This window comes from Lysobacter xanthus, assembly GCF_047159895.1.
Genome location: NZ_BAAGAB020000002.1, coordinates 1 through 56,140, shown reverse-complemented (window position 1 = coordinate 56,140; position 56,140 = coordinate 1). Strand labels below are relative to the sequence as shown.

52 protein-coding genes and 1 pseudogene (1 of these 53 cut by a window edge) are annotated in these 56,140 nt (G+C 70.4%); 35 read left to right on the top strand and 18 right to left on the bottom strand.

All coding sequences use genetic code 11. The annotated features are described in order from the left end of the window. The 6 genes from ACY35P_RS01565 to ACY35P_RS01540 form a co-directional block, all read left to right on the top strand. Window positions 1-483, top strand: partial view of a hypothetical protein gene (locus ACY35P_RS01565; RefSeq protein WP_462114063.1) — the 3' end only. It extends 1,452 nt beyond the left edge of the window; 483 of the gene's 1,935 nt are visible here — the last part of the coding sequence; its start codon lies beyond the left edge, outside the window; its stop codon occupies window positions 481-483. A gap of 100 nt (window positions 484-583) precedes the next feature. Continuing rightward, on the top strand, window positions 584-2,077 hold the full coding sequence (locus ACY35P_RS01560) for a glycosyltransferase (RefSeq protein ID WP_462114062.1): 1,494 nt from the start codon (window positions 584-586) through the stop codon (window positions 2,075-2,077). A gap of 2 nt (window positions 2,078-2,079) precedes the next feature. Next, window positions 2,080-3,147: a hypothetical protein gene (locus ACY35P_RS01555; protein WP_462114061.1), complete on the top strand. Its 1,068-nt coding sequence runs from the start codon at window positions 2,080-2,082 to the stop codon at window positions 3,145-3,147. A gap of 166 nt (window positions 3,148-3,313) precedes the next feature. Continuing rightward, on the top strand, window positions 3,314-3,895 hold the full coding sequence (locus ACY35P_RS01550; RefSeq protein WP_462114060.1) for a hypothetical protein: 582 nt from the start codon (window positions 3,314-3,316) through the stop codon (window positions 3,893-3,895). 56 nt (window positions 3,896-3,951) lie between these two features. Further along, on the top strand, window positions 3,952-5,385 hold the full coding sequence (locus ACY35P_RS01545; protein ID WP_462114059.1) for an MBOAT family O-acyltransferase: 1,434 nt from the start codon (window positions 3,952-3,954) through the stop codon (window positions 5,383-5,385). Window position 5,386: 1 nt separating this feature from the next. Then, on the top strand, window positions 5,387-6,961 hold the full coding sequence (locus tag ACY35P_RS01540) for an alginate O-acetyltransferase AlgX-related protein (protein WP_462114058.1): 1,575 nt from the start codon (window positions 5,387-5,389) through the stop codon (window positions 6,959-6,961). Between the two features lie 7 nt (window positions 6,962-6,968). Here the strand turns inward: ACY35P_RS01540 and ACY35P_RS01535 are convergent, their stop codons facing one another. Continuing rightward, window positions 6,969-8,375, bottom strand: a complete 1,407-nt coding sequence (locus ACY35P_RS01535; RefSeq protein WP_462114057.1) for a hypothetical protein — start codon at window positions 8,373-8,375, stop codon at window positions 6,969-6,971. A gap of 18 nt (window positions 8,376-8,393) precedes the next feature. On the opposite strand from ACY35P_RS01535, the gene ACY35P_RS01530 reads away from it, so the two are divergent. From ACY35P_RS01530 to ACY35P_RS01510, 5 genes are all read left to right on the top strand, one after another. Next, the gene (locus ACY35P_RS01530) at window positions 8,394-9,416 is read left to right on the top strand and encodes a glycosyltransferase family 2 protein (protein WP_462114056.1); all 1,023 of its coding nucleotides are present in this window, start codon (window positions 8,394-8,396) and stop codon (window positions 9,414-9,416) included. Then, on the top strand, window positions 9,413-9,808 hold the full coding sequence (locus ACY35P_RS01525) for a GtrA family protein (protein WP_462114055.1): 396 nt from the start codon (window positions 9,413-9,415) through the stop codon (window positions 9,806-9,808). The genes ACY35P_RS01530 and ACY35P_RS01525 overlap by 4 nt, the downstream gene beginning before the upstream one ends. Window positions 9,809-9,817: 9 nt before the next feature. Then, window positions 9,818-10,675 (top strand): GNAT family N-acetyltransferase, encoded by an 858-nt coding sequence (locus tag ACY35P_RS01520; protein ID WP_462114054.1) that lies wholly within the window; start codon window positions 9,818-9,820, stop codon window positions 10,673-10,675. After that, a complete protein-coding gene (locus ACY35P_RS01515) occupies window positions 10,665-11,444 on the top strand; it encodes a PIG-L deacetylase family protein (RefSeq protein WP_462114053.1) in 780 nt (259 codons plus the stop codon). The genes ACY35P_RS01520 and ACY35P_RS01515 overlap by 11 nt, the downstream gene beginning before the upstream one ends. An 83-nt stretch (window positions 11,445-11,527) precedes the next feature. Further along, window positions 11,528-13,897: a reprolysin-like metallopeptidase gene (locus tag ACY35P_RS01510; protein ID WP_462114052.1), complete on the top strand. Its 2,370-nt coding sequence runs from the start codon at window positions 11,528-11,530 to the stop codon at window positions 13,895-13,897. Window positions 13,898-14,115: 218 nt separating this feature from the next. On the opposite strand, the gene ACY35P_RS01505 is transcribed toward ACY35P_RS01510, so the two are convergent. Beyond that, entirely contained in the window at window positions 14,116-15,054 is a 939-nt protein-coding gene (locus ACY35P_RS01505) for an electron transfer flavoprotein subunit alpha/FixB family protein (RefSeq protein ID WP_462114051.1), read from the bottom strand. An 84-nt stretch (window positions 15,055-15,138) separates the two neighbouring features. Then, window positions 15,139-15,891: an electron transfer flavoprotein subunit beta/FixA family protein gene (locus tag ACY35P_RS01500; protein WP_462114050.1), complete on the bottom strand. Its 753-nt coding sequence runs from the start codon at window positions 15,889-15,891 to the stop codon at window positions 15,139-15,141. Between the two features lie 137 nt (window positions 15,892-16,028). Here ACY35P_RS01500 and ACY35P_RS01495 point away from each other — a divergent pair, with 137 nt between their 5' ends. From ACY35P_RS01495 to ACY35P_RS01480, 4 genes are all read left to right on the top strand, one after another. Further along, complete coding sequence (locus tag ACY35P_RS01495; protein ID WP_462114049.1) at window positions 16,029-17,441, top strand: mannose-1-phosphate guanylyltransferase/mannose-6-phosphate isomerase; 1,413 nt, start codon at window positions 16,029-16,031, stop codon at window positions 17,439-17,441. Between the two features lie 98 nt (window positions 17,442-17,539). After that, window positions 17,540-18,247: a CoA transferase subunit A gene (locus ACY35P_RS01490; protein ID WP_462114048.1), complete on the top strand. Its 708-nt coding sequence runs from the start codon at window positions 17,540-17,542 to the stop codon at window positions 18,245-18,247. Window positions 18,248-18,258: 11 nt separating this feature from the next. Beyond that, the gene (locus ACY35P_RS01485) at window positions 18,259-18,888 is read left to right on the top strand and encodes a CoA transferase subunit B (protein WP_462114047.1); all 630 of its coding nucleotides are present in this window, start codon (window positions 18,259-18,261) and stop codon (window positions 18,886-18,888) included. Between the two features lie 31 nt (window positions 18,889-18,919). Next, on the top strand, window positions 18,920-19,408 hold the full coding sequence (locus tag ACY35P_RS01480) for a hypothetical protein (protein ID WP_462114046.1): 489 nt from the start codon (window positions 18,920-18,922) through the stop codon (window positions 19,406-19,408). 164 nt (window positions 19,409-19,572) lie between these two features. Here ACY35P_RS01480 and ACY35P_RS01475 read toward each other — a convergent pair whose 3' ends face one another. Then, on the bottom strand, window positions 19,573-21,201 hold the full coding sequence (locus tag ACY35P_RS01475; RefSeq protein ID WP_462114045.1) for an electron transfer flavoprotein-ubiquinone oxidoreductase: 1,629 nt from the start codon (window positions 21,199-21,201) through the stop codon (window positions 19,573-19,575). Between the two features lie 85 nt (window positions 21,202-21,286). On the opposite strand from ACY35P_RS01475, the gene ACY35P_RS01470 reads away from it, so the two are divergent. After that, a complete protein-coding gene (locus ACY35P_RS01470) occupies window positions 21,287-21,874 on the top strand; it encodes an alpha-ketoglutarate-dependent dioxygenase AlkB family protein (RefSeq protein WP_462114044.1) in 588 nt (195 codons plus the stop codon). Window positions 21,875-21,885: 11 nt separating this feature from the next. On the opposite strand, the gene ACY35P_RS01465 is transcribed toward ACY35P_RS01470, so the two are convergent. Genes ACY35P_RS01465 through ACY35P_RS01450 form a run of 4 tightly spaced genes read right to left on the bottom strand, consistent with a single transcriptional unit; the run spans window position 21,886 to window position 25,410 of the window. Next, window positions 21,886-22,512, bottom strand: coding sequence for an ABC-type transport auxiliary lipoprotein family protein (locus ACY35P_RS01465; protein ID WP_462114043.1), 627 nt, complete (start codon window positions 22,510-22,512; stop codon window positions 21,886-21,888). Next, a complete protein-coding gene (locus ACY35P_RS01460; protein ID WP_462114042.1) occupies window positions 22,509-23,435 on the bottom strand; it encodes an MlaD family protein in 927 nt (308 codons plus the stop codon). The genes ACY35P_RS01465 and ACY35P_RS01460 overlap by 4 nt, the downstream gene beginning before the upstream one ends. 14 nt (window positions 23,436-23,449) lie before the next feature. After that, entirely contained in the window at window positions 23,450-24,286 is an 837-nt protein-coding gene (locus tag ACY35P_RS01455; protein WP_462114131.1) for an ABC transporter ATP-binding protein, read from the bottom strand. Between the two features lie 8 nt (window positions 24,287-24,294). Then, window positions 24,295-25,410 carry an ABC transporter permease gene (locus ACY35P_RS01450; RefSeq protein WP_462114041.1) on the bottom strand — a complete coding sequence of 372 codons (1,116 nt, stop codon included), beginning with the start codon at window positions 25,408-25,410 and terminating at the stop codon, window positions 24,295-24,297. 54 nt (window positions 25,411-25,464) lie between these two features. Here ACY35P_RS01450 and ACY35P_RS01445 point away from each other — a divergent pair, with 54 nt between their 5' ends. After that, window positions 25,465-26,709, top strand: a complete 1,245-nt coding sequence (locus tag ACY35P_RS01445) for a threonine/serine exporter family protein (RefSeq protein WP_462114040.1) — start codon at window positions 25,465-25,467, stop codon at window positions 26,707-26,709. A 1-nt stretch (window position 26,710) separates the two neighbouring features. On the opposite strand, the gene ACY35P_RS01440 is transcribed toward ACY35P_RS01445, so the two are convergent. The 4 genes from ACY35P_RS01440 to ACY35P_RS01425 all read right to left on the bottom strand — a co-directional run bounded on the left by ACY35P_RS01440 (window position 26,711) and on the right by ACY35P_RS01425 (window position 29,877). Next, window positions 26,711-27,109, bottom strand: coding sequence for a YkvA family protein (locus tag ACY35P_RS01440; protein ID WP_462114039.1), 399 nt, complete (start codon window positions 27,107-27,109; stop codon window positions 26,711-26,713). A gap of 79 nt (window positions 27,110-27,188) precedes the next feature. Continuing rightward, window positions 27,189-27,575, bottom strand: a complete 387-nt coding sequence (locus tag ACY35P_RS01435; RefSeq protein WP_462114038.1) for an H-NS histone family protein — start codon at window positions 27,573-27,575, stop codon at window positions 27,189-27,191. A gap of 94 nt (window positions 27,576-27,669) precedes the next feature. Next, window positions 27,670-29,388, bottom strand: a complete 1,719-nt coding sequence (locus ACY35P_RS01430) for a proline--tRNA ligase (RefSeq protein WP_462114037.1) — start codon at window positions 29,386-29,388, stop codon at window positions 27,670-27,672. 87 nt (window positions 29,389-29,475) lie between these two features. After that, window positions 29,476-29,877: a DUF4124 domain-containing protein gene (locus tag ACY35P_RS01425; protein WP_462114036.1), complete on the bottom strand. Its 402-nt coding sequence runs from the start codon at window positions 29,875-29,877 to the stop codon at window positions 29,476-29,478. A gap of 85 nt (window positions 29,878-29,962) precedes the next feature. Here ACY35P_RS01425 and pssA point away from each other — a divergent pair, with 85 nt between their 5' ends. Genes pssA through rimI form a run of 3 tightly spaced genes read left to right on the top strand, consistent with a single transcriptional unit; the run spans window position 29,963 to window position 31,469 of the window. Continuing rightward, window positions 29,963-30,730: a CDP-diacylglycerol--serine O-phosphatidyltransferase gene (pssA, locus tag ACY35P_RS01420; RefSeq protein WP_462114130.1), complete on the top strand. Its 768-nt coding sequence runs from the start codon at window positions 29,963-29,965 to the stop codon at window positions 30,728-30,730. Beyond that, entirely contained in the window at window positions 30,727-30,996 is a 270-nt protein-coding gene (locus ACY35P_RS01415) for a hypothetical protein (protein ID WP_462114035.1), read from the top strand. The genes pssA and ACY35P_RS01415 overlap by 4 nt, the downstream gene beginning before the upstream one ends. Further along, window positions 30,993-31,469, top strand: coding sequence for a ribosomal protein S18-alanine N-acetyltransferase (gene rimI / locus ACY35P_RS01410; RefSeq protein WP_462114034.1), 477 nt, complete (start codon window positions 30,993-30,995; stop codon window positions 31,467-31,469). Before ACY35P_RS01415 ends, rimI begins: the two co-directional genes overlap by 4 nt. A gap of 101 nt (window positions 31,470-31,570) precedes the next feature. Here rimI and ACY35P_RS01405 read toward each other — a convergent pair whose 3' ends face one another. The 3 genes from ACY35P_RS01405 to ACY35P_RS01395 form a co-directional block, all read right to left on the bottom strand. Beyond that, window positions 31,571-34,438, bottom strand: a complete 2,868-nt coding sequence (locus tag ACY35P_RS01405; RefSeq protein WP_462114033.1) for a valine--tRNA ligase — start codon at window positions 34,436-34,438, stop codon at window positions 31,571-31,573. Between the two features lie 236 nt (window positions 34,439-34,674). Further along, window positions 34,675-35,100 carry a DNA polymerase III subunit chi gene (locus ACY35P_RS01400; RefSeq protein WP_462114032.1) on the bottom strand — a complete coding sequence of 142 codons (426 nt, stop codon included), beginning with the start codon at window positions 35,098-35,100 and terminating at the stop codon, window positions 34,675-34,677. A gap of 4 nt (window positions 35,101-35,104) precedes the next feature. Beyond that, entirely contained in the window at window positions 35,105-36,589 is a 1,485-nt protein-coding gene (locus tag ACY35P_RS01395; RefSeq protein ID WP_462114031.1) for a leucyl aminopeptidase, read from the bottom strand. A 155-nt stretch (window positions 36,590-36,744) separates the two neighbouring features. Between ACY35P_RS01395 and lptF the strand changes: the two genes are divergently transcribed. Continuing rightward, a complete protein-coding gene (gene lptF / locus ACY35P_RS01390; protein ID WP_462114030.1) occupies window positions 36,745-37,836 on the top strand; it encodes an LPS export ABC transporter permease LptF in 1,092 nt (363 codons plus the stop codon). Then, window positions 37,833-38,933, top strand: coding sequence for an LPS export ABC transporter permease LptG (gene lptG, locus ACY35P_RS01385; protein ID WP_462114029.1), 1,101 nt, complete (start codon window positions 37,833-37,835; stop codon window positions 38,931-38,933). The genes lptF and lptG overlap by 4 nt, the downstream gene beginning before the upstream one ends. A 287-nt stretch (window positions 38,934-39,220) precedes the next feature. On the opposite strand, the gene ACY35P_RS01380 is transcribed toward lptG, so the two are convergent. After that, window positions 39,221-39,655, bottom strand: coding sequence for an RDD family protein (locus ACY35P_RS01380; protein WP_462114028.1), 435 nt, complete (start codon window positions 39,653-39,655; stop codon window positions 39,221-39,223). 30 nt (window positions 39,656-39,685) lie between these two features. Here ACY35P_RS01380 and xerD point away from each other — a divergent pair, with 30 nt between their 5' ends. From xerD to purL, 3 genes are all read left to right on the top strand, one after another. Further along, on the top strand, window positions 39,686-40,660 hold the full coding sequence (xerD, locus tag ACY35P_RS01375; RefSeq protein WP_462114027.1) for a site-specific tyrosine recombinase XerD: 975 nt from the start codon (window positions 39,686-39,688) through the stop codon (window positions 40,658-40,660). Window positions 40,661-40,827: 167 nt separating this feature from the next. Next, window positions 40,828-41,673 (top strand): DsbC family protein, encoded by an 846-nt coding sequence (locus ACY35P_RS01370; RefSeq protein WP_462114026.1) that lies wholly within the window; start codon window positions 40,828-40,830, stop codon window positions 41,671-41,673. Window positions 41,674-41,735: 62 nt separating this feature from the next. Continuing rightward, window positions 41,736-45,656: a phosphoribosylformylglycinamidine synthase gene (gene purL, locus ACY35P_RS01365; protein WP_462114025.1), complete on the top strand. Its 3,921-nt coding sequence runs from the start codon at window positions 41,736-41,738 to the stop codon at window positions 45,654-45,656. A gap of 92 nt (window positions 45,657-45,748) precedes the next feature. On the opposite strand, the gene ACY35P_RS01360 is transcribed toward purL, so the two are convergent. Together ACY35P_RS01360 and ACY35P_RS01355 are read right to left on the bottom strand one after the other, a co-directional pair. Next, window positions 45,749-46,600, bottom strand: a complete 852-nt coding sequence (locus tag ACY35P_RS01360; RefSeq protein WP_462114024.1) for a hypothetical protein — start codon at window positions 46,598-46,600, stop codon at window positions 45,749-45,751. Window positions 46,601-46,686: 86 nt separating this feature from the next. Beyond that, window positions 46,687-47,382: a proprotein convertase P-domain-containing protein gene (locus tag ACY35P_RS01355; protein WP_462114023.1), complete on the bottom strand. Its 696-nt coding sequence runs from the start codon at window positions 47,380-47,382 to the stop codon at window positions 46,687-46,689. Window positions 47,383-47,636: 254 nt separating this feature from the next. On the opposite strand from ACY35P_RS01355, the gene gspE reads away from it, so the two are divergent. The 10 genes and pseudogenes from gspE to ACY35P_RS01305 all read left to right on the top strand — a co-directional run. Further along, on the top strand, window positions 47,637-49,364 hold the full coding sequence (gene gspE / locus ACY35P_RS01350; RefSeq protein WP_462114022.1) for a type II secretion system ATPase GspE: 1,728 nt from the start codon (window positions 47,637-47,639) through the stop codon (window positions 49,362-49,364). A 7-nt stretch (window positions 49,365-49,371) separates the two neighbouring features. Further along, window positions 49,372-50,589, top strand: a complete 1,218-nt coding sequence (gene xpsF / locus ACY35P_RS01345) for a type II secretion system protein XpsF (RefSeq protein WP_462114021.1) — start codon at window positions 49,372-49,374, stop codon at window positions 50,587-50,589. Window positions 50,590-50,740: 151 nt separating this feature from the next. Next, entirely contained in the window at window positions 50,741-51,178 is a 438-nt protein-coding gene (gspG, locus tag ACY35P_RS01340; protein ID WP_462114020.1) for a type II secretion system major pseudopilin GspG, read from the top strand. Then, complete coding sequence (xpsH, locus tag ACY35P_RS01335; protein ID WP_462114019.1) at window positions 51,175-51,666, top strand: type II secretion system protein XpsH; 492 nt, start codon at window positions 51,175-51,177, stop codon at window positions 51,664-51,666. Before gspG ends, xpsH begins: the two co-directional genes overlap by 4 nt. Further along, complete coding sequence (xpsI, locus tag ACY35P_RS01330; protein WP_462114129.1) at window positions 51,666-52,079, top strand: type II secretion system protein XpsI; 414 nt, start codon at window positions 51,666-51,668, stop codon at window positions 52,077-52,079. Before xpsH ends, xpsI begins: the two co-directional genes overlap by 1 nt. Then, window positions 52,076-52,714: a prepilin-type N-terminal cleavage/methylation domain-containing protein gene (locus ACY35P_RS01325; RefSeq protein WP_462114018.1), complete on the top strand. Its 639-nt coding sequence runs from the start codon at window positions 52,076-52,078 to the stop codon at window positions 52,712-52,714. The genes xpsI and ACY35P_RS01325 overlap by 4 nt, the downstream gene beginning before the upstream one ends. Continuing rightward, the gene (locus ACY35P_RS01320) at window positions 52,711-53,592 is read left to right on the top strand and encodes a type II secretion system minor pseudopilin (protein ID WP_462114017.1); all 882 of its coding nucleotides are present in this window, start codon (window positions 52,711-52,713) and stop codon (window positions 53,590-53,592) included. The genes ACY35P_RS01325 and ACY35P_RS01320 overlap by 4 nt, the downstream gene beginning before the upstream one ends. After that, window positions 53,589-54,734 carry a PilN domain-containing protein gene (locus ACY35P_RS01315; protein WP_462114016.1) on the top strand — a complete coding sequence of 382 codons (1,146 nt, stop codon included), beginning with the start codon at window positions 53,589-53,591 and terminating at the stop codon, window positions 54,732-54,734. The genes ACY35P_RS01320 and ACY35P_RS01315 overlap by 4 nt, the downstream gene beginning before the upstream one ends. Before the next feature lie 14 nt (window positions 54,735-54,748). Beyond that, a pseudogene (gspM, locus tag ACY35P_RS01310) lies at window positions 54,749-55,417 on the top strand (type II secretion system protein GspM); the annotation flags it as partial. Between the two features lie 118 nt (window positions 55,418-55,535). After that, window positions 55,536-56,140 (top strand): type II secretion system protein XpsN (locus ACY35P_RS01305; protein ID WP_462114015.1); only part of this gene is annotated, 605 nt, incomplete at its 3' end.

The window sequence follows — 56,140 nt, the reverse complement described above, 5'->3', positions numbered from 1 at the left end:
CTTGCCAAGGCGGAGTCGCTCGCTCGCGAGCGCGCCAACGAAGTCGTTTCGCTGAACGCGCGCGTCGCGGAAGCCGAGCGCGCTCTGCGCGCCGCCGAGTCGCTGGTCGATTCGCATGCAGCGCAGGCGAGTGCGCTGGAAGTGGCCAAGGCGCATGCGGAGGCGATCGCCCAGGAGCGGATGATCGCGCTCGGAGACCTCGAGCAAGCCAAGTCCGCGGCGGAGCGGTTTGCCCACGAGCGGCTCCAGCGGATCCATGAGCTGGCGGCCGCCCGGGACGCGGCGGACGACCTGGCGCTTCGGCGGCTCGAACTGGCGGAATCGCTTCAGGCCGAACTCGACGTGCGGTCGCGTCGCATCGATGAGCTCGGCGCGCTCGTGTCGAGGCTCGAGATCGACAGCCGCGAGCTCGAGCGAATCCGTGGCTCGCGATGGTGGCCTGTTTTCGCACGGCTGATCGGTGTCGGACCAATCGATGTCTAGGCACCTTGCGATCGACGCGCTTACCGTGCGCAATCGTCGTGTCTTCGGCTGGGGCTGGTTCCTCGATACGGAAGCCGTCCTTCGGGGTGCGGAACTGCTGTTGCCGCTCGCGGGCGGCGGCATGTCGTCGGTGGCCTGCCTGGAAGGCTCGATGCGGACCGATGTCGCGGCGGCGTTCCCCGACGTGCCGCACGCCGCCAATGCGGGCTTCATGTTGATGGCGCAGTTGCCCGCGGATGTCGACCCGGCGGGGGAGGCGAGGTTCATCGCGCGGCTGGACGATGGGCAGCACCACGAGATCGCGATCCCGATGGAGGAGCTGCCTGCGCAGGCTCCGCCGCGCCGCGGCATGCGCGACATGTGGGCTCGATTCCGCGAACTCGGACCGGGCGCCGTGGGGCCTGCGGCAGCCCGCCGCGCGCGCGCCCTCACGCGCGCGACGATGGCGTGGGCCGCGCGGGCCGCGCTGCAGTTGGGGCGCAGGCGCGTGGTCGTTGTCTTCGATCACGCACTCGGGGGCGGCGCGAATGCGTTCCGCCAGGCCCGCATGCTGGAGTTGCTCGCCCGCAAGCGCGCGGTTCTGCAGGTCAGCCCCGACGTCCAGAACCTCGACTACGTGCTCAGCCTGTCGACGCCGCGTGGTGCGACCAGCCAATGGCGCGCGCCGACGCTCGACGCCGCATTGCGGGCGCTTTCCCAGTTCCCGTTGGCGTCGATCGAGATCAACAACCTGGTCTCCTTCGACGAGCCGCTGCGCGTCGTCGACTGGTGCGTGCACCAGCGGCCCGCCGGCACCGAACTGGTCTACTACCTGCACGATTTCCATTCCGTCTGTCCCGCGTTCACGCTCATCGATGCGGACGGTCGCTACTGCGGCGTACCGGAGCTCGACGTCTGCCGTGCGTGCCTTCCCCGGAATGCCGCGAACCTCCTGGGCTTTCCGGCGCCGGCCGATCTGGGCGGCTGGCGAGGTTCCTGGGGCGAGCTGCTGCGCTCGGCCGATCGCGTGGTCGCGTTCTCCCAGGCGTCGGCCGACATTCTCGCGCGCGCCTATCCCGAGGTCGCGGAACGCCAGCGCATCGAGTTGCGCCCGCATCGCCCCGATCACTCGCACCTGAGGCCGGTGAGCGTGCGTCCGTCGGAGGTCGTCACCGTCGGCGTCATCGGCAACATCAGCCGGCCGAAGGGTGCGGATATCGTCAATGCGATGGCCGCGCTGGTGGAAGCGAAGAATCTGCCGGTCCGGCTGGTCGTGATCGGCACGTTGCAGTCCGGTACGTCCCGCAACGGGCGAATGCTCATCCACGGATCGTTTGCGCCCGATGAGCTGCCCGGCCTGCTCGAGCGCTACCAGGTCGACGTCTGCCTCATGCCGTCGGTGTGCCCGGAGACCTACTCGTACGTGACCGACGAGATCATGGCGATGGAGATGCCGCTGGTCGTGTTCGGTATCGGCGCGCCCGCGGAGCGCGTGGGCCGCTATACACGGGGCGCCGTGACGGCCGATATCACGGCGGAAGCGGCACTAGCGGATATCATGCGGCTCGCCGAGCGAGCACGGAGCCCGCTCGAGACTCGTGCCCGGGAGCCGTAGCTGTGGGAAAAACGGTTGCATACACCTCCGCCGCGCTGAACTACCTGCCGAAGGTGCGCAAGCTGTGCGCGTCCATCCGGCGCTACCACCCCGAATTCGAGATCGTGCTCGCACTCGCGGACGAGCCGCATGCGGACGTCGACTTCTCCGCCGAGCCGATCGACCGCGTCGTCGCACTGGGCGACCTCGACATTCCCGACCGTCGGCGCTGGACGTACTTCCACGCGATCGTCGAGCTCGCGACCGCGATCAAGCCGTTCGTGCTCGTCGAGATGCTCGCGCGCCCGGATGTCGATCGCGTGCTGTATTTCGACCCCGACATGGTGCTGTTCTCGCGCCTCGACGACATGCTCGAGCAGCTCGATCGCGGCGACGTCGCGCTGACGCCCCACCTCACCGTGCCGGAGACGTCGCTCGAGTCCGTCCGCGACAACGAGATCGCGGCGCTCAAGCACGGCATCTACAACCTCGGCTTCCTCGGCGTCCGGGACACGGCGGAAGGCCGCCGCTTCGCGCGCTGGTGGGCCGATCGCATCTACCACTTCTGCGTCGCCGACATTCCGGGCGGCCTGTTCACCGACCAGCGCTGGATCGACCTCGCGCCCGCGTTCTTCGACGGCGTGCAGATCCTGAAGAGCCCGCGCTTCAACGTCGCAACGTGGAACCTCACGCAGCGGGCGCTCGCCGGCGACCTGGCGTCCGGCTTCACCGTCGACGGCCAGCCGCTCGGGTTCTACCACTTCACCGGCTTCGACAGCGGCGCGCATCGCGCCATGGCCGCCAAGAACGCCGGCGGCAACGCGTCGGTCGAGGCGCTCGTCGGCTGGTACGAGCAGGCGACGCGCTTCGACGGCGAGGACCCGGTCGCGCGCGTGCCGTGGGCCTTCGGCACCTATGCCGACGGCAGTGCGATCCCGACCACGCATCGCCGCCTGTACCGCGCGCGCCCGGACCTGCAGCAGGCGTTTCCGGAGCCGTTCGCGGCAGGTCCCGGCACGCTGCAGCAGTGGATGACGCTGCAGGGCCCGCTGGAATACCCCGAGATGTTCGCGCAAAAAAAAACTCTATGATTCGGGGCCAGGGGCTTCCGGGCGCCTCGCGGGCGGCCCGGGCCCTCGGCCGTCTGAGGTTCGTGGCGGCCACGCGCGGCTGGCCAGCGGCACTCGGTGAATCTTTGCGGTGGGCGCTCCGGCGCCTGCGCGGTTCGATCACTTCCCCTTCCAAAGGATCCCCACCATGAAGACCCTGCGTAATCTGACCCTGCTTGTCGCCAGCGGCCTCCTTCTCGCCGCCTGCGGCGAGCGCCCCGCCGCGCAGCAGGCCGGCGCCGCCGCCCCGGCCACGGGCGCGCCTGCGGCCCCGGCGGCCGTCCCGGCGGGCCCGCAGTTCGCAGTGGCCAGTGATGCCGCCGACCTCATGGCGCTGCAGGCCCGCGGCACGTGCTCGCTCGAGAACGTCGTCGACCTCGCGACCCAGGCGCCGAGCCCCGGCAACGAGCCCAACACGTATTCGGCGAAGCACGACGCGAACTACCGCCTGATCGGGTTCGCGACCGACTCCGAGGCCGGTGCGGTGCCGAGCAAGGTCGAGATGCTCCTGCACGGCGAGTCGCAGTCGTTCTCGCTGCCGGCGAGCGAAGGCCTCGAGCGCCCGGACGTCGCCGCGTTCTTCAAGAAGCCCGCGCTCGCCAACTCCGGCTACCAGGCCGACGCGGGCTTCGCCAACGTAGCGGGCGGCCGCTACGAGGTGTTCATGGTGAACACGTTCGGCGACCAGCGCGTGCTGTGCCCGACGCACCAGACGCTCATCGTCAACTGACCTGCTCCAGAGTCCACGAAAGAGGCGTTCCGGCGCCTCTTTTTTTTGGGTGACGCATGCTCTTCAGCTCGATCATCTTCATCGCGTATTTCCTGCCGGTCTTCCTGGCGTTCTATTACGCGAGCGGGATGCGTACCGCGGCGCTGCTCACGGGCAGCATCGCGTTCTACGTCTGGGGCGAAGGCGCATACGTGCTCCTGTTGCTGGCGCTGATCGCCATCAACCACGTCGGCGCCCATCGCATCGCCGCGGCCGGCGAGGGCCGCGGGCGTGGCTGGCTCGGCGCGGTCATCGTCATCGACCTCGCGGTGCTGGGTCTCTTCAAGTACGCGGGCTTCGTCGCGCAGACGATCAACGGCGTCGCCGGCCACGCCTGGCTCCCCGTGCCCGAGCTGCGCCTGCCGCTCGGAATCTCGTTCTTCACGTTCCAGCTGATCTCGTATGTGGTCGACGTCCACCGGCGCACCGTACAGCCCGAGCGCAGCCCGATGGCGTTCGCGACGTACATCCTGATGTTCCCGCATCTCATCGCGGGCCCCATCGTCCGTTACGCCGACATCCGCACCGAACTGAACCGCGAAGGCCGCCACCTGCGCGCGGGCCTCGGCGTGCAGTACTTCATCGTCGGCCTGTGCCAGAAGGTTCTCGTCGCCAACAGCGTGGCGCCCGTCGCAGACCATGCCTTCTCGCTCGGCGGCAACCTCGACGCCACGATGGCGTGGATCGGCATCGCCAGCTACACGCTGCAGATCTTCTTCGACTTCTGCGGCTACTCGAATATGGCGATCGGCCTGGCGTTCCTGCTGGGCTTCACCTTCCCGAAGAACTTCGACTATCCCTATTCGGCGCGGTCGATCACCGACTTCTGGCGGCGCTGGCACATGTCGCTGTCGTTCTGGTTCCGCGACTACGTCTACATCCCGCTCGGCGGCAACCGCGGCTCGCGCGGGCGCGTGCTCGCGAACCTCATGATCGTGTTCTTCCTCACCGGCCTGTGGCATGGCGCGGCCTGGAACTTCATCGTCTGGGGCCTGTTCCACGGCGCGTTCCTGCTGATCGAACGCCTGTGGCTCGGCCGCAGGCTGGAGCGGATGCCGCGCGTGCTCGCCACGCTGTACACGCTGCTCGTGGTGATGGTGGGCTGGGTCTTCTTCCGCGCCGAAGGCTTGCGCAGCGCGCTGTTCTACCTTGAGCGCATGTTCGACCTGCGGGCCTTCTACACGCCGCTGGTCGAGTCCAAGCTCGTCATGAACCGCCAGTTCTGGGCGGCCTTCGCGCTTGGCTGCGTGCTCGCGATGCCGACCCTGCCGGCGCTGATGCGCCGCCTGCGACGACCTGTCTACGGCGAGTCGCCGACGATCCGCGAGCCGCGGCTCGACACGCTGCGGGTGGCCGCGCTGCCGGCACCGCTGCTGCTCGCCGGCCTCGTGCTCTCGATCGCACTGCTGGCCGGCTCCTCGCTCAACCCCTTCCTGTACTTCCGGTTCTGACATGGACAGCTCGATCACCCGTGAGCCGCGCCGATGGGGTCTCGTCGGCGGTGCGCTGGGCATCCTGATCGCCCTGCACGTGGCCCCGCGCTTCGTGCGCGCCCCCGACATCGCAGAGAACCGCGAACTGGCGCCGCTGCCGTCGTGGACCGAGGCGCAGACCGACTGGTGGGGCCTTCCGAAGAAGGTCGATGCCTGGGTCCAGGACCATTTCCCGGCGCGCACGCACCTCATCGCCGGGTTGAACCGCCTGCGGATGCGCGTGGGCGACTCGGGTTCGACGCGCGTGATCGTGGGTCGTGACGACTGGCTGTTCTACGACGATGGCTCGCACCTGGGCACGGCGCGCGCCGCCGTTCCGCTGCAGCCCGCCGAAGCCGACCGCTGGGTGCGCACGCTGCGGGGGCGCACCGAGGCGGTCGCCCGCTCGGGCGCGGTGTACGCCGTGATGCTCGCGCCCGTGAAAGAGCGCGTCTATCCTGAACACGCACCCGGCTGGTTCCGCGACGGCGGCGCCGACGTCGACTCCGAACGCCTGCTGGCGACGGCCCAGCGCGCGAAGATGGACAACGTCCTTTACCTCCTGCCGGCACTGCGCGCCGCGCGCCGCGAGGTCGAGCCGATCTACACGCCGAACGACATCCACTGGACCGGGCTGGGCGCGTACCGCGGCTACGTCGAATTGGCGCGGCTGCTGACGCGGCAGGGCGTACCCGTCGAGGTGTGGCCGCTGTCGCGCTACGCGCGCGTGGAGGTTCCGGGGGGCACGCCGCGTGACGTCGCGCTGATGCTCGGCGTGGGCGGGTTCGTCAAGCAGGACTTCCCGCGCTTCGAATATCTGCCGGTCAGCGCCACCGCGAAGACGACCTACCTCACGGAACGACAGGACTGGACCGCACCGCACGTGATCGAAACGGGAGTGCAGGACAAACCCGTCCTGTTGATGACGGGTGATTCCTTCTCGAATGCGCTCATGCCGTTCCTGCTCCCGCACTTCAGTCGCATTGTCTTCGCGCACGACCAGGACGGCTTCTACCGCGAGGAGCTGATGCAGCAGTTCAAGCCGGACGTCGTCCTGCTCGAAGTGCTGGAGTCCGGCGCCCGGCATGCGATGGCGCCGCCGATGGAGCCGACCGGTCCGGTCGCGGGCGCGCCCGCCGGCACCGCCGCAGCGGCACCGCGTCCCGCCTGGCAGGAAGTCACCGAAGCGGAGACACGCCGCTGGGCAAATGCGCCGGCTGCCGCGTGCAACCTCGAAGTGGCGAAGCGCCTCGAGCCCACGGGGTCGCGGTTCCACGTCGAAGGCTGGATGTTCGACTACGCGCAGCGTCGCGTCGCACCGACCACGCGCCTCGCGCTCGTCGATGCGAAGGGCCACGCATGGCGGTTCGAGATGCCGAACACGGTCTCGCGCGGGGACGTCGCGGCGCACTTCGGCGTGACCGATGCGGCCGGCGGCGGCTTCGCCGCGGACCTCGAGCTTCCGGACGGTGCGAAGTGGCCGGTCGACGTGAAGCTGCTGCAGGCGTACGGCGCCGAGATCGTCCGCTGCGTGGGCAGCCGGACGATCGACTGATCGGCGGTCAGGCGGTGCGGCGCTCAGGCTCGCGCAGGAGCAGTCCGAGCAGCAGGATCGCCGAACACGGCACCAGCGTGTACAGGTAGCGGAAGTCGCAGGCGATCGACGTCGGGAAGTAGCCTGCGCTGAAGACGGCAAGGCCGACGACCCACGGCAGCAGCACGCGACGCGCCGACGGGCCACGGCGCCACGCGGCGGTGGCGACGACGAGTCCGAGGATCACGTAGAACCAGTGGCGCCAGACCAGCGTCCGAGTGATCGGCTGCAGCAGCGTGTAGAGGCGCGAATCGCGCGCGTCCTGCTCCTCGCGCATCCCGGATTCCTTCAGGAAGTCGGGCAGGCCGGCAGTGCCGACGTGGATCGGCAGGCAGCGGTCCTCGCCGTGGAAGCCGACCAGCCACGAGAACACGTCCCAGCGATGGGCCAGGTAGGCGCCCGGATGCTCGAGGACCGCATCCTTCCAGGCATCGGCGAGGCGGTCGCCCTGCAGCGAACCGAAGGTGCGGTCCAGCGGCGGTCCCTGCAGCGTGTCGATGCGCTCCGGCGTGTACATGGCCACCGTCGCCGCGAGGCTCTCGCGATCGACGCCGGTCGCCTTGAGCTGCGCGCCGCCGGGCGTGCGCGCCTCGATGCCGACCAGGTCGTACATGCGGATCATCCGCGTGCCCACGCTCACGTCGCTGCCAACCGCGCTGTAGATCGAGCCGGTCGCATTCTTCTGGAACGCGGACTCGATCGCCGTGCGCACCGCGAAATGGCCGAGCACGAGCCCGATGACCACCATCGCCCCCGCGATGATCCGCGCACGCCGCGTCCTCCATCCGGCATCGACGATCAGCAGCCCCGGCGACACCGCGAACAGCGGCAGCATCAGCAGGCCCTGCTGGCGCACCTGCGGGATCGGCAGGAGCACCACGAGCGCGGCGACGGCGAGTGCGATGCGCATGCCACCCGTGTGCCGCCATGCGGCCAGCGTGAGGCCGAGCGACAGCGAACACAGCGACGCGAGCAGCACGTCCTTCCAGACGATGCCGACGTAGAGGAAAACGACGGGATTCAGGACCAGCGCCAGTGCGATCGCGATCTTCCACCAGGCGATGCGACCGACGCCGCCCGTTCCGATCGCGAGCCGCATGCCGCCGTAGGTGGAACCGGCGTTGAGCGCGACGAACAGCGCGGTGCCGACCGAGCCGAGCCCGAGCCAGTAGAGGAGGGCGCTCATGAACGGCGGCGCCCAGCTCATGATCCGGCCGGTAATCGCCTCGTGCAGCTGGATCGAACTGTCGACGCTCGTGTGCCCCGGGCTGTGCAGCGCGACGGCGACGAGGGCCAGCAGGGTGCAGGTCGACGCGAGAAACGCGCGTGCGTACGGGGCCGGCACGCCGGCGCGGAAGAGGGCGGATGCAGGCATCGCCGTATACTAAACGACATGGCCTGCGTTCCCGCCCCCAGTCCCATCGCCGCCGTGGCGGCCCCGCATCGCATCGCGGTGGTCATTCCGGCGTACAAGGTCACGCGCCACGTGCTCGGCGTGATCGCGGCGATGCCGGACTTCATCGATCGGATCTACGTGGTCGACGATGCGTGCCCCGACGGCTCCGGCGACCATGTCGAGGCGAGCTGCACCGACCCGCGGGTGACCGTGGTGCGCAATGCGCGCAACCTCGGTGTCGGCGGCGCCGTGATGCACGGCTACCGACGCGCGGTGGACGACGGCGCCGACGTGATCGTGAAGGTCGACGGCGATGGCCAGATGGACCCGGCGATGATCCCGCGGATGATCGGCCCGATCGTGCGCGGCCAGGCCGACTACACGAAGGGCAATCGGTTCTACGACCTGCGCTGCATCAGCCGCATGCCCGCGATCCGCCTGTTCGGCAACGCGGTACTGTCGTTCATGGCGAAGGTGTCGACCGGCTACTGGGATCTGTTCGATCCCACCAACGGCTACACGGCGATCAGCGCGCGCGTCGCGGCGGTGCTGCCGCACGACAAGATCAGCGAGCGGTACTTCTTCGAGACCGACCTGCTGTTCCGCCTCGGGACGTTCCGCGCCGTGGTCGTGGACGTGCCGATGGACGCACACTACGGCGACGAGGTGAGCAACCTGCACGTGCGTCGCGTGGTCGGCGAGTTCTTCAGCAAGCACGTACGCAACTTCGCCAAGCGCGTCTTCTACAACTATTTCCTGCGCGACCTGTCCATCGCCTCGCTGGAACTGCTGGCCGGCCTCGGGCTGGTCACGTTCGGCTTCGCATTCGGCGCATGGCGCTGGTACGCCGCGGTGCTCGCCGGAACGGCGACGCCGATCGGCACCGTGATGCTGGCGGTCGTGCCCGTGCTCGTCGGGTTGCAGCTGCTGCTCGCCTTCTTCGCCTACGACATCGCGGCGGTGCCTCGCCTGCCCGTGTCGGACCGGCTCGAAGGCTATCGGGCCGGCCGCAGCGCGTGAGCGGGCGTCCTTCGCTGCTCCGCCAGGGCGCGAGCTACGGCCTCGTCGGGGCGCTGCAGCTGCTGCTCGACTGGCTCGGCTTCGTTGCGCTCACCTCGCTCGGCGTGGCCACGGTCCCATCCAACATCGCCGGCCGCATCCTCGGTGCCGCGCTCGGCTTCTGGCTCAATGGCGTGCTCACGTTCCGGCAGGCCGGCGAGGGGCGCCTGGGCTGGCGCAGGTTTCTGCGCTTCCTCGCGTCCTGGTCCACGATGACCCTGCTCAGCACGCTCGCGGTCCACGCGATCGATGCGGGCGCCGGACTGCAGTGGGCCTGGATGCTCAAGCCCGCGGTCGACGCCGCGCTCGCGGCGCTGGGCTTTATCGTGTCGCGCTACTGGATCTATCGCTGAGGACGCCCGATGCGGTTCGAACGCTGCGCATTCACCGACAACGACCTCCAGCACTACGTCGCGCTCTTCGCCGCCTGCTTTCCCACCGCGGGCAAGCTGCAGGACCTCGCCTACCTGCGCTGGCTCTACGTGGACAACCCGCTGGGCCATGCGATCGGCTTCAACGCGGTGGACGGGGACACGCTCGCAGCGCACTACATCTGCACGCGGGCACGCATCCGGTTCGACGGACGGGACGTGCCCGCGCTGCTCTCGCTCAACACGGCGACGCATCCCGATTACCAGGGCAAAGGGCTGTTCACACGGTTGGCCGACCAGACCTACGAAGCCGCGGCCGCTGAAGGCGTCGCGCTCGTCTACGGCGTCGCCAACGCCAACAGCACGCCCGGGTTCGTGCGCAAGCTGGGGTTCTCGCTGGTCGAGCCGCTCGAGTCGCGCGTCGGGCTCGGGCCGCTGGGCCGCTTCGACTGGGCGGGGCGCGTGGCGGGCGCTCGCTTCCGGCAGTCCTGGACCACCGAATCGCTGGCATGGCGGCTGGCGAATCCCGCAAACCCGGTTCGCATCGAGTCGAGCGGTGGCGATGTCGTCGGTCTCTCCGCGCCGACCGGCAAGCCGCTGCTGCGCGCCTGGGCGGGCTTGCCGGGCCCGCTGCAGGTGCCGCAGGGTGCCCGGCACGCGAACGGCGCCTCGATGCGGGTCTGGCTCGGCCTGATGCCCGCCGGCAGCGGCCGCTTCGGCCTGTATCCGCAGCTTCCCGCCCGGCTGCGGCCGTCCCCCCTCAACCTGATCTTCCGCCCGCTGGCCGGCGGGCACCGCCTCGAGTGCGGTGAATCCGCGTTCTCGTTCCTCGACTTCGATGCGTTCTGACCAGCGCCCCGTCGCGCTCGTCCTGTTCGCCCATCCGGACGACGAGTTCGCCTGTTCGCTGCGGCTGCGGGAACTGGTCCGTGCCGGCTACCGGGTGGAATGCGCCTATCTCACGGATGGCGGCTTCGGCGGGCAGGGGGTGGACATTCGCGAGCGCGAAAGCCTGCGGGCGCTGGACCGCCTGGGCATTCCGGCCGGGCAGGTGCGCTTTATCGGCCGTGAGCTGGGCATCGGCGACGGGACACTACCGCTGGCGCTGGACCGCGCGTGGACGGGGCTCCTTCCTTGGGCGGACGCAGAGGGCTCTATTGCGCGGGTCGTAACGCCGGCCTGGGAAGGCGGCCATCAGGACCACGACGCCACCCACCTGCTGGCCCTCACCTTGGCCCGGCGGCACGCCGTAACCGAGGTCGAGCAGTTTCCCCTGTACACGGGGGTCGGCCTGCCCGGCCCATGGTTCCGCGTGCTGCATCCCATGCCCGCGAACGGCCCGGTCAGTGCCTACCGGGCCACCGCGGCGGAGCGGGTCCTGGCCGTGCGGATCTGCCTGTATTTCCTGTCGCAGTGGCGGACCTGGCTCGGGCTGCTGCCGTTCTTCGCCTGGGCGATGCTGGTGTCGGGTCGTTTCCCGCGGCAGCCTGCCGCCTGGAACCGGCTGCTCGAGCGCCCCCACCCCGGGCGGCTCCTGTACGAGCGCCGCGGGGTCTTTGACTTCGAACGGTTCCGGCAGGCCGCTGACCGCTTCATGACGGTGAACCCGGGCTGTTGAGGATCTGTGAAGGCGATTGCGTTCGGGGCACCGGGACCGCAGCATGCTGCCCTGGGGCGTGGGGTCCGCGCCGGGGGAATCCGATGAAGACGATGAAATGGAAGTTCGCCGGCGTTGCGCTGCTGGCGCTCGCAGGCTGCGCGCAGAACGACGGATCCGATAAGGCGTCGCTCTCCGCACGCGTTGCCAAGGATGCATCGCACGCGTTCCCGACGTCGGCGAAGGCCGGTCCGGTCCGCATCGGCGGCGCCGCCCGCACCTTCGCAGTGCTGCCCGATCGCGGCGAGTTGACGCGTGTCGACAGCACCCGCAAGGCGCATCACGAAGGCGCCTACACCTGGCATCCGGTCGAGCTCAGCGAAGCGCATGCGCTCAACGCGATCGCCTCCGGCCACCTGACGCTGCGTGCGCCGAACGGCACGCCGATCGACCTGCGCTATACGCGCCACATCGAGCACGCCGACGGCAACTGGACGTGGGTCGGCAAGAATGCGCAGGGCCAGGACGCGGTCATCACGTTCGGTCCGAAGGCCGCGTTCGGCACGATTCCGAACGGCGCCGAGGATCCGCTGCGACTGACGCTCGCCGCCGGTCGCGCGTGGCTGCTCGAGACCGATCGCCGCGTGATCGCCGCGACCGACAATGCGCTGACGCGACCGAAGAACGACGACTTCCTCGTTCCGCCGGAATCGCCCGTCGTCGATCCGCGCCGCGTCGAAGCCGCGGCGGCGACCGCGGAAGCCGCGGGCGGCACGCCCGTCATCGACGTCGTCGTCGGCTATACGCCGGGCCTGGTGTCGATGTACAGCGGCGAGTCGCAGGCACTGACCCGCCTCAACAACCTCGTCGACATCACCAACACCGCGTACGTCACCAGCCAGGTGAACGCGCAGGTGCGGATGGTGAAGGCCGTCGCGGTGAACTACGTCGACAACACCGACAACAAGACCGCACTCGAAGAGCTGACGGGCTACAAGTCGGGCGTCGGTTCCGCGCCGATCCCGGCCGCGCTGCAGCCGCTGCACACCGCGCGCGAACAGTACGGCGCCGACCTCATTTCGCTCGTCCGGCGCTTCAACAACGCCACCAATGCCGGTTGCGGCATCGCCTGGTTGCTCGGTGGTGGTCGCACGTCGATCACGCAGTCCGACGAGGACTTCGGCATGTCCGTCGTGAGCGATTCGGGCGGCAACCTGTTCCCGGACGGCGGCTACGTCTGCCGCAACGAGACGTTCGCCCACGAGATCGGCCACAACCTCGGTTCCGCGCACGACGTCGCCACCGCGACGACGAACGGCGTCGTGAAGTACGGCGCGTTCACCTACTCGTTCGGCTACAAGACGGGCGCGGACGCGGGCAACTTCTACACGATCATGGCCTACGGCGATTCGGGCCAGTTCAAGAACGCGGTCTTCTCGAACCCGCGCATCTCGATCTGCAGCGCGCAGGGCAACCTGCCGTGCGGCGTGACGGACCAGGCCGACAACGCCCGCAGCATCAACAACACCGTCGGCATCATCACCACGTTCCGCCCCACGGTGGTGCCGCTGGTGACCGCTGCCGCGGTGCGCAACGACCTCAACGCCGATGGCAAGTCCGACATCGTCTGGCGCAACCCGGGCCTCGAGCTGCAGGCGTACTGGCTGATGAACGGCCGCCAGCGCACGACCGAGAGCGTGCGTGCGGTCTCGTCGATCTACCGCATCGTCGGCACCGGCGACTTCGACGGCGATCGCGCGACCGACCTGCTGTGGACGAACAACACGAACGACCTGCTGTGGATCTGGCGCAGCAATGGCGCGGGCGGCTACGACGTGCAGCTCGTCAGCGGCTATCCCGCCAACTGGCGCGTCGAAGGCGTTGCCGACCTCAACAGCGACGGCAAGTCCGACATCATCTGGCGCAACCAGGTGATCGGCCGGATGGACGTGTGGCTGATGAACGGGCCTTCGATCATCGGCACGAGCCCGCAGAACGTGTCGTCGACGGATCGCTTCGCGGCGACCGGCGACTTCGACGGCGACAGCCGCGGCGACATCCTCTGGACCGACGCGACCGGCCTCAACGTCTCGATGTGGCGCGGCCTGGGCAACGGCCAGTTCGACAAGTACGCGGTGGCCAGCGTGCCGAACGGCTGGGTCGTCCGCGGTGCGACCGACCTCAACGCCGACGGCAAGTCCGACGTCATCTGGCAGAACAACGGCCTCGGCATCGTCGACTACTGGCTGATGAGCGGCACGTCGATCATCGGCAACCGCACGACGCCGGTGGGCTCGATCTACCGCGTGATCGCCACGGGCGATTTCGACGGCGACGGTCGCGGCGACCTGCTGTGGACGAACGACACCAACGACCTGCTTTGGGTCTGGCGCAGCCAGGCGGACGGCGGTTTCATCTCGGAACTGGTCGACGGCTACCCGCCGGGCTGGTCGGTGATGAACGGCGGCTCCTGATCCCGCCGAGTCCCGCGAACAAGAAACGGCGCGATGCGAATCGCGCCGTTTTTCTTTGCGTGCGCGGCTGCGCATCGAGTAGATGGAACGCAGCGCTCGTATCGGGAGATCGCGTGCGAAGTACCGGCACCCGCGATTGCGGGACGATGGATCGACGAGCCCCAAGAAAAACGGCGCGACTCGCGTCGCGCCGTTCCGGGGGGGGTCTCTACGCTGCGTCAGAGCGCGGCGTGCAACTCGGGCAGGATCTGGAACAGGTCGCCGACGAGCCCGATGTCCGCGATCTCGAAGATCGCCGAGTCGGGGTCCTTGTTGATGGCGACGATCGTGCCCGCGTCCTTGATGCCGGTGAGGTGCTGGATCGCGCCGGAAATGCCGACCGCGACGTAGAGCTCCGGCGCGATGATCTTGCCGGTCTGGCCGACCTGCATCTCGTTCGGGCAGTAACCGGCGTCGACCGCGGCGCGCGAGGCACCGACCGCCGCGCCCAGCTTGTCGGCGAGTTCGTAGACGACCTTGAAGTTCTCGGCCGAGCCGACGCCGCGGCCGCCGGAGACGACGCGCTTGGCGCTCTGCAGGTCCGGGCGGTCGCTGGAGCCGGCGGCGAGGCCGACGAAGCGCGTGTGCGTCGGCAACGTCGCGTCGACGGCGGCCGCCTCCACGGTCGCGTTGCCATCGCGCGCGCACTCGGCGAACGAGGCGGTGCGGATCGTCGCGACCACCACGACGCCCTCGGGCACCTCGACCGTCGTGATCGCGTTGCCGGCGTAGATCGGGCGCTTGAACGTGCGGGCGCCTTCGACGGCCATCGCATCGGACACCTGCGGCGCGTTCAGCAGCGCGGCGACGCAGGGCATCAGGTCCTTGCCGAACGTGGTGCTCGGGCCGAAGACGTGCGTGTAGTTCGCGGCGAGCTGCGCGACCTGCGGCGCGAGCACCTGCGCGATCGCGTTCGCATTCGCGGCATTGGCGACGGTGAGCACGCGCGCGACGCCGGACAGCTTCGCGGCTTCGGCGGCCACCGCGTCAGGCGCGTCGGCGAGCACGAGCACGTCGATCGACTCGGGCGACAGGGCCTGCGCGGCGGTGACGCACTTCGCACTGGAAGCGTTGAGGCGGCCGCCCAGGTGCTCGGCGACGATCAGGACCTTGGACATCAGAATTTCCTCGGGTGACGGCGTTCCCTCGCGGGAACCTTCGTGCCGGACGGTCGCGCGGCGCGCGGTCCGCCCGGCGGGGCGTTACAGCAGGCCGCGCTGCTTGAGCGTGGCGACGAGCTCGGCCGCGTCCTTGACCATGATCCCCTTCGTCCGCTTCGCGGGCGGCGCGTAGGACGTGGTGCGGATCGCGACGCCGGTGTCGACGCCAAGGTCGGCGAAGGCGAGCGTCTCGAGCGGCTTGCTCTTGGCCTTCATGATGTCGGGCAGCTTGATGAAGCGCGGCTCGTTGAGGCGCAGGTCGGTGGTGACCACCGCCGGCAGGTCGACCTCGATCGTCTCCAGGCCCGCGTCGACTTCGCGCGTCACCGTGGCCTTGCCGCCGTCGACCTCGAGCTTCGACGCGAACGTCGCCTGCGGGCGGCCCCACAGCGTGGCGAGCATCTGGCCGGTCTGGCTGGCGTCGTCGTCGATGGCCTGCTTGCCGAGGATCACGAGATCCGGCTGCTCGCGCTCGACGAGCTTGAGCAGCGTGCGAGCGGCGGCGAGCGGCGGCACGTCGGTGCCGGCGTCGACCACCACGTGGATCGCTCGGTTCGCGCCCATCGCGAGGCCGTTGCGCAGGTGCGGCTGCGCGTCGGCGGGGGCGATCGTGGCAACGATCACTTCGGTGGCGATGCCCTTGTCGCGCAGTCGCAGCGCTTCCTCGAGGGCGATCTCGTCGAACGGGTTCGGCGAGAGCTTGACGCCCTCGGTGACGACGCCGGTGCCGTCGGGCTTGACCTGGATGCGGACGTTGTAGTCCACCACGCGCTTGTAGGCGACGAGGATCTTCATCGTGTGGGGATTCCAGTGGCGGGGGCGCCGCGCGCGCCCGAGACCGGCGATTTTAGCCGAGAGCGGCCGCTGGCGCCGTTAGCCGGGGGTGAGGGTAGGCCGGTATTCTTTCCGGGAACGAATTCGCGGAACCACCGATGCTGCATCCCGTCGTACTCAGCGGTGGCAGCGGCACGCGCCTGTGGCCGCTCTCACGCCAGAACCAGCCCAAGCAGTTCCTCGCCCTGGTCGGCGACCGTTCGCTCTACCAGGAGACCGTGCTGCGGGCGAGCCGGTTGCCCGGCGTGGCCCCCCCGGTCACGGTCTGCGCGGACGATCACCGCTTCATGGTGGGCGAGCAGTTGCAGGCCTCCGGCCTGCGCGGCGGCGGCATCCTGCTGGAGCCGTCGGCACGCAACACGGCGCCTGCGATCGCGATCGCCGCCTGCCACCTCGCCGCGCACGATCCGGATGCGTTGATGCTGGTGCTGCCGGCCGACCACCTGATCGAGGACGAGGCCGCGTTCCGCGATGCGGTGAGCCGCGCCCGCGCCCTGGCGGAGGCGGGCTGGCTGGTGACGTTCGGCATCCGCCCCGACTACGCCGAGACCGGCTACGGCTACATCCTCGGTGGCGTGCCGCTCGACGATGCCGGCGCGGCGGTCGACCGCTTCGTCGAGAAGCCGGACCTCGCCACCGCCGAAAGCTACCTCGCGCATGGCGGGTACTTCTGGAACTCGGGCATGTTCCTGTTCCGCGCCTCGCGCTATCTCGACGAGCTCGCGGCGCACGCCCCCGCGATCGCCGCCGCGGCGCGTGCGGCCTACGCGAGTGCGCGCGCCGATCTCGACTTCATCCGCATCGACGCCGACGCGTTCGCGGCGAGCCCCAGCGATTCGATCGACTACGCGGTGATGGAGAAGACCGACCGCGCGGCCGTCGTGCCGGTCAGCTGCGGCTGGAGCGACATCGGCTCCTGGTCGGCACTGTGGTCGGTGGCCGAGCGCGATGCCGACGACAACCGGCTCGACGGCGACGTCATCGCGGTCGACAGCCGCGGCTGCCTCGTGCGCGCGGCCGAGCGCCGCATGGTCGCGACGCTCGGCGTCGAGGACCTCGTCATCGTCGACACGCCCGATGCCACGCTGGTCGCGCGCAAGGACCGGGTGCAGGACGTCAAGGTGCTGGTCGACCGGCTCAAGGCCGCGGGCCGCACCGAGCACCTCGTCCACCGCAAGGTCTACCGCCCCTGGGGCAGCTACGACTCGCTGGCGGTCGGCACGCGTTTCCAGGTGAAGCGGATCGTGGTGCGGCCGGGCGCGGCGCTGAGCCTGCAGAAGCACACCCATCGCGCCGAGCACTGGATCGTGGTGTCCGGCTCCGCGGAGGTGACCTGCGGCGAGCGCGTCTTCGACCTGCACGAGAACGAGAGCACCTTCATCCCGGTGGGCACCGTGCACCGGCTGCGCAACAACGGTTCCGAGCCCGTGGAGCTGATCGAGGTGCAGTCCGGCGGCTATCTGGGCGAGGACGACATCGTGCGGCTCGAGGACGTCTACGGGCGTTCGTGACGGGGCGGCGCGGGCGTCGCGACGCCCTCGGACGAAGGTACGGTGCGGCGCAACATCGGCGCCGCTAGAATCGCGGCTCCCGCATCCGGAGTGCCCGCATGGCCGCGCGCAGCAAGGTCTACCCCGACGCTACGACGGCGCTCGCCGATCTCGTCGCCGACAACCAGACGCTCGCCGTCGGTGGCTTCGGCCTCTGCGGCATCCCGGAAGCGCTGATCGCCGCGCTGCGTGATTCCGGGGCGAAGGGCCTCACCGCGATCTCGAACAATGCGGGCGTCGACGGCTTCGGCCTCGGCCTGCTGCTGGAGACGCGGCAGATCCGCCGGATGATTTCGTCCTACGTGGGCGAGAACAAGGAGTTCGAGCGCCAGTTCCTCTCCGGTGAGCTCGAGCTCGAATTCAATCCGCAGGGCACGCTCGCCGAGCGGCTGCGCGCCGGCGGCGCTGGCATCCCGGCCTTCTTCACCCGTACCGGTTACGGCACGGTGGTGGCGGAAGGTAAGGAGACGCGCGAGTTCGACGGCCAGATGTACGTAATGGAGACCGCGCTGCGCGCCGACGTCTCGCTGGTGAAGGCGTGGAAGGCCGACGAGAGCGGCAACCTCGTGTTCCGCAAGACCGCGCGCAACTTCAATCCGGCGTGCGCGATGGCGGGCAAGGTCTGCGTCGTCGAGGTCGAGGAGTTGGTGCCGGTCGGCGCGATCGATCCCGACCACGTGCACCTGCCCGGCATCTACGTCGACCGCATCGTCGTGAACGCTTCCCCCGAGAAGCGCATCGAACAGCGCACCGTGCGCGCCGCCTGAGGAGAGACGCAATGCCCTGGACCCGCGACGAAATGGCGCAGCGCGCCGCGCAGGAACTCACCGACGGCGCCTACGTCAATCTCGGCATCGGCCTGCCGACGCTGGTGGCGAACCACATTCCCGAGGGCATGCACGTCTGGCTGCAGAGCGAGAACGGCCTGCTCGGCATCGGCCCGTTCCCGACCGAAGCCGAGATCGACGCCGACCTCATCAACGCCGGCAAGCAGACTGTCACCGCCCTGCCGGGCGCGAGCTTCTTCGGCAGCCACGACTCGTTCGCGATGATCCGCGGCGGGCACATCGACCTCGCGATCCTCGGCGCGATGCAGGTCACCGAGAAGGGCGACCTCGCGAACTGGATGGTGCCCGGCAAGATGGTCAAGGGCATGGGCGGCGCGATGGATCTGGTCGCCGGCGTGAAGCGCGTCGTCGTGCTGATGGAGCACACCGCGAAGAACGGCGAGCACAAGATCCTGCCCGAGTGCACGCTGCCGCTGACCGGCGTGGGCGTGGTGAACCGGATCATCAGCGAGCTGGCGGTGCTGGACGTGACGCCGGACGGCCTGCGGCTCGTCGAAATGGCGCCGGGGGTGTCACGCGAGGAACTCCAGGGCCGCACGGGTTGTCCGATCGCGGGATAATTCCTCAATCCGATCGGGCGGGAGCCTATTCATGAACAAGCGTATGTGGGTGTTGCCTCTGCTCGTGGGCCTGGCGCTGGCCGGTTGCGGCTCGGCGGACGAGGAGACGGTGGCACCGAAGGTGCCCGCTCGCGGCACCGCGGCGAAGGACGGCGCCTTCTCCGATCCGCGCCGTGACCCGCTCGGCGCCGTCCCCGTCACGGTGTCGGCAAACGCGTTGGCCGTGGGCAATCAGCTCGGCAGCGACGGCAACGTCGTGGCTCGCGCATCCAGCTTCGCGATCGGCGACACGGTGCATGTCGCTTTCCCGACTGCCGGACGTCAGCCGGGCGCGCCGGTCACGGTGTTCTGGACGTACCAGGACGGGCGCACGCATCACGAGGAGCGTGGCGCGCTCCAGTCGACGCCGTTCGCGCACTACGAATTCGACCGCCAGAAGGGCATGCAGCCCGGCAAGTACAACGTCGAAGTGCAGATTGCGAACCGCCCCATCGGTATTTCGGACTTCGTCGTCCAGTAAAAGGTCGGCCGACCGGGGCGCGGACCGCGACTCGCGGAACCGCGCTCCCGGAGTTTGCGGCGTCGTGACCACGGAGCGTCGACTCAGCGCCGCGGCAGCGGCGAATGCCTCTGTCCACAGCGCCGGCGGCCTGTGCGCAGGCCGCCGCGGACCGGCCGGAATGCTCAGAGCATCTGGTAATTCGGCCCCGAGCCGCCTTCCGGCGTGACCCAGTTGATGATCTCGTACGGGTCCTTGATGTCGCAGGTCTTGCAGTGCACGCAGTTCGCCGCGTTGATCTGCAGGCGGCGGCCGGCGCCTTCGCTGCTGGCGTCCTCGACGATCTCGTAGACGCCCGCCGGGCAGAAGCGCGTGCAGGGATTGCCGTATTCGACGGTGCAGCGCGTCACGCAGATCGAGGTGTCGAGCACCTTGAGGTGCACCGGCTGGTCCTCGTCGTGTTCGGTCGCGGCGAAGTAGACGCCGGCGAGACGGTCGCGTGGAGCGAGCGTGCGGTCGCCCCAGCCGCGATCGGGGCTGTCGTACTCGGCCAGCTTCTCCATCTGGCACCAGTCGGGCTTGTTCTTCAGCGTCCACGGCGACTTGCCGCGCGTCACCGTTTCCCATGCCGCGTTGAGCAGGCCGAACCACAGGCCGCGCTTGAAGGCGGGTTTGACGTTGCGGACGGTGTGCAGCTCCGCCATCGCGTCCGACCCGCGCAGCTTCGCATCCCAGCCGGCCGGCGACAGCGCGTTCGCGGCGAGGTGCTCGGCGGCCAGCATGCCGGAGCGGAATGCCTGGTGCGTGCCCTTGATCTTCGGCACGTTGAGCAGGCCCGCGGTATCGCCGATGAGGATCGCGCCGGGCATCTCGCAGGTCGGCAACGACTGCCAGCCGCCGGTGACGATCGCGCGCGCGCCGGCGGAGACGATCGTGCCGCCTTCGAGCAGCGGCTTCACCGAAGGATGGTTCTTCCATTGCTGGAAGGCTTCCCACGGCTTGTACTCCGGATCCTTGTAGTCGAGCCCACTGACGAAGCCGAGCGCGATGCGGCCCTTGTCGAGGTGGTACATGAAGCTGCCGCCGTAGGTCGCGTTGTCGGCGGGCCAGCCGAAGCTGTGCACGATCTTGCCGGGCGTGACGCGCTCCTCGGGCACCTGCCAGAGCTCCTTGATGCCGATGGAGTACGTCTGCGGGTCGTGGCCTTCGTCGAGCCGGAACTGCTTCACGAGTCGCTTGGTCAGATGGCCCCGCGCGCCTTCGGCAAGCACCGTCACCTTCGCGCGGATGTCGATGCCGGCGGTATAGCCCGCCTTGTGCGAGCCGTCCTTCGCCACGCCCATGTCGCCGATGCGCACGCCGATGACGGCGCCGGCCTCGTCGTGCAGCGTCTCGGCCGCGGCGAAGCCCGGATAGATCTCGACGCCCAGCGCCTCGGCCTGCGGCGCGAGCCAGGCGCACATGGCGGACAGGCTGACGATCACGTTCCCGTGGTTGTTCATGCCCGGCGGCACCGGCAGCTTGCGGCCGCCGGTCTTCGTGAGCAGCCAGAACTCGTCCTCGGTGGCCGGCACGCACACCGGCGGCGGGTTGTCGCGCCAGTTCGGCAGCAGCGCATCGAGCGGGCCGGTCTCGATGACGGCGCCGGACAGGATGTGCGCGCCGATGGTGGACGCCTTCTCGATCACGCAGACCGAAATGTCGGGGTTGAGCTGCTTGAGGCGGATGGCGAACGACAGGCCGGCCGGCCCCGCGCCGACGGTGACGACGTCGTACTCCATCACGTCGCGTTCGATCTCGGGGCTGGTGCTCATGGGGCTCTCCGCGGGCTGACCCGCCATTGTCGCGGTTTGCCGTGGGGCCGCCAATCACGCGCGCGGTGCGTGCTAGCGTCCGCCGATGCTCGAACCGGTGCCGCTGCCCGATGCCGACGTCCGCTACGACCCGCACTGGCTCGGGGCAGATGAGGCCGGGGCGATGTTCGACGCGCTGTACCGGGAGATCGGCTGGGAGAACCATCCGGTGCGGCTGTTCGGACGGGAGCTGCCCGCGCCCCGCCTGAGCTGCTGGATCGGCGATCCCGGCACGGCCTACCGCTATTCAGGCGTCGTGCGCGAGCCGCGGCCGTGGACGCCGGCGCTCGCCGGGTTGCGCGCGCGGCTGCGTGCCACGCTCGGCCTGGACTTCGATGCCGTGCTCGCCAACCTCTACCGCGACGGACGCGACGCGATGGGCTGGCACTCGGACGACGAGCCCGAGCTCGGCGCCGAGCCGGTGATCGCCTCGGTGAGCCTCGGTGGCACGCGGCGATTCCTGCTGCGCCATCGCGACCGGGACGTCCGCCAGGGGCTCGCGCTGGCGCCCGGCAGCCTGCTGCTGATGCAGGGCACGACGCAACGCCATTACCGCCACAGCCTGCCGCGTACGGCGCGGCCGGTGGCGCCGCGCATCAACCTGACCTTCCGGCGGCTCGGCGCGCTGCGCTGAGCCGGCCTACGTCAGCGGCGGGCACCCGCCATCGCGCCGAGCGTCCAGCCCGCGACGTCGCGGTCGAGCCGCACCAGCGCGCGGTCGAACGCCTGCACCACGGTCGGGACGTCGGTGGCCCCGGCCGGCTCCACCACCACGAAGCTGCGCGTGGCGATCACGTCGCCGCCATCGCTGCGTAGCAGGGTCGCGTTGACGTCGAGCGTCGCGCCCGGCGTCGCGGCGCCCGCGTAGTCGCTCTCGAAACGCCGCACGTCGAGCAGCAGGCGATAGCCCGCGGTGACGCCGCTCCCGCTGCGCGAGACCGCGCGCAGGCGGCCCGATTCCTGGAAGGTGCGCAGCAGCGACGTCGTCAGCATCTCCGCCGGGCGCTGTGCCCACAGCCCGTCCCTGTAGACCTCCAGCTCCTGCGGCGAAGGACGCACGGCGATGCGCAGCGTGTCGTACGGCCGCGCGACCTGCACCGGCGCGATCTCGAGCTGGGCGTCGACGCGTGGCCACGACGCCTCGGCCGCCACCTGCGGCATCGGCGCGTATTGGGTGGGGGGTGCCTTCTTGCCACCCAGCAGCGAGCAGGCGGGCAACGCCGCGACGAGCAGGGCGGCGAGGGCGCATCGGGTGATCGGGCGCGGGCTCATTTCGGTTCGAACTCCTTCGGGCGCTCGCGGCCGAGCAGATAGTTCGCCGGCCCGCCCTCGAGGCGGTCGGTGACCTGGCGCAGGTCGCGCACCAGCGCACGCAACTCGACCAGCGTCGGCGCGACCTGGCCGAGCCCATCGGTGGCGAAGCCGTGGATCGCGGCCCGGTTCTCGTTGACGATGCCGTTGGCGCCGTTCGCCGCCGATTCCAGCTGGCCGAGCGTGCGGTCGAGCTTGGCGACGAGTCCGGGGAGCTTGTCGACGACGTTGCGGTCCACGTCGCGCACGATGCCGTGTGCATCGGCGAGCGTCGCATTGAGCTCGGCGCTGGAGGCCCGCGCATTGACGATGATCGCCCGCATGTCCTGCCGCTCGGCGGCGAGCGAGCCGGTCAGCTGGTCGATGCTGTTGAGCGTGTTCGACACGTGCGCGATGTTCTCCTCGCTCAGCACGCGGTCGAGGCGTGCGACCAGCCGGTTCGCGGTGTCGGCGATGTTCTGCAGCGCGGAGGCCTCGGTGCGGATCACGGGGCGATCGCGGTGGTCGACGTCGACCAGGCGCGCGGCGCGCGGGCTGCCGCCGGTGAGCTGGATGAACGGCGGGCCGGTGATGCCGCTCTGCGACATCTTCGCGCTGGTGTCGGTCTTGATCGGAACGTCGGACTGGATGCGCAGCGTGGCGATCACGCGACGCGGATCCTCCGGCGCGAGCCGCAGCGTCTCGACGGTACCGACCGAGATGCCGTTGTACTGCACCGAGCTGCCTTCGGAGAGGCCGGTGACCGGCTCGTTGAAGATCACGGCGTATTCCTGCCAGTCCTTCTCGGACGAGTACTTCGCCGCCCACAGCGCGAACAGCAGCAGCACCACCGTCACGAGGATGGTGAAGGTACCGATGAGGACGTAGTTGGCCTTGGTTTCCATGGGGCTCGATCCCGTCAGCGGTCGTTCGGTTCGGTGCGCTCGCGCCCCGCCTGGGCGGCGCGGGCACGAGGGCCGTGGAAGTACTCGCGCACCCAGGGATGGTCGAGCTGTTCGATCTCGGCGATCGGCGCGGCGGCGATGACCTTGCGGTCCGCCAGCACCGCGACCCGATCGCAGATAGCGTAAAGCGTGTCCAGATCGTGTGTGATCAGGAACACCGTGAGCCCGAGCGCCTGCTGCAGCGTGCGGATCAGGTGGTCGAAGGCGGCCGCGCCGATCGGGTCGAGGCCGGCCGTCGGCTCGTCGAGGAACAGGAGCGGGGGATCGAGCGCGATCGCACGCGCGAGGCCCGCGCGCTTGCGCATGCCGCCCGACAGCTGCGAGGGCAGCTTGTCCATTGCGTCGGCGGGCAGGCCGGCGAGCTTGATCTTCAGCAGCGCGAGCTCGTGCCGCAGCGTTTCCGGCAGGTCGCGGTGGTATTCCTTGAGCGGCACCTCGACGTTCTCGCCCACGGTCAGCGACGAGAACAGCGCGCCGTCCTGGAACAGCACGCCGGTATTGCGCTCGATGTGCCGGCGCGACTCGGGATCCGTGCTGCGCGCGTCGACGCCGAGCACTTCGATGTCGCCCGCGTCCGGCTCGCGCAGGGCGAGGATCGAGCGCATGAGCACCGACTTGCCGGTGCCCGAGCCGCCGACCACGCCGATGATCTCGCCCGGCATCACGTCGAGGTCGAGGCCCTCGTGCACCACCTGCTCGCCGAACCGGTTCTCGAGTCCGCGGACGCGGATGATCGGCGTCGACGCGTCGATCGAGCCGTCGTCGCGCGCATCGGTCGCGGCCGTGGGCAGGGGCGTGCTCACCAGTCCATCACCATGAACCACATCGCCGCGGCCGCATCGAGCACGATCACCAGCGAGATCGCCTGCACGACGGCGGACGTCGTGCGTTCGCCGACGGACTGCGCCGAGCCCTCCACCTGCAGGCCTTCCAGGCAGCCGACCAGCGCGATCACCATCGCGAACAGCGGTGCCTTCGAGAGGCCGACCCACAGGTGGCGAACTTCGAGCGTCTCGTGCATGCGCGAGAGGTACTGCTGCGGCGGGATGTCGAGCGCATAGGCGCCGACGGTGAGGCCGCCGAGCAGACCGGCGACCATCGCGACGAAGGTGAGCAGCGGCAGCATCGTGAGCAGGGCGACGACGCGCGGGATGACCAGCAGGTCCACCGGGTCCATGCCGAGCGTACGGATCGCGTCGACTTCCTCGCGGCTCTTCATCGCGCCGATCTGCGCGGTGAACGCGCTCGCGGTGCGGCCGGCGAGGATGATCGAGGTCAGCAGCACGCCGAATTCGCGCAGGAAGGCGACGTTCACCAGCTCGACGACGTAGATCTCCGCGCCGAAGTCGCGCAGCACGTTCGCGCCGAGGAAGGCGATCACCGCGCCGACGAGGAACGAGAGCACCGCCACGAGGGGCGTCGCGTCGAGGCCGACCTGCTCCATGTGGTGCACGAGCGCGATCGGACGGAAGCGCGAGGGCTGCCGCAGCGTGCGCAGCATCTTGACCAGCACTTCGCCCAGGAAGGCGACGAGTGCGAGCACCTCCTTCCAGTTGTCCTGCACCGCGAAGCCGAGCCGGCCGAGCGCGGCCGCCACGCCGTACTCACGCTTGCGCTTGGGGCGGTCGTCGACCACGTCCTCGATCGCCGCGACCAGCGCACGGTGCTCGTCGCGGAAGGTGAAGGCCTCGAAGTCGACGCCGCAGCGCCGCGACCAGCGCAGCAGCTGCAGCACGCCGACCGAATCGAGCCGGCCGATGCCGCGCGCGTCGACCTCGGTCAGGCCGCAGGGTGCGGTGGCGAGCGTCTCGCCGATCGCGATCGCGTGCTCGATCGTCCACTGGCCCGCGAGGCGCACGGTGCCCGCGCCGGTGTCGGGGTCGAGGGAAGGCGGGCGGGTCGCGTGGGTCGGCATGTTCGCGCCGGAGCATACCGGCACCGGCGTGCACGGGCATGCGATCCTGTCCCGATGACCGCGCCGCTCAGCGAATCCGGGTACGCCGCACGCATCGACTTCATGGTCGAGCTGGCCCTGCGCCTGCACCGCTACGGCACCACCGCGGACCGGCTCGAAGGTGCGCTGACGGCGGTCGCGACGCGCCTGGGCGTGGGCTGCGAGCCGTGGTCCAACCCGACGGGCCTGATCCTCACCTTCAGTGATCCGGGTCGGGCGACGGGCCTGCGCGACACCACGCGCGTGCTGCGCCTGTCGCCGGGCGAGGTCGACCTGCACCGCCTGACCGAGACCGACCGGATCGCCGAGGAGGTGCTCGAGGGCAGCCTCGACCTCGCCGACGCACAGGCGCAGATGAAGGCGCTCGACGCGCCGCCGACGCCGACCATGCGCCGCGCCGAGGTGATGGCCTTCGGGCTCGCCGCGGCCTCGGTGGCGGGCCTGCTGCGCCTGCCCTGGCTCGACATCGCGGTGGCGGGCACCACGGGCCTCATGATCGGATTGCTCGCGCAGCTCGCCGAGTCCAAGCCGCGCGTGCGCACGGGCTTCGAGGCGCTGGCGGGCATGCTCGCCGGGACGATGGCGGTGCTGGCGGCGAGCCTCGTCGCGCCGCTCAACCAGAACACGGTGATCATCGCGTCGCTGGTCGTGCTGCTGCCCGGCCTCACGCTCACGAACGCGGTGAGCGAACTGACCGGCCAGCAGCTCGTCTCGGGTACCGCGCGCTTCGCCGGCGCGCTGACGACCGTGCTCAAACTCGGCATCGGCGTGCTCGTCGCGCTGTATGCGCTCGACCTCGCCGGCCTCGCGCCGGTGGCGCGCGCCTCGCGGCCGCAGCCGGAATGGCTCGAATGGATCGCGCTCGCGCTCGCCTCGTTCGCCTTCGCGGTGCTGTTCCGCGCGAGCTACCGCGACTACCTGCGGGTGATGGGCGCGGCGGCGTGCGGCTACCTCGTCTCGCGCTTCGTCGGGCAGGCCGCGGGCAGCCCGGCCGGCGTCTTCCTCGCCGCATTGGTGATGACCGCCGCCGGCAATGCCTATGCGCGCTGGTGGCACCGGCCCGGCGCGATCATCCGGGTGCCCGGGATCATCATGCTGGTGCCCGGCAGCACCAGCCTGCGCGGCCTGCTGAGCCTCATGCAGCACCAGGACGTGGGCGCCGGCCAGAGCGCCCTGCTGGCGGTGATGAACGCACTCGCCGCGCTGGTCGCCGGCCTGCTGTTCGGCAACCTGCTGCTGCCGCCGCGCCGCAACCTCTGATTCACGCGCGGCGGGCGCGCCACGTGCCCCAGGCCCAGAAGGCGACGAAGCCGACGATCAGCAGCCAGATCAGCACGATCGCCACCGCCATGCCGCGGCTGGTGGGGCGCTCGGCCGCCTCGGCCGCACGCGCCTGTGCATCGGCCTTCACCGCGGGCGGCACCCAGCGCAGGACCAGGGCGACGCCGAGCGGGACGATCAGGAGGTCGTCCAGGTAGCCGAGCACCGGGATGAAGTCGGGGATCAGGTCGATCGGGCTCAGCGCGTAGGCGGCGACGACCACGGCGAGCGCGCGCACCGCGAACGGCGTGCGCGGATCCCGGGCCGCGAAGTAGACGACGAGGGTCTCGCGCTTGAGTGCGCGGGCCCAGCCGCGCAGGCGTTCGGTGAGCTGCGACATGCGGCGAGCCTCGCCCGGCGCGGGTGAGCGGCGCGTGGGCCGGATGGCGCGACGCCGGCACGGGCCGGCGTCGGTGGGATCAGCGGATCAGGAAGTCGTCGAGGGCGCGGCCGTTGCCGGTCTGCGCCTGCAGCCAGCGCGGCTGCTTGCCGCGACCGCTCCACGTCTCGCTCGCGTTGTCCGGATTGCGGTACTTCGGCGCCACCTTGGTGCCGGCCATCTTCGAGGGCTTGCGGTTGGGCGCGCGACGCGTGCGCGGCTCGGCGCCCGCGGCCGGCGCGGACGGCGCGCTGCGCGTGCCGAACAGCTCGGCGATCGAATACCCCTCGGCACGGGCGATCTGCTCGAGGCGCTTGCGCACCGCCGCGACCGGCTTGCGCTTGCTGAGGACCGTGCGGCGCTTCTTCGCCTGCGCGATCAGGGCCTCGAGTTCCTTGGCCGACATGCTGTTGAGGTCGAACGCCATCGGTGTTTCTCCGGTAATGCAAAAGAAAATGGGCCACCCGTTTGCGCGGGCGGCCCATCCTAACCGGCGGGATTAATGCGGTAAACGCGGCGGATTATCCCGGCACGCCCACCCGTGCCATGGCGCCCGCGCGGTCGAGCGATTCGGCCTCGCTCGCACGACGATGGCGGTATTCGTACGTGCCCGCGGCCAGACCGCGCTCGGACACCACGATGCGGTGCGGAATGCCGATGAGCTCGATGTCGGCGAACATCTGGCCGGCGCGCAGGCCGCGATCGTCGAGCACCGCGTCCACGCCGGCAGCGAGCAGGTCGCGATACAGCGCCTGCGCCGCCTCGTCGACCGCCGCCGCGTTCTTCGGATTGATCACGCAGACCGCCACCTGCCACGGCGCGATCGCATCCGGCCAGATGATCCCGTTGTCGTCGTGGTTCTGCTCGATCGCCGCGGCGACGATGCGCGAGACGCCGATGCCGTAGCAGCCCATCGCGGGCGTGATCGCGCGGCCGGTCTCGTCGAGCACCGTGCACTTCATCGCCTCGGCGTACTTGCGGCCGAGCTGGAAGACGTGGCCGACCTCGATGCCGCGCGCGATGCCGAGCGTGCCCGTGCCGTCGGGCGACGGATCGCCTTCGACGACGTTGCGGATGTCGGCGACCAGGTCCGGCTCCGGCAGGTCGCGCCCCCAGTTGACGCCGGCGATGTGCGCGCCGTCCGCGTTCGCGCCGACGACGAAGTCGGCCATCGCGGCGACGCTGCGGTCGGCGACCACGAAGATGCCCTTCGACGGGGCGATCGGGCCGAGGAAACCCGGCGATGCGTTCAGGTGCTCGCGGATCTCGTCCTCGGTCGCGAGACGGTATTCCGTCATGCCCGGAAGCTTGGCGAGCTTGATCTCGTTGACGACGTGGTCGCCGCGCACGAGCGCGAGCACGAAGCGCGGATTGTTCTCCGGGTCCACGCCCATCACCGCGACCGACTTCACCGTGCGGGTCAGCGGGATGCCCATGAGCGCGGCGACGTCCTCGCAGGTCTTCTGCGTCGGCGTGTCGACGCGGCGCATCGCCTCGGTGGCGGCCGGGCGCTCGCCGGGCGACACCGCTTCGGCCAGCTCGACGTTCGCCGCGTAGTCCGAACCGGTGGAGTAGGCGATCGAGTCTTCGCCGGAGTCGGCGAGCACGTGGAATTCGTGCGAGGCGCTGCCGCCGATCGCGCCGGTGTCGGCGAATACCGCGCGGAACTTCAGGCCCAGCCGCGTGAAGATGCGGCCGTAGGTGTCGTACATGTTCTGGTATTCGCGGCCGAGGTCCGCGTCGTTCGCGTGGAACGAGTAGGCGTCCTTCATCAGGAACTCGCGCGCGCGCATCACGCCGAAGCGCGGCCGGATCTCGTCGCGGAACTTGGTCTGGATCTGGAAGAAGTTGACCGGCAGCTGCTTGTAGCTGGCCAGCTCCTGGCGCGCGAAGTCGGTGACGACTTCCTCGTGCGTCGGGCCGTAGGCGTACCAGCTGTCCTTGCGATCCTTGATCTTCAGCAGCTGGCCGCCGAACTTCTCCCAGCGCCCCGTCTCTTCCCAGAGCTCGCGCGGCTGGATCGACGGCATCAGCACCTCGATCGCGCCGGCGTTCGTCATTTCCTCGCGGACGACGCGCTCGACCTTGCGCAGCACGCGCAGGCCCAGCGGGCTCCACGTGTACACGCCGGCGGCGAGCTTGCGGACCATGCCCGCGCGCAGCATCAGCTTGTGGCTGACGACTTCCGCGTCCGCGGGGGATTCCTTGGTGGTGTGGAGATGGAACTGCGACAGGCGCATCGGCGGGATTTCACGCGCGGAAAGAACGGCATTCTGCCATGCGCCCCGCGCGCGTCGTCCCGGCTGCGGCCCGCGGGCCGCGCCGCGTCAGCTCTTGCGGGTGGTGACCGCGTTGGCGGCGGGCTGCTCGCAGTACAGCTCGACCTGGCCCTCGGCCACCTTCAGGCGCGAGGCGCGCTCGGCGGCGGTGAGCTCGCGGTCGGGCTTGCCGTCCTTGTTGGAGTCGACGCCCACCTTGGCGGTGCCCTGCAGCAGGGTGAGGTTGCTGCGGGCATTGCTGCAGTCGGAGTTGGCGACCGCCTTCGGGGCGGCCGGGACCACCGGGCGCTCGCCGAACTGGCGCGGCTTGGTCGTCGAGCCGGGCGGGGGCGCGTCCGCGTAATGGGTGACGCCCTTCGCGTCCTTCCAGGTGTAGACCTGCCCGGCGAAGGCAGGAATCGCGACGAGGAGCGCGAGCGGCAGCAGGGCGGTGCGGATCGGCCGGCGCATGGCGGGCTCCGAAAAGGCGGAAATCGGCCCGATTGCATCACCGCAGGGGCCCCGGGGCAAGCGATACACTGCCGAAATGGAATCCATGCCACCGGGCGTTCAGCCCCGGCCGCGCGCCCGCGGCATCTACCTGCTGCCGAACCTCTTCACCACGGGCGGCATGTTCGCCGGCTATTTCGCGATCATCGCGGCGGCGCAGGGGCATGTCGCCGACGCCTGCATCGCGGTCTTCGTGGCGGCCATCCTGGACGGGCTGGACGGCCGCGTCGCCCGGCTGACGAACACCCAGAGCGAGTTCGGCATGCAGTACGACTCGCTGGCCGACCTCATCAGCTTCGGCCTGGCGCCGTCGCTGCTGATGTACCACTGGGCACTGGCCTCGCTGTCGCTCGACGGCGCGACGCCCGGCAAGATCGGCTGGATCGCCAGCTTCCTCTACGCCGCCTGCGCGGCGCTGCGGCTCGCGCGGTTCAACGCGCAGGTGGGGCAGGTCGACAAGCGCTGGTTCATCGGCCTGGCGAGCCCCGCCGCCGCGGGGCTGGTCGCGAGCTTCGTCTGGACCTGCGATGCGTTCGGCCTCGACGGGCGCGAGCTGCGCTACGTGGCGCTGGGCGTGGCGGTCGCGGCCGCGCTGCTCATGGTCAGCCGCATGCGCTACTTCAGTTTCAAGGGCGGCGGCCCGCGCAACGATCGCGTGCCGTTCCTCGCGATCGTCGTCGTGCTGGCCGTGCTCGTGGCGGTGGCGATCGACCCACCGACGGTGCTGTTCACGATCTTCGCGCTGTACGCGCTGTCGGGCCCGGTCTACTGGGTCTGGCGCCGACTGCGCCGCCCCGCGGAGGCGGTCGCATGACCCTGCCGTGGAGCGCCCAGCAGGTCGAATGGCTGCAGGCCATGGGCCTCGAGGTGCTCGCCCGTCCGACGCCGGCCGGCGGCCGGGACGACGGCACGGGGCCGATGTCCGCGCTGGCGTTCGACATCCCGCCGGGCCTGCACCGTGCCGCGGGCGGAGTCGACCTCCGGCCGCTCCTCGAGAGCCACGGCCTGCCGCACGACGTCGCGTCGCGTCGCGCCTTCTGGCGCCTGCTTCGGCCGCTGCGCCGGGACACGCGCCGATGAGCGCGCAGCCGTCCGATCGTCCCGCCGCCCTGCGTCCGATGCGCGAGCAGGACGTCGAAGCGGTGCATGCGATCGAGCGGCGCGCCTACGAGTTCCCCTGGACCGCCGGCATCTTCCGCGACTGCCTGCGCGCCGACTACCTCGCGTGGGTGCTGGACGTCGATGGCGTGATCGCCGGCTACTTCCTGATGAGCCTCGCCGCCGGCGAAGCGCACGTGCTCAACATCTGCGTCGCGCCCGAGCGGCAGGGCCAGGGGCAGGGGCGTCGGCTGCTGCGATCGCTGATGCACCTCGCCCGCTCGCGCGGCGCGCAGCGCGTCTTCCTCGAGGTGCGGCCGTCGAACCGCCATGCGATCGCGCTGTACGACCAGGAAGGCTTCAACGAGATCGGTCGCCGGCCGCGCTACTACCCGGCGAAGGACGGTCGCGAGGACGCGATCGTGATGGCGATGGAGCTGTTGCCGCCGGAATGACCGGCGGTGCCGTCGTGCGGTGACGGCGCGCCGTCCGCGCCGCCACCCCGCAGCGAATCCGCGCTGCACACGACCGCGGACGAAACGCCCGCCCGTCGTGCTCAGTTGTCGCCGGTCAGCCCCAGCTTCGCGCGTTGCGCGGCCAGCGCCTCGCGCTGCGCCGCCCAGTCGACCAGGCGCTTGCGTTCCTGCTCGACCACCGCGGCCGGGGCATTCGCCACGAACGTCTCGCTCGCGAGCTTGCCCTGCGACTTGGCGAGTTCGCCGTCGACGCGCTTGATCTCCTTGTCGAGCCGCGTGCGCTCCGCGCCGAGGTCGACGAGGCCTTCGAGCGGCACGAGCAGCTTCAGCGTGCCGACGACGCCCGCGGCGCACGCCGGCGCGGCGTTCGCGTCGTCGAGCACGTCGATCGATTCGAGCTTGCACAGGAAGCGAAGCTGCGAGCCGAAGCGCGCGGCGCGTTCGCGGTCGGCGGCGTCGCCGTCGGCGAGCAGCAACGGCACCGGCTTCGACGGCGCGACGTTCAGCTCGCTGCGGATGCGGCGCACCGACGAGATCACGGACTTCAGCCATTCGACCGCGGCCTCGGCCGATGCATAGGCCTGCGGCAGCTCGGCGGCGCGTGGATACGGCCGCAGCATGATCGTCGCCTCCGCCACGCCGAGCTTCGGCGCGACCGCCTGCCACAGCTCTTCCGTCACGAACGGGATCAGCGGGTGCAGCAGGGACAGCAGGCGCTCGAGCACGTACAGCAGGGTGTGCCGCGTGCTGTTCGCGGCGTCGGCATCGTCGCCGTTCAGTGCGGGCTTGGCGAGTTCGACGAACCAGTCGCAGAACTGGTTCCACGCGAATTCGTACAGCGACTGCGCGAGCAGGTCGAAGCGGTAGTCGGCGAAGTGCTGCTCGGCTTCGGCCGCGGTGCGCGCGAGCTGCGCGAGGATCCAGCGCTCGGCGTCGGTCGTCGGCTGCGGCACGCCCGAGGCGGTGAAGCCTTCGGTGTTCATCAGCACGAAGCGCGTCGCGTTCCACAGCTTGTTGCAGAAGTTCTTGTAGCCCTCGGCGCGGCCGAGGTCGAACTTGATGTCGCGCCCGTGCGTCGCGAGCGCGCTGATGGTGAAGCGCAGCGCATCGGCGCCGAATGCCGGGATGCCGTCGGGAAATTCCTTGCGGGTCGCCTTCTCGATCTTCTCGGCCATCTTCGGCTGCATGAGCCCGCTCGTGCGCTTGGCGACGAGCGCGTCGAGCGTGATGCCGTCGATGAGGTCGAGTGGATCGAGGATGTTGCCCTTGGACTTGCTCATCTTCTGGCCCTGCGCATCGCGCACGAGGCCGGTGATGTAGACGTCCTTGAACGGCACCTCGCCGGTGAAGTGGTCCGTCATCATGATCATCCGGGCGACCCAGAAGAAGATTATGTCGAAGCCGGTGACGAGCACGCTGGACGGCACGAAACGGTCGAAGCCGCGTTCGGCCATGAGCGTCTCGTTCGGCCAGCCCTGCGTGCTGAACGGCCACAGCGCGGAGGAGAACCACGTCTCCAGCACATCGGTGTCCTGCGTAAGCGGCATGCTGGGCGCGATGCCGTGCTTCGCCCGCACCTCGTCCTCGTCGCGGCCGACGTAGACGCGGCCCGTCGCGTCGTACCACGCGGGAATGCGATGGCCCCACCAGAGCTGGCGCGAGATGCACCAGTCCTGGATGTTCTCCATCCAGTGGCGGTAGGTGTTGATCCAATTCGAAGGGACGAAACGCACGGCCCCGGATTCGGCCAACGCGAGGCCCTTCGCACCCAGGGTGTCCATCTTCACGAACCACTGGTCCGTCAGGTACGGCTCGATCACCTGGCCCGTGCGATCGCCACGCGGCACCTGCAGCTTGTGCGGCTTCGTCTCGACGAGCAGGCCGTCCGCCTCGAGATCCGCCAGCACGGCCTTGCGCGCATCGAAACGATCGAGGGCGCGATAGGCGGCGGGGATGCCGGCCTCGTCGGCGAGCACGCCATCGAGGATCTTCGCGTCGAGCGTGAAGATGTTGATGAGCGGCAGCGAATGCCGCTGGCCGACCGCGTAGTCGTTGAAGTCGTGTGCGGGCGTGACCTTGACCACGCCGGTGCCGAACGCGCGGTCGACGTAGTCGTCGGTGATCACGGGAATACGGCGACCGGTGAGCGGCAGCTCGACGAACGCGCCGTGCAGCGACGCGTAGCGCTCGTCGTCCGGATGCACCATCGCCGCGGTGTCGCCGAGCATGGTTTCCGGACGCGTGGTGGCGACCACGAGGTAGTCGCGCGTCTCGCGCACGGTCTCGTTGCCGTCCTCGTCGCGCTCGACGTACTCGTACGTGGCACCGTCAGCCAGCGGATAGCGGATCGACCAGAGCGAGCCGTCCTCTTCCTCGTTGACGACTTCGAGGTCGGAGATCGCGGTCTTCAGCACCGGATCCCAGTTGACGAGCCGCTGGCCGCGGTAGATGAGGCCGTCGTCGAACAGGCGCACGAAGGCCTCGCGCACCGCGTCGGCGGCCATCGGGTCCATGGTGAAGACGCTGCGCGTCCAGTCGCCCGAGGTGCCGAGGCGGCGCATCTGGCGCTCGATGGTGTCGCCGGAGGTCTGCTTCCACTCCCAGACCTTGGCGATGAAGCCGTCGCGGCCGAGCGTGTCTCGCGACTCGCCCTTGCCCTCGAGCGCGAGGTTGCGCGAGACGACCATCTCCGTGGCGATGCCCGCGTGGTCGGTGCCCATCTGCCAGAGCACGTCGCGGCCGCGCATGCGGTGGTAGCGGACGAGCGCGTCCTGCAGCGTGTGCTGGAACGCATGGCCCATGTGCAGCGTGCCGGTGACGTTCGGCGGCGGCAGCAGGATCGAGTAGGGCTCGCCCGTGCCGCGCGGCTTGAAGACGCCGCTGGCCTCCCACTGCTGGTAGAGGCGCGTCTCGAACTGGGTGGGGTCGTAGCCGGGGGCGAGGGACATGGCGGTATCGGCGGAAACGGCCGGCCCACGGCGCGGGGCACCGGGGGCGTGGCACAGGAAGGGAATCGGGGCGGGCCCGTGGCGTCAGGATACCGGGGCGGCGCCCGCGGCCGCGAGCCTCGCCGGCGTCGCGCGCGTACGCGCGGCCGTGGCGGCGCGGATCGACCGACGCGAGGCGACCAATCGGAGATGTCCAGTGCAGGCGCGGCGGGCCGGGATCGTCCCGCCCGCCGTCGTCACATGTCGTGCTTGTTCAATTCCAGTCCGCGGGCCTGGTACTGCTTCCAGCGCTCGCGCAGCGGCCCGCGCGCCGATTCGTCGGCGGGGACCACTTCCAGCACGCGGTCGAAGGCGCCCTCGACCGCGGCGTCGCGCAGGTTGATCACCAGCGGGCGCAGTGCGACGTCGGCCTCGGGCGGGGCGATCAGCACCTCGGCCTCGTCCTCGTCCTCGTCGGCGCCCGCGATCTGGTGCGGGATGAAGACGTCATCGCCCATGTCCCACAGCAGGTCGTCGAGCGCTTCGGCCTGCTCCTGAGAGCGGGCGAGCACCAGCGTCGGCTGGCCGGCGTCGACCGCCTTGCGGGCCAGCTCGCAGACCAGGCGCAGCGGTTCCGAGCGGAACCGCGGCTTGGCGATCAGGTAGAAGTCGGCGCGGGGCATCCGGTCACGCCTGCGCGGCGCGGTCCATCAGCCACTGCGAGAGCAGGCCGACCGGCCGGCCCGTGGCCATCCCGCGCTTGCCCTCGTCGTTGGCGACGCCGGCGATGTCGAGGTGCGCCCAGCGCTGGCCTTCGGTGAAGCGCGCGAGGAAGCAGCCCGCGGTGATCGCGCCGGCCCAGCGGCCGCCGATGTTGTAGACGTCGGCGAAGGTCGACTCGAGCTGCGTCTGGTACTCGTCCCACAGCGGCAGGCGCCAGGCGCGGTCGAACACCGCCTCGCCAGCCTCCAGCAGCTCGCTGGAGAGGTCGTCGTCCTTCGTCATCAGGCCGGTGGCGTACTTGCCGAGCGCGACGACGCAGGCGCCGGTGAGCGTGGCCACGTCGACGAGCGCGGCCGGCTCGAAGCGCTGCGCGTAGGTGAGCGCATCGCACAGGATCAGGCGGCCCTCGGCGTCGGTGTTGCCGACCTCGATGGTCTTGCCCGACATCGAGGTGAGCACGTCGGACGGGCGGTAGCTGTTGCCGTCGGGCATGTTTTCCACCGCCGGCACCACCACCGTGAGGTTGATCGGCAGGCCGAGGCCGACCGTCGACACGAACGTGCCCAGCACCGTGGCCGCGCCGCACATGTCGAACTTCATTTCCTCGACGCCGCCCTGCACCTTGAGGTTGATGCCGCCGGTGTCGAACGTGATGCCCTTGCCGACCAGCACGTAGGGCTTGGCGTCGCCGGCGCCCACGTACTTGAGCACGATGAGCTTGGGCGGGTTCGCCGAACCCTGCGCGACGGCGAGCAGCGAGCCCATGCCGAGCGCGTCCATCTGCTCGCGGTCGAGCACGTCGCACGAGCAGCTGTCGAAGCGCGCGGCGAAGGTCTGCGCCTGCTGGGCGAGGTAGGCCGGATTGCAGATGTTCGGCGGCAGGTTGCCGAGCTCGCGCGCGAACTGCACGCCCGCGGCGATGGCCTGGCCGTGCGCGAGCGCCTGCGCGTCGTCCGAAGCGATGCTCAGGCGCTGCAGGCCCGGCTCGATCTTCGCCTTCGACTTCTCGCCGAGCGTCGCGGTGTAGCGGTACGCGGCATGGTCGGTGGCGATCACCGCCTGGCGCACGGCCCAGGCCGTGTCGCGGCCCTTCACCGGCACCTGCGGCAGCGTCGTGACCGCATGCGAGACGGGACCCGCCTTGAGCGCACGCGCCGCGTCACCGACGGCCTTGATGTACTGCGGCACGCCGAACTTCGCGGCGTCGCCGAGGCCGACGACCAGGACGCGCGGCGCCTTCACGTCGGGAAGGTCGTGCAGCAGCGCGGTCTTGCCGGTCTTGCCGCTGACGTCGCCGCGTTCGATCAGCGCCGACAGGCGCCCGCCGGACGTGCGATCGAGGGCCGAGGCGGCATCGGTGAGGGTCTTGTCGGCGAAAACGCCGACGATGACGCAGTCCGCCGCGGCGGAGGCCGGCGCATCGGAGGTCAGGTCGAATTCGAGGGCCATCCAGGGTTCCGGGCAGGTCGTGAAAAGGGTTTTACGTACAATCGCCGACCCTGTGGGCCGAAGCGCCGGCACGAGCCGGGGCAGGTACCCGACCGCGCCATGAGGCGCCGCGCCGGGCCGTTGAACGAACGACGAGTCTAGAACAGCCCCCGCGAATGCTGAAATTCGACCGATACCTGCTGTCCGAATTCGTACAGGCGACCCTCGCCACCACCCTCATCCTGCTGATGGTGGCGTTCGGCGCGGTGTTCGCGGACGTGCTGCGCAACATCGCCGAGGGGCGGTTCCCGGCCGACATGCTGCTGCCCCAGCTCGGGCTGCTGTTCCTCAACTGGCTGCCGATCATCCTGCCGCTGGCGCTGATGCTCGGCCTGATGCTGGCGGTCGGCCGGCTGTACCGGGACTCCGAAATGCCGGTGCTGGCCTCGGTCGGCATCGGCCCCGGGCGCCTGCTGCGGCCGGTGCTGGGCCTGGTCCTGCCGGTGGCCCTGGTGATCGGGCTGTGCTCCCTGTGGCTCGCGCCCTGGGCCGAGCGCGTCTCCAAGGAGATGGTCAACGCCGCCACCCGCAACCTCCTCGTGGCGGGCCTCGAGCCCGGCCGCTTCACGCCGATCGGCAACGGCGGCGTGGTGTTCGTCACCCGGATGTCGACCGACGGCACGCGCTTCGAGCGCGTCTTCATCTATCGCCAGAAGAACGATCGCCTCGACGTGACGACCGCGAACGCGGGTCATCTGGAGGTCGACGACGACGGCCACCGCTTCCTCGTGCTCGACGATGGTTTCGAGGTGGAGGGCCCGCGCAGCGGGGCCACGCGCGACTACCGGCTGATGCGCTACCGCCGCAACGAAGCGCAGATGCCCACCGCACGGGGTCGCTACGATCCCGACGACCCGCGCCTGCTCTCCACGCTGAAGCTCATGGGCGACGCGCGTCCGGCCGCTAAGGCCGAGCTGCATTCGCGCATCGCACCGCCGTTCCTCGCGCTGGCCTTCGCGCTGCTCGCGGTGCCGCTCTCGCGCAGTTCGCCGCGCGACGGCCGCTTCGGCCGCATCGTGCTCGGCTTCCTGGTCTACCTCGTCGGCACGATGCTGTCGCTGCAGAGCGTCAACCTGATCTCGAGCGGCAAGATTCCCGCCGCGCTCGGCCAGTGGTGGCTGATCGTGCCGCTGCTGGCGGTCGCGATCTGGCTCTACCGGCGCGACGGGCGCATCGCCGCGCCGCGCCTGCGGAGGGCCGCGCGATGAAGCCGTTCCCGAAGATCCACGACCTCTACGTCGCGCGCGTCGTGCTCGCCACCGTGCTGCTGGTGTGGGCGGTGCTGCTCGGGCTCGACGTGATGCTCGCGCTCGTCACCGAGATGGGCGACGTCGGCAAGGGCGACTACACGTTCGGCAAGGCGGTGGCGCACGTCTTCTACACCGCGCCGCGTCGTGCCTACACGCTGTTTCCGACCTCGGCCGTCATCGGCGCCCTGATGGGCCTCGGCCAGCTCGCGGCCTCGTCCGAACTCACCGCGTTGCGTGCGCTCGGGCTGTCCCGCCGACGCCTCGGCGTCACGGTGGTGGGCGCGGTGGCACTGCTCACCGCGGTGATGGTCTTCAACGGCGAGACGCTCAGCCCGTGGGGCGACCGCATGGCGAACGTGGTCAAGCAGACCGCGAAGAGCCGCGACACCGTGGTCGCGCGGTACTCGGGGCTGTGGGCGCGCGAAGCGGACGTCATCCTCAATGCGCAGAGCGGGCAGGAGCGCAGCGACGGCGCGCACCAGTGGATCGAACTGCGGGACGTGAGCCTGTACGAATTCGAGCCCGATGGCCGACTGCGCTCGATCTCGCGCGCGGCGATCGCCGAGCATCGACCGGGTAACTGGCTGCTGCGCAACGTCACGCGCACGCTGTTCGAAGGCAAGACGGTACGCCGCGAGACGCTGCCGGAACTGAAGTGGACGTCGCGCCTGGACAGCGCTGCGCTCACCGCGGACCTCGACAGTCCGCGCTACCTGCCGTCGGCCGAGCTGCGGCAGGCGATGGAATACCGCGAGCGAAACGGACTCGACGCGAAGGAGTTCGCCGAGCATTACTGGGGCCGCTGGTTCTACCCGCTGAACGTGCTCGCGCTGTGCCTGGCGGCGGTGCCGTTCGCCTTCGGCACGCTGCGCAGCGGCGGCCTCGGCCGGCGCCTGTTCACCGGCATCGTCTTCGCGCTCGGCTTCTGGCTCGCGCAGCTGATGTTCGTGCGCGCGGCCAACGCCTTCCAGCTCGACTACCGCATCGCCTACGTCGCCCCGACCCTGCTGATGCTGACACTGTCGGCGCTGCTGTTCCGCCGACGCTCGGGCTGAAGTCGGCGTGCGGCGCGCCTGCGCGGCAGCCACGCACGTCGATCGATCGAGCGACGGGACGAACGCTCCGCGTATCGCGGCCGTGTAGCGCAGCCGCGCGGTCGTGTTCGGCGCGCCGCCGGCGAATACGTGTGGCACCAACTTCGCGTCGCAGCCCGGATGCCCGTCAAGCGCGTCGAAAGCGCCGCGAACGCGTGGCACCGAGCTCGTCCGAACGACCGGCCACGCCCCGGCACGAGCGCCGCCCATCCACCCGGGGCCCCATGGGATGGACCGGCGTTATGACTTCAGGTCTTCGCGCGTCGTTCCACGCGCGAGCGGCTTGCACGGTCGTGCCAGGCGCGGCGGTCCCGGTCGATCCACGCCCACCAGAATCCCAGTCCGGCGGCGAGCAGCGACAACGTGCCCACCGCGTAGCGCAGCCATGCATCGCGCCACGACAGCGCACCACGGTCCCCGACTACATGCAGGCGCCACGGGCGCATGCCGAGCGTCTGTCCGCCGCGACGCCAGCTCAGCGTCGCGTAGATGCCGGTGACCGCCCACAGCGCGGCGAGTTCGACGAATCCGGCCGCCGTGCCCGAGCGCACCGGTTCGCCGCCGTGCAGCGCGACCGCGATCGAAACGGTGACGAACCAGAGGCCGAGCGCCGGGAAGACGTCGTAGACGAGCGCGAGCAGGCGCCAGCCGATGTTCGGCCGCGCAGGGTAGGTCGATGCCATGCGCGAAGGATAGTCGCTAAGCTCGACCGCATGGATTCGAACGCGGGATCGCGCCGCGCCGGCGGCATCGCCGAACGCCGGCAGGCCGCACGGTCGATGCCGCCGCTCGGTGCGTCGGATGCGCACCTGATCGATCGCCATCTCGACGCCTTGTGGGCCGAGACCGGCCTGACGCCGGCCTCGCGCGAGAGCTATCGCCGCGACCTCGCGGGCTTCGCGCGCTGGCGGGGCGTCGACGGCGCACTCGCGGCCGCGGGCGGTGCCGAGCTGTCGGACTACCTCGCCTGGCGTGCGCGCTCGAACTACTCGCCTCGCAGCAATGCGCGCCTGTTGTCCGCGCTGCGCGGCTTCTTCGCCTGGTGCGTGCGCGAGCGGCTCCGCGGCGACGACCCGACCGCGCTGCTCGGCACGCCGACGCTGCCGCGGCTGCTGCCGAAGGCGCTGACGGAGACGCAGGTCGCCGCGCTCCTGGCCGCGCCCGACGACGCGACGCCGGCGGGGCTGCGCGACCGCGCGATGCTCGAGCTCATGTACGCGACCGGCCTGCGCGTGAGCGAGCTCGTCGGCCTGCCGGCGCAGGCGGTGAACCTGCGGCAGGGCGCCTTGCGCGTGACCGGCAAGGGCAGCCGCGAGCGCCTGGTGCCGATGGGCGAGGAGGCGCAGCACTGGCTGGAACGCTATGCGGCCAGCGCGCGACCGGTCCTGCTGGGTCGCGGGCGCAGCTCGCCGTTCCTGTTCCTCGACGGCCACGGCGAGCCGCTGACGCGCCAGCACTTCTGGGCCACGGTGAAGCGGCTGGCGGCGGTCGCCGGCATCGATCCGGGCCGCATCTCCCCGCATGGGCTGCGCCACAGCTTTGCGACGCACCTGCTCAACCACGGCGCCGACCTGCGCGCCCTGCAGATGCTGCTCGGCCACAGCTCGCTGTCGACCACGCAGATCTACACGCTGGTCGCGCGCGAGAAACTCAAGCAGCTGCACCGCATGCACCATCCCCGCGGGTGAGTGCGTTAGGCGGGCCGCCGCCAAGGCCGCTCGACAGGCACCGCGGGTACCGCACGCCGCTCGCGGCCCGGGCCAACTGAATCCCGCGTGTCGCGCGGCCGCCGCCCACGGCCGGCCGCTGCGGGCCATGCCACAATCCGGCTCCCTCCGCCGGGCCGACCCGACCGATGCGCAACGTCCGCCATTCGCTGCTCCTGCTGACCCTCGGTCTCGCCAGCCTCACCGCGTGCGCGAAGGTGCCCTCCGATGCGCCGAAGGCCGCCAGCGCACTCTCGCGCACGGCCGGCTCGACGGCCGAGGCGAAGCCCGCCGCCGGCACGCCCGACGCCCGCGCGGTCGAGGCCGTCCGCACCATCGATCCCCGTGCCGTCGTCGAACGCGTCGAGAAGGCGCCCCTCCCGGGCTTCCGCGAGGTCGTGGTGGGCGGCCAGGTGGCCTACGTCAGCGACGACGGGCGCTATATGTTCATCCCCGGCAGCGGCGGCGCGCTGTACGACACCCACGACAAGCACAACCTCACCGAATCCTCGCTCGGCAAGCTGCGCAAGGCGCTGATCGACAAGATCCCGGAAGCCGACCGCATCGTCTTCGCACCGGCCAATCCCAAGTACCGGGTGACGGTGTTCACCGACATCAGCTGTGGCTTCTGCCGGAAGATGCACAGCGAGATCGCCGACTACAACCGGCAGGGCATCGCCGTCGAATACGTCGCCTTCCCGCGTGCCGGCATCGGCAGCGACGACTACCGCCAGATGGTCTCGGTCTGGTGCGCACCGGATCGCCGCAAGGCGCTCACCGACGCCAAGAACGACCGTCCCGTGCCGGCCCGTACCTGCAAGAGCCCGGTCGACATGGAATACGACATCGGCCAGCGCGCGGGCCTGACCGGTACGCCGATGGTCGTCGCCGACGACGGCAGCCAGCTGGGCGGCTATGTCCCGCCGGAAAAGCTGCGCATGGTGCTCGATCAGCTCGCCGCGAAGGCCGCGCCGGCCGCCAAGCCCGCCGGCTGATCGGGCGGCCCCGGCCGGGGCGGGTACAATGAAGGGCCCTGACGTCGCACGGTCCTTCGGACATGATCGTCCTCGAGGGCGCTCCCGCCCTGTCGCCGTTCCGCCTGGAGCGGCTCGAAGCTCGCCTCCGCGCCCTTCACCCCGACGTCCGCATCTCCGGCGCCCGCCATGCCTACTGGGTCCTGGCGGAGCCGGGCGCGCAGCCTGACGCCGCGAAGCTCGGGCAGATCCTCGAGGCCGGGCGCGAGTTCGCCGAACGCGGCGCCGCCGACGTCTCGCGCTTCGTGACCCCACGGCTGGGCACGCGCTCGCCGTGGTCGAGCAAGGCCACCGAACTGCTGCGGGGTGCGGGCCTGCCGGTGCAGCGCGTCGAGCGCGGCACCCGGCTCGACCTCGCCGGCTGGCCGGCCGATGCGACGACGCAGGGCCGCCTTGCGAAGGTGCTGCACGATCCGATGACGCAGTCGCTGCTCGAGGCGCGCGAGGACGCGATCGCGCTGTTCGAAACGCCGTCGCGCGGCGACCTCGAGCGCATCGACCTCGCCGGCCTCGAGAACGCGAACCTGCGGCTCGGCCTCGCGCTTGCCGACGACGAGATCGCCTACCTGCGCGAGCGCTACACCGCGATCGGCCGCACGCCGGCCGACGTCGAGCTGATGATGTTCGCGCAGGCCAACTCCGAGCACTGCCGGCACAAGATCTTCAACGCGAGCTGGACGATCGACGGCGCCGATGCGCCGAAGTCGCTGTTCGGCATGATCCGCCACACGCACGCGACCACGCCCCAGCACACGTTGAGCGCATACAGCGACAACGCGGCGGTGGTGGAAGGCTACGCGGCGAAGCGCTTCCGCCCGAGCGGCCCGGACTTCACCTACCGCAGCGAGCCCGAAGTCGAATCGGCCTTCTGCATCAAGGTGGAGACGCACAACCACCCGACCGCGATCGCGCCGTTCCCCGGTGCCTCGACCGGTGCGGGCGGCGAGATCCGCGACGAGGGCGCGACCGGCCGCGGCGGCAAGCCGAAGGCGGGGCTCGCCGGCTTCTCGGTCTCGCACCTGCGCATTCCCACGCTGCCGCAGCCGTGGGAGGCGGAGCGTTCGCTCAATCCGCGCATGGCGCCCGCCCTCGAGATCATGCTCGACGGCCCGATCGGCGCCGCCGCGTTCAACAACGAATTCGGCCGGCCCAACCTGCTCGGTTACTTCCGAAGCTTCGAGCTGCCGGAAGGCGACATCGCCCGCGCGTACGACAAGCCGATCATGCTCGCCGGCGGCCTCGGTGCGATCGACCGCATCCAGGTGCAGAAGCACGGCCTGCGGCCGGGCGATGCGATCGTGGTGCTCGGTGGCCCGGCGATGCTGATCGGCCTCGGCGGCGGCGCGGCGAGTTCCGTGGCGTCCGGCGAGAGCCAGGAGTCGCTCGACTTCGCGAGCGTCCAGCGCGACAACCCGGAGATGGAACGCCGCTGCCAGGAAGTGATCGACCGCTGCGTCGGCCTCGGCGACAACAACCCGATCGCCACCGTGCACGACGTCGGCGCGGGCGGCCTGTCGAACGCGATCCCCGAGCTGCTGCACGACAGCGACCTCGGTGGCGTGATCGACCTCGACCGCGTGCCGTCCGACGATCCGTCGCTCTCGCCGATGCAGCTGTGGTGCAACGAGTCGCAGGAGCGCTACGTGCTGGGCCTTCCGCCCGAGCGCGTCGCGGAGTTCGCCGCGATCTGCGAGCGCGAGCGCTGTCCGTTCGCGGTGGTCGGCGTCGCGACGGGCGAGGAGCGCCTCGTGGTCGGCCATGGCGCCACGCTCGACGCGGTCGAGTCCGGCGAAACCGACTGGGCCATCGACATCCCGATGGACGTGCTGTTCGGCAAGCCCCCGAAGATGCATCGCGACACCGCGCATCCCGCCGCGCCGAAGTGGCCGTCGCTCAAGTGGAGCGGGCTCGATCTGCGGGATGCCGCGCTGCGCGTGCTCGCGCACCCCACCGTCGCGTCCAAGAGCTTCCTCGTCACCATCGGCGATCGCAGCGTCGGCGGCCTGACCGCGCGCGACCAGATGGTCGGCCCGTGGCAGCTGCCGGTCGCGGACTGCGCGATCACGTTCAGCGGTTTCGATACGCATGCAGGCGAGGCGATGGCGCTCGGCGAGCGCACGCCGCTTGCATTGCTCGATTCCGCGGCCGCCGCGCGCATGGCCGTCGGCGAAGCGTTGACGAATCTTTGCGCGGCACCGATCGAATCGCTCGACCGCATCAAGCTCTCCGCCAACTGGATGGCCGCGGCCGGCCATCCCGGCGAGGACGCGCTGCTGTTCGACGCGGTCGAGGCGATCGCGATGGAGCTGTGCCCGACGCTGCAGCTCGCGATCCCCGTGGGCAAGGATTCGCTGTCGATGCAGGCGCAGTGGCAGGCCGACGGCGTGCCGCAGAAATCGGTGTCGCCCGTGTCGCTCGTCGTCACCGCGTTCGCGCCGGTGACCGACGTGCGCCAGCAGTTCACCCCCTTGCTCGACCGCGACGTCGACAGCGACCTGTGGCTCATCGGCCTCGGTGCGGGCAAGCAGCGCCTCGGCGGCTCGGTGCTCGTGCAGTGCCACCCGGACGCCGGTGGCGACGCCGCCTACCCGGCGTTCGCGGGTGCGGGCGAGCGCGACGGCTTCGGCGTGCCGGACGTCGACGATCCGCAGCGACTCTGCGAGTTCTTCGAGCTGATCCGCGCCGCGCGTGCGGCCGGGCTGATCCGCGCCTACCACGACCGCTCCGACGGTGGCGCCTTCGCGGCCCTCGCCGAAATGGCGTTCTGTTCGCGCACGGGCCTCGACATCGCGCTCGATGCCTGGGGCGACGACCCGTTCCGCTGCCTGTTCAACGAGGAACTCGGCGTCATCGTGCAGGTCGCCGTCGAGGATCGTGCGGAGTTCGCCGACCTCGTCGCCGAGCACGGCCTGATCGACTGCGCGCAGCGCATCGCCAAGCCCACCGGCGCGCCGCAGATCCGCGTGCGCCGCGACGGCGAGACGCTCGCCGAATGGACCTGGCAGGAGCTGTTCGATGCCTGGTGGTCGGTCAGTCATGCGATGCAGCGGCTGCGCGACAACCCCGACTGCGCCGACGAGGAACGTGCCATCGCGCGGGACTTCAATGCGCCGGGACTGGTGCCGAAGCTCGCCTTCGACCCGTCCGACGACGTCGCCGCGCCGTACGTGAACGCGGGTGCGCGCCCGAAGGTCGCGATCCTGCGCGAGCAGGGCGTCAACGGCCAGATCGAGATGGCGTGGGGCTTCGATACGGCGGGCTTTACCGCCGTCGACGTGCACATGAGTGACCTGATCGCCGGGCGTGTCGATCTCGCGCAGTTCGCCGGCCTCGCGGCCTGCGGCGGCTTCAGCTACGGCGACGTGCTGGGCGCGGGGCGCGGATGGGCGACGAGCGCGCTCGAGCGCAGCGCGGTGCGCGAGGCCTTCGCGGCCTTCTTCCGCCGCGAGGACACGTTCGCGCTCGGGGTCTGCAACGGCTGCCAGATGATGGCCTCGATGGCGCCGGTCATCCCCGGGGCCGAGCACTTCCCGCGCCTGCTGCGCAACCGGAGCGAGCAGTTCGAGGCGCGCCTCGGCCTGCTGCAGGTCGTCGAATCGCCGTCCGTCTTCCTCAAGGGCATGGAGGGCTCGCGCATCCCCGTCGCCGTCGCCCATGGCGAGGGGCGCGTGCAGTTCGACGACCCGGCCGCGCGCATGGCGCTCGACGTCGCGCTGCGCTATGTCGACGGCCGCGGCGAGCCGGCATCGCAGTACCCGCTCAATCCCAACGGCTCGACCGACGCGATCGCCGGCTTCACGAGTCGCGACGGCCGCGTGACCCTGCTGATGCCGCACCCCGAGCGCACGCTGCGCACGGCGAACCTGAGCTGGGCACCGCGCGACTGGCCGGCCGAGTCGCCGTGGCTGCGTATGTTCCGCAATGCGAGGGCGTGGGTGGGCTGACACGTACATTGCAGGCAAGAAAAAGGGCGCCTTTCGGCGCCCTTCTTTTTGTGGGAACGAGCGTCAGCGACGCGCGCCCCGGTGCCGTTGGCTCAGCGCACGCAGGCCGGCTGTTCCTTGTAGGTCGCCACGTACAGCTTGATCATGCCGGTGAGCGCCGTGCCGGTGAGGTTCGACTCGCACACCTTATGACACAGGGTGGTCTTGGTCGCGCTCGTGTAACCCTCGGCAGCGCAGGTGGTGAACGACGGCCCGACTGCCCAAGCGATCAGGTTCGGCGTGTAGATGGTGGTCATGCCCGGGGTTGCAGGGCTGCTGCTGCACGGGCCGCCAAACGCGCAGTCCAGCGGGATGGTGGAATACACCACACGGCCCGAACCCACGTTGTAGGACACCGTGACCGGTTCCGCGGCCGACGCGCGCGTCAGAAGCGTGACCGCACCGCTCGGGAGACTGCCCGGGTTCACGTAACCGTGCGAGGACGAGCTCAGGCCGTCCAGGTTCGTCGCCGTAAGCGTGCCGCCGACGCCCGTGGTGATCGGGCTGCCGGCTGGAATCTCGATGTTGTCGTTGGTGGCCCGCGTCGCGGTCACGCCGAGCGGCAGAATGGTCGCCGCGCCGGTTACGTAGCGGTCGTGGATGAACAGCTTGAGACCATTCGACACGGCGGTGTTCACCGTCGCGAGGTTGGACGTGTAACGCGCGTTGTAGCCGCCGTTGCTGCAATTGGTGACGAACAGCGCGTCGATTGACGCGAGCGTGGTGGCATCGAGCGTCGTGACATTGACGGGGGTATGGCCGGTGGCCGTGATGGCGGTGGCGACGCCCGGGTTACCGGTGCCGGTGCACATCTCGAAGTAGCCGACCTTGGCCGCATGCGCGTTGGTGCCGAAGGAGAGGCCCGCCAGTGCGGCGAGGGCGAGAGCAAGACGAGTGCTGGTCATGATGTTGTCCAGTGTTGGATGAGGTCGGTATTTCGATGCGTCGGGTTGGCCCTACGAAACCGGGTCGACCGTCGCCGCCGATCAGCTCAGAGCGCGCAGGCCGGCTGTTCCTTGAAGGCCAGCACGTACATCTTGATGACGCCCGTCAGCGCGGAACCGGTGAGGTTCGACTCGCACGCCTTCTGGCAAAGCATCAGCCTCGTACCGCTGTAGCCTTCGGCGGCGCAGGTGGTGAACACGTCCGAGGTGAACGAGAGCGTCCACCCGCGTGCGATCTGGCCGGAGTCTCCCGCCTCGCCGTCGAACACGTAAAGCTTCCAGTCGCCGTTCGCGTAGGACGCCGTTCCGTTGAACAGCGTCAGGTTGTTGGGGGCGCCGGCCGCGGTCTGGTAGCTGCCCGAGGCGATCGGGCTGCCTGCCGTGGCGAGCAGCGCCGTTGCATCGGTGCGAAAGGTGATCGTGGTGTCGGAAAGGTCTCGGCTCCCGCCGGCACGCGCCATGAGTGGCACCTGGCGACCGTCGGGCGCGACGAGCGCCACGTCCAGGTCACCGATCCACGTGTGGTACGCGCCATTGAGCGTTACGCGTAGGTCGTAGACGTTTCCGCGCAGCCCGGCGACCGTCACGACGGAGGGGAAGGGATTGCCCGGGCCGGAATCGGGGATGCCGACCGCTGCGGGGTTCGAGAAGTTCGTTACGCCTTGGCCGGCCTGGACCGTGAACGCGGTAGAACCCGCGGCGACGGCAAGCATCGGGGCCAGCATGGCTTTGAACACCGACATGATTAATTTCTCCTGACCGACCGAGCGCGGTTGGGCGGAGTCTACGGCCCAAAATCAAAATTTGGGAAGTGCGTCACACTAGAAATGTGCGCCGCGGCTAGTAGAGAGGTGCCGTTTGACGTCACTTTCACCGTGATTCTGGTCGCCATTCGTCGGAAACCGCCGGCGCGACGTGTCGGGAGCACGGCGCTGCCCGGCTCGGGAGGCGGCTGCCCGGGCCCGCTTGCTAAAGTCGGGCTCCGTCGGAGAGCCCCATGAACGCCGCTTTCGAAGCCCCTTTTCCCGCAGGTGCAACCCCCGAAGGGCTGGAAAGTGCCGTCGTCCGCGTGCTTCAGGCCCGGGGACGCCTTCGGGATGCCGACCTGGCGAGGGCCCTGCGGCTGCAACAGGAAACGGGAGGGACGCTCCTTGAACTGCTCGGCCGCCTCGGCCTCGTCTCCGAGCGCGACCATGCCGAGGCGGTCGCCACCGTGCTCGACCTGCCGCTGGTCGCGACGAAAGACCTGCCCGACCTGCCGCCCGAGGGCGTGGCGCTGTCGGCCCGCTTCATGCGCCAGTTCCACCTCTGCCCGATCCGCGAGACGGACGCCGGCGTCGACGTGCTGATGGCCGATCCGCAGGACGCCTACCAGCTCGACGCACTGCGCCTGGCGCTGCCGCGCGCGCTGACGCCACTGGTGGGCCTGCGCTCGGAGATCGATGCATTGATCGAGCGCTGGCACGGCCAGGGCCGCAGCGCGATGGGCGCGATCGTCGACAACGCGGACGGCGAGGCGGGCGAGCTGGACGACGTCGAGCACCTGCGCGACCTCGCGTCCGAAGCGCCGGTCATCCGCCTGGTGAACCTGATCATCCAGCGCGCGGTCGAGCTGCGCAGCTCCGACATCCACATCGAGCCCTTCGAAACGGCGCTGAAGGTGCGCTACCGCGTCGATGGCGTGCTGCACGAGGGCGAGAGCCCGCCGGCGAACCTCACCGCCGCCGTGATCAGCCGCATCAAGATCATGGCCAAGCTCAACATCGCCGAGCGCCGCCTGCCGCAGGACGGCCGCATCCAGCTGCGCGTGCAGGGCCGCGAGCTCGACCTGCGCGTCAGCACCGTGCCCACCTCGCACGGCGAAAGCGTGGTGATGCGCCTGCTCGATCGCGAGTCGATCGTGCTGAGCTTCGAGAAGCTCGGTTTCACCGACAACTTCCTCGCCGATTTCCAGAAGGTGTTGGACCAGCCGCACGGCATCCTGTTGGTGACCGGTCCCACCGGTTCGGGCAAGACGACGACGCTGTACACGGCGCTCTCGAAGCTCAATACGCCGGACGTCAAGATCATCACGGTCGAGGATCCGGTCGAATACCAGATCGAGGGCATCAACCAGATCCAGGCCAAGCCGCAGATCGGGCTCGACTTCGCCCATGCGCTGCGCTCCATCGTGCGACAGGACCCCGACATCATCATGATCGGCGAAATGCGCGACCTGGAAACCGCGCGCATCGCGATCCAGTCCGCGCTCACCGGCCACCTCGTGCTGTCGACGCTGCACACCAACAACGCGGCGGGCGGCATCACCCGCCTGCTGGACATGGGTGTCGAGGACTACCTGCTCACGTCGACGATCAACGGCATCCTGGCGCAGCGCCTGGTGCGCAGGCTCGAGCCGACGCATGCGGAGCGTTACCGCGCGTCGCCGGAGGAGATCGAGAAGTTCGGCCTGCGCCGGCTGCAGCCCGAGGGCGAGATCTTCCTGTTCCGGCCGAAGGGCTCGCCGTTCGCGCCCACGGGCTACCACGGCCGAACGACGATCATGGAGTTCCTCGTCATGAACGACGAACTGCGCCGCGCGGTGATGCGCCATGCGGGCATGGGCGAGATCGAGGAGATCGCACGTGCGGCCGGCATGCGCACGATGTACGAGGACGGCATCGCCAAGGCGCTCGCCGGCCTGACGACGATCGAGGAAGTGCTGCGCGTGACGGAAGAGACGTAAGCGACGCATGGCGCTCTATCGCTACAAGGCGCTGAACCCGCGCGGCGAGATGCTCGACGGCCAGATGGAGGCCGCGAGCGTCGAAGACGTGGTGCAGCGCCTGCAGGGGCAGGGGCACCTGCCGGTCGAGGCGAAGCCCTCGAGCGAAGGCGGCGGCCCCGCGATCTGGAAGGGCCTGTTCAAGGCCAAGCCCTTCGCCGGTGCGCGCCTCGTGCAGTTCACCCAGCAGCTGGCGACGCTGCTCGGCGCGGGCCAACCGCTCGATCGCGCGCTGTCGATCCTGCTGGAGCTACCCGAGGACGAGGCCGCCAAGCGCGTGGTCGGCGACGTGCGCGAGGCGGTGCGTGGTGGCGCCGCGCTGTCGACCGCGCTCGACCGCCAGCACGGCACGTTCTCGCGCCTGTACGTGAACATGGTGCGCGCGGGTGAAGCCGGCGGCACGCTGCACGAAACGCTCGCGCGGCTCGCCGACTACCTGGAGCGCTCGCGTGCGCTGCAGGGTCGGGTGATCAACGCACTGATCTATCCGGCCATCCTGCTGGTGATGGTCACGCTGAGCATGCTGTTCCTGCTCGGCTACGTGGTGCCGCAGTTCGCGCAGATGTACGAGAGCCTCGGCGCGGAGCTTCCGCTTTTCACGAAGATCATCCTGGCCATCGGCAACTTCGTGCGCGATTTCTGGATCGTCATCGTGGTGGCGCCCGCGCTCGCGGTGTGGTGGATCGAGCGCAAGCGGCGCGATCCGGCCTTCCGCATGGCGTTCGACGCCTGGTTGCTGCGCCGCAAGTTCGCCGGCCTGCTGGTCGCGCGCGTTGAGGTGGCGCGACTGTCGCGCACGCTCGGTACGTTGGTGCGCAATGGCGTGCCACTGATCACCGCGCTCGGCATCGGCCGCAACGTGCTGGGCAATCGCGTGCTCGCCGACGACGTCGAGAAGGCCGCGGACGAGGTGAAGAACGGCGTCGCGCTTTCCACGGCGCTGGGACGCGGGAAGCGCTTCCCGCGCCTCGCGCTGCAGATGATCCAGGTCGGCGAGGAGTCCGGGGCGCTCGATGCGATGCTGATCCGCACCGCCGAGACCTTCGAGCACGAGACGTCCCTCGCACTCGACCGCATGCTCGCCGCTCTCGTGCCGATCGTCACCATGGTGCTGGCGTTCGTGATCGGCACGGTCATCCTCGGCATCCTGGTGCCGATGTACGACCTCACCGGCCAGATCGGGTGACCGCCCCGCGCCGTCCGCGGCCGGCAGGGGAACCGTGCGTCGGCGCCGCGGTCCGATACGACGTGAAAGCCTGAACGAACCGGCCCTGACACGCGCTTCCCGCCGCGAATTTGGTAAACAGTCGCCCTCCCTCTCCCGCGAGCCCGCCCGCATGCGCAACCGTTCCCTGACCCGCTCGCCCGCCGCCCGTGCGCGCCAGCGCGGCATGAGCCTGATCGAGATCATCATCGTCATCGTGCTGATCGGCATCGTGCTGACCTTCGTCGGCAGCCGCATCCTCGGCGGCGCGGACCGCGCGAAGGCGAACCTCGCCAAGTCGCAGGTGCAGACGCTCGCGCAGAAGATCGAGCAGTACCAGATGGACGTCGGTGCGCTGCCGACCTCGCTCGGCGACCTCGCCGCGCAGCCGCAGGGCACCAGCGGCTGGCTGGGCCCGTACGCCAAGGCGAACGAGCTCAAGGATCCGTGGGGCAACGCGATCAGCTACAAGGCGCCCGGCGACGACGGCCACGCCTTCGACCTGATCGTGCTCGGCAAGGACGGCAAGCCCGGCGGCACCAGCTACGACGCCGACCTGCGCAACGAATGACCGCCGCGGCGCGCCGACGGAGGGCCGGCCCCGCCGCCCGTCGCGCGCGCGGCGTGTCGCTGATCGAGATCGTCATCGTCATCACGCTGGTCGCGGTGATGAGCCTGCTCGCGGCGAGTGCGATGAACGGCGGCTTCAAGGGTATGCAGTTGCGGTCGGCGGCGAAGGAAGTGGCGTCCCAGGTGCGCTACACGCGCACCCGCGCGATCGCCACGGGCCACACGCAGCGCTTCGTGCTCGATCCCGCGCGCCACACCTGGCAGGCGGCGGGCGAACGCCACGGCACGCTGCCCGAGGCCGTGCGCGTGTCGTTCACCGGCGCGCGCGAAGTGCAGCCGACGCCGGGCGAGGGCGCGATCCTCTTCTTCGCCGACGGCGCCTCCACCGGCGGCCGCGTGCGCCTGTCGCGCGACACCGCCGCATGGACGGTCGACGTCGCCTGGCTCACCGGCGAGGTGAAGCTCGCCCGCGCCGGAGCCGCGCCGTGATCCGGCGCCAGCGCGGCTACACGCTCGTCGAGGTGATTGTCGCCTTCGCCGTGCTCGCGCTCGCGTTGACGGTGCTGCTGGGCACGCTCACGCATGCCAGCCGCCAGGTGCGGTGGTCGAACGATGCCGGTCGCGCGGCACTGCTCGCGCAGTCGCTCATGGACCGCGTCGAGCTCGACGGCCCGTGGCGCGAAGGCGATCGCGACGGCGCGCTCGAGGACGGGCGCTACCGCTGGCAGATGCACGTGCGTCGGTTCGACCCCGGCGACGCGCGCGGGCAGCCCGTCGACCCCAACGCGCCGGTGCTGCTGGCACTCGACCTCGAAGTGCAGTGGGGCGAGGGCGGGCCCCGCGAACGGATCGAACTGCATTCGCTGCGCCTGGTGCCGCCGAATCTCGGGGCACCCGGATGAAGTCCGCGCGCGGCTTCACGCTGGTGGAAGTGCTGCTCGCGACCGTGCTGCTGGCGGCGGGGCTGACGCTCGCATTCGCCACCATCACGGGAGCCACGCAGGCCGCGCGCCGCGGCGAGGCGATCGCCGAGGCCAACGGGCATGTCCGCGCGGTCGAGAACTTCCTGCGTCGGCGCATCGCGGGCGCGCGCTCCGTGGCGTTCCAGATCGACACGTCGACCGGCCTGCCGATGCGCTTCTCGGGTACGCACGACCGCATGCGCTTCGTCTCCGATCTGCCGGACTACATCGGCCACGGCGGCCCGAGCCTGCACGAGTTGATCGTGGAGCGTCGCCCCGATGGCGACGGCGTGCGGCTGCTGCTCGCGCTGTCGCCGCCGCAGCCGGGCACGCCGGAGACGACGCGCGCCTCGCCGCCCGAGTTGCTCGCCGACGACGTGCGCAGCGTGGGCTTCCGCTATCGCGGCCTCGGCGAGGACGGTCGGCCCGGTGAATGGCGCGACGAATGGACGGCCGTCGAGCAGTTGCCGCTGCTGGTGGAGGTCAAGATCACCGGCGCCGACGGCCGGCCGTGGCCGACCCTGGTGGTCGCCCCGCGACTGGCGTCCGCGCTCGCCACCGGTGTGGGGCGATGAAACGCCGCGCGCGCGGCGTCGCGCTGCTGCTCGTGCTGTGGCTGATGGTGCTGCTGATCTCGCTGGTCGGCGCCTTCGCGCTGGCCGCGCGCACCGAGAACCTCGAGGGCCGCGCGCTCGTCGACGGCGTGGTCGCCGACCAGGCTGCGCGCGCCGGGCTGGAGTACGCGCTGACCCGTGTGGCGCTGCAGGATCCGCGCCGGCAGTGGCGCCCGGACGGTCGCGCGTACACGTGGTCGTTCGAAGGGGCGGAGGTCGAGGTTCGGATCGTGGACGAGGATGCGAAGGTCGACCTCAATCAGGCCGACGCCACGCTGCTGGTCGGACTGTTCCAGGCCTCGGGGATCGAGCGGCCCCGCGCGGAGCGCCTCGCCGGCGCGGTCATCGACTGGCGCGATCCCGATCCGTTGACCCAGCCGTCCGGCGGTGGCGAGGACCCGGACTACGCCGCGGCCGGCCTCGCCTGGGGCGCCAAGGACGCCGACTTCGAGAGCACCGCGGAGCTGCTGCAGGTGCTGGGCTTCACGCCCGCGGACTACCGGCGCGTCGCGCCCTACGTCACCGTCTTCAGCGGGCGCGCCCGGCCGGAGCCGGCGTTCGCGGGAGCGCCGGTGCTGACCGCGCTCGGCATGGACGGCCCGGCGGTGGTCGCGCGACGCGAGGCCTGGGACCCCGCGCGGGGCCAGCCGCTGCCTGAAGTGCCCGGCGCCGGCGGGCTGCAGGCGTTCGGAAGCGGGACGTATAGTATCGAGAGCCGGGCCCGGCTCCGTGGTGGACGCACCTCCACGTTGGGTGCCGTCGTACGCGCCGGGGGCAGTGCCATACCGGGCATGGCCTATACGCCGCTGCGTTGGGAGGAGGGGATTCCGTCACCATGAGCTCGGTCATCGAAGGCCGCCTGCGCGGCCTCGGGCGGCTTGCCGCCCGGCTCGGCCCGCAGGCCACCAGCCTGCGCGGGCTGCTCGCCTGGTGGGGCGCCGCGCTCGCCGCGTGGCTGCCGCCGCGCGTGCGCCGCGCGCTCGGCGTCGACCGCGGCCGGCTGCTGCTGGTGCCGCGCGCCGACGGCAGCCTCGCGCTGCGTCTGCAACGCCACGGCCTGTTGCACGACCTCGGCGACCTGCCGCCCCCCGCGGACCTGCCGGGCGACGACCCGCTGCAGACCGTCCTCGGTCCCTCGGCCGTCGACCTGCCGCGCTGGCTGCTGTTGCCCGGTGCCGGCGTGCTCGTTCGCCGGCTGGCGTTGCCCGCCGCCGCCGCCGACCGCCTGCGCGACGTGGTGCGCTTCGAGGTCGACCGGCAGACCCCGTTCACCGCCGAGGACGTGCTGTACGACGCGCGCCTGCTCGGCCGCCGGCCCGACGGGCAGCTCGACGTCGAACTCGTGGTCGCCCCGCGCGTGCGCGCCGAGCCGCTGCTGGAGGCGCTGGGTCCGCTCGCCGGGCGCCTTGCCGGCATCGACGCGCCCGACGCCGCCGGCCTGCCGCGCGGCGCGAACCTGCTCGATCCGGCCGCGCGCCGTCGCCAGCGCGATCCCTGGCGCCTGTGGAACCGCGTGCTGGCCGGCATCGCGCTGGTCGCCTTCGCGGCGACCCTCGCGGCGATCCTCGACAACCGCCGCCAGGCTGCCGACGCCCTCGAGGCCGCGGTGCACGACCGCGAGCGACCGGCCCGGATGGGCGCGCGACAGCGGGAAGCCTTCGTTGCCCTCGTGGCCGGCCAGACGTTCCTCGACCGCCGTCGCGCCGAGCAGCCGCCCGCGGTCGCCGTGCTCGACGAGCTCAGCCGTCGCCTGCCGGACGGCACGTATCTCGAGAAGGTCGCGCTCGAAGGCGACCAGCTCACGTTGCTCGGCCTCAGCAATGCGGCGCCGTCGTTGATCAACCGGATGGAAGGCACGCCGCTGTGGCGGTCGCCGGCGCTGACGGGTGCGGTCCAGCCCGACCCTGCCAGCGGTCGTGACCGCTTCACGCTGACCGCCGAACTCGGACCGGCGCCGAAGGCCACGGGAGCCACGCGATGACGCCCGTGATCTCGATGCGCGAACGCGCGCTGGCGCTAGGCCTGCTGTTGTTGGTGCTCGGCGTGGCGTACCTGTGCCTGATCCACCCGTGGTGGACGGTGCCGATGCGCGAGGTCGACGACCGCATCGCGCAGCTGCGCGAGCGCGATGCGCGACTGCGTGCCGAACTCGCGCAGGCGCCGCTGGTGCAGGCGCGGTTGCAGGAGGCGCAGCAGCGCCTGGCCGGACGCCCCGGGTTCCTGCCGGAGGCCACCGCCGAGCTGGCGGTCGCGGGACTGGTGCAGCGCCTGGAAACGGTGGTCGCGCAGGCGAGCCCCGGCAACCGCAGTTGCCAGATCAACAACCGGTCGCCGCTGCAGGGCGGCGGCAACGAGCCCTACACCCGGGTCGCCGTGCAGGTGCGCCTGCACTGCGGCACGCCCGAGACCGCCGCCGTGCTGTACGCGCTCGAGGCCGGCACGCCGCGCCTGTTCGTCGAGAACCTCAACATCCTCGCCCAGCGCTTCTTCTTCACCGGCGGGCCCGAGGCGGCCGGCCGCGAGGGCGGGCTCGACGTGAGCTTCGACCTCGTCGGCTACCTGCGTCCGGCAGGCGCGCTCGCCGACGGGGGGGGCGCTCCGGCGGCGGCCCCGGTGGCGCCTGTCGCGCCGGTTGCGCCATCGCCCGCGCCGTCGTCCGGAGCCGGCCCGATGCCGTCCGCACCCCCGTCGGGCATGTCCGGCCCCTCGTCCGCGTCGCCCCCGCAGGGCGCGCCGACGGCAGGGCCCGGAATGGACACGCCGCCGCCCTCCGGAGGCCCCGATGCGCCTTGACGACGTCGCGCCGCGAACGCTGCTGCTCGGCGCCGTCGCCGGTTGGGCCTTGCTCGCCTGGGCGCTGGCACTTGCGGGCATGGGCGGCCATCTGCCCGAAGGCGAATCGGGCGCGATCGAAGGCAGCCGCCTGCCGACCCTGCCCAAGGGCGAGGCGACGCCGGCGCTCGGCCCGTATTCGCAGTACGCGGAAATCTCCGCGCGCCCGCTGCTGGCCACCGACCGCCGACCGCATGCGTTTTCGATCGGGCAGCCCAACGGCAAGTCCGACGCGCCGCCGGACTTCGACCTCGTGCTGACCAGCGTGCTCATCAGCCCGCAGGCACGCATCGCGATCGTGCAGAAGCCGGACGGCAGCGCGTACTGGCGGGTGAAGGTCGGCGAGGCGCCGGAATCGCAGCCGGGCTGGATGCTGACCGAGCTGGCCCCGCGCAGCGCCGTGTTCGAAGGCCCGGGCGGCCGCAAGGAACTCGCCCTGCGCATTTTCGACGGCAAGGGCGGCGCCGCGCCGGGCGCACCGACCGGCCTGCCGGTCGACCCGGCACCGACGATGGGCGGCGCCGCGCCGCCTCCGCCCCCCGCGCCCCCGGCCAC

Bases quoted from the DNA above. Each gene is read 5' to 3' on its own strand.
- ACY35P_RS01320 (WP_462114017.1), top strand. From the start codon at position 52,711: ATGAAACGCCGCGCGCGCGGCGTCGCGCTGCTGCTCGTGCTGTGGCTG.
- ACY35P_RS01460 (WP_462114042.1), bottom strand. From the start codon at position 23,435: ATGGAAACCAAGGCCAACTACGTCCTCATCGGTACCTTCACCATCCTC.
- ACY35P_RS01495 (WP_462114049.1), top strand. From the start codon at position 16,029: ATGCTGCATCCCGTCGTACTCAGCGGTGGCAGCGGCACGCGCCTGTGG.
- ACY35P_RS01400 (WP_462114032.1), bottom strand. From the start codon at position 35,100: ATGCCCCGCGCCGACTTCTACCTGATCGCCAAGCCGCGGTTCCGCTCG.
- lptF (WP_462114030.1), top strand. From the start codon at position 36,745: ATGCTGAAATTCGACCGATACCTGCTGTCCGAATTCGTACAGGCGACC.
- ACY35P_RS01395 (WP_462114031.1), bottom strand. From the start codon at position 36,589: ATGGCCCTCGAATTCGACCTGACCTCCGATGCGCCGGCCTCCGCCGCG.
- ACY35P_RS01435 (WP_462114038.1), bottom strand. From the start codon at position 27,575: ATGGCGTTCGACCTCAACAGCATGTCGGCCAAGGAACTCGAGGCCCTG.
- ACY35P_RS01515 (WP_462114053.1), top strand. From the start codon at position 10,665: ATGCGTTCTGACCAGCGCCCCGTCGCGCTCGTCCTGTTCGCCCATCCG.
- purL (WP_462114025.1), top strand. From the start codon at position 41,736: ATGATCGTCCTCGAGGGCGCTCCCGCCCTGTCGCCGTTCCGCCTGGAG.
- ACY35P_RS01315 (WP_462114016.1), top strand. From the start codon at position 53,589: ATGAGCTCGGTCATCGAAGGCCGCCTGCGCGGCCTCGGGCGGCTTGCC.
- ACY35P_RS01430 (WP_462114037.1), bottom strand. From the start codon at position 29,388: ATGCGCCTGTCGCAGTTCCATCTCCACACCACCAAGGAATCCCCCGCG.
- ACY35P_RS01505 (WP_462114051.1), bottom strand. From the start codon at position 15,054: ATGTCCAAGGTCCTGATCGTCGCCGAGCACCTGGGCGGCCGCCTCAAC.
- ACY35P_RS01415 (WP_462114035.1), top strand. From the start codon at position 30,727: ATGACCCTGCCGTGGAGCGCCCAGCAGGTCGAATGGCTGCAGGCCATG.
- ACY35P_RS01545 (WP_462114059.1), top strand. From the start codon at position 3,952: ATGCTCTTCAGCTCGATCATCTTCATCGCGTATTTCCTGCCGGTCTTC.
- pssA (WP_462114130.1), top strand. From the start codon at position 29,963: ATGCCACCGGGCGTTCAGCCCCGGCCGCGCGCCCGCGGCATCTACCTG.
- ACY35P_RS01480 (WP_462114046.1), top strand. From the start codon at position 18,920: ATGAACAAGCGTATGTGGGTGTTGCCTCTGCTCGTGGGCCTGGCGCTG.
- ACY35P_RS01550 (WP_462114060.1), top strand. From the start codon at position 3,314: ATGAAGACCCTGCGTAATCTGACCCTGCTTGTCGCCAGCGGCCTCCTT.
- gspE (WP_462114022.1), top strand. From the start codon at position 47,637: ATGAACGCCGCTTTCGAAGCCCCTTTTCCCGCAGGTGCAACCCCCGAA.
- ACY35P_RS01540 (WP_462114058.1), top strand. From the start codon at position 5,387: ATGGACAGCTCGATCACCCGTGAGCCGCGCCGATGGGGTCTCGTCGGC.
- xpsH (WP_462114019.1), top strand. From the start codon at position 51,175: ATGACCGCCGCGGCGCGCCGACGGAGGGCCGGCCCCGCCGCCCGTCGC.
- ACY35P_RS01485 (WP_462114047.1), top strand. From the start codon at position 18,259: ATGCCCTGGACCCGCGACGAAATGGCGCAGCGCGCCGCGCAGGAACTC.
- ACY35P_RS01500 (WP_462114050.1), bottom strand. From the start codon at position 15,891: ATGAAGATCCTCGTCGCCTACAAGCGCGTGGTGGACTACAACGTCCGC.
- ACY35P_RS01380 (WP_462114028.1), bottom strand. From the start codon at position 39,655: ATGGCATCGACCTACCCTGCGCGGCCGAACATCGGCTGGCGCCTGCTC.
- ACY35P_RS01470 (WP_462114044.1), top strand. From the start codon at position 21,287: ATGCTCGAACCGGTGCCGCTGCCCGATGCCGACGTCCGCTACGACCCG.
- xpsF (WP_462114021.1), top strand. From the start codon at position 49,372: ATGGCGCTCTATCGCTACAAGGCGCTGAACCCGCGCGGCGAGATGCTC.
- ACY35P_RS01325 (WP_462114018.1), top strand. From the start codon at position 52,076: ATGAAGTCCGCGCGCGGCTTCACGCTGGTGGAAGTGCTGCTCGCGACC.
- ACY35P_RS01465 (WP_462114043.1), bottom strand. From the start codon at position 22,512: ATGAGCCCGCGCCCGATCACCCGATGCGCCCTCGCCGCCCTGCTCGTC.
- rimI (WP_462114034.1), top strand. From the start codon at position 30,993: ATGAGCGCGCAGCCGTCCGATCGTCCCGCCGCCCTGCGTCCGATGCGC.
- ACY35P_RS01360 (WP_462114024.1), bottom strand. From the start codon at position 46,600: ATGACCAGCACTCGTCTTGCTCTCGCCCTCGCCGCACTGGCGGGCCTC.
- xerD (WP_462114027.1), top strand. From the start codon at position 39,686: ATGGATTCGAACGCGGGATCGCGCCGCGCCGGCGGCATCGCCGAACGC.
- gspG (WP_462114020.1), top strand. From the start codon at position 50,741: ATGCGCAACCGTTCCCTGACCCGCTCGCCCGCCGCCCGTGCGCGCCAG.
- ACY35P_RS01440 (WP_462114039.1), bottom strand. From the start codon at position 27,109: ATGTCGCAGCTCACCGAACGCCTGCGCGGCTGGGCCCGCGCACTCAAG.
- ACY35P_RS01510 (WP_462114052.1), top strand. From the start codon at position 11,528: ATGAAGACGATGAAATGGAAGTTCGCCGGCGTTGCGCTGCTGGCGCTC.
- ACY35P_RS01370 (WP_462114026.1), top strand. From the start codon at position 40,828: ATGCGCAACGTCCGCCATTCGCTGCTCCTGCTGACCCTCGGTCTCGCC.
- ACY35P_RS01425 (WP_462114036.1), bottom strand. From the start codon at position 29,877: ATGCGCCGGCCGATCCGCACCGCCCTGCTGCCGCTCGCGCTCCTCGTC.
- ACY35P_RS01445 (WP_462114040.1), top strand. From the start codon at position 25,465: ATGACCGCGCCGCTCAGCGAATCCGGGTACGCCGCACGCATCGACTTC.
- ACY35P_RS01405 (WP_462114033.1), bottom strand. From the start codon at position 34,438: ATGTCCCTCGCCCCCGGCTACGACCCCACCCAGTTCGAGACGCGCCTC.
- lptG (WP_462114029.1), top strand. From the start codon at position 37,833: ATGAAGCCGTTCCCGAAGATCCACGACCTCTACGTCGCGCGCGTCGTG.
- ACY35P_RS01355 (WP_462114023.1), bottom strand. From the start codon at position 47,382: ATGTCGGTGTTCAAAGCCATGCTGGCCCCGATGCTTGCCGTCGCCGCG.
- ACY35P_RS01450 (WP_462114041.1), bottom strand. From the start codon at position 25,410: ATGCCGACCCACGCGACCCGCCCGCCTTCCCTCGACCCCGACACCGGC.
- ACY35P_RS01490 (WP_462114048.1), top strand. From the start codon at position 17,540: ATGGCCGCGCGCAGCAAGGTCTACCCCGACGCTACGACGGCGCTCGCC.
- ACY35P_RS01530 (WP_462114056.1), top strand. From the start codon at position 8,394: ATGGCCTGCGTTCCCGCCCCCAGTCCCATCGCCGCCGTGGCGGCCCCG.
- ACY35P_RS01535 (WP_462114057.1), bottom strand. From the start codon at position 8,375: ATGCCTGCATCCGCCCTCTTCCGCGCCGGCGTGCCGGCCCCGTACGCA.
- ACY35P_RS01520 (WP_462114054.1), top strand. From the start codon at position 9,818: ATGCGGTTCGAACGCTGCGCATTCACCGACAACGACCTCCAGCACTAC.
- ACY35P_RS01475 (WP_462114045.1), bottom strand. From the start codon at position 21,201: ATGAGCACCAGCCCCGAGATCGAACGCGACGTGATGGAGTACGACGTC.